Source organism: Romboutsia timonensis, assembly GCF_900106845.1.
Classification (GTDB): Bacteria; Bacillota; Clostridia; order Peptostreptococcales; family Peptostreptococcaceae; genus Romboutsia; species Romboutsia timonensis.
On sequence record NZ_LT629850.1, the window covers coordinates 1,733,411 to 1,776,905 of the forward strand.

Genomic DNA, 43,495 nt, shown 5'->3' on the forward strand with positions numbered 1-43,495 from the left:
TTAACTATAACTATGTTAGTATTTGGTCTTACAACTTCATCTGGATGGTATGTATATTATGAAGTTGTATTAAGACATTTATGTAATAAAAATATAAAATTAAAAAATACAGTACTTAAAATATTTAAATACTTCTATCCTCTACCTGGGCTAATTATGACTTCATATATACTTTATGTTGGAGATATAAGTATATGGACATTTGTTGATATAACAAGTGGTATACCTACTTTTGTAAACGTATTGGTTTTATTAGTGTTATCTAAGCAATATTTTGTACTGTTAAAAGATTACAAAGCAAGATATTTAGGTGTAGGTAAAGTAGATAAAAATACAAAGTTATTTTATGAGGATATAAAAGGAGAGAAAAATGACGCATATTTATTATAATGGAAAAGTATTCACAGGAGATGAAAATCTTCAACAAGCATTTGTAGTTGAAAATAATAAATTTATATATGTAGGAAATAATGAAGAAGCTCTTAAATATAAAGATGAAAACTCTAAATTAATAAACTTAGATGAAAAGTTTGTATGCCCTGGATTTAATGATTCTCATATGCATGTTTTAGGTTATGGATATTCTTTAAAAATGATAAATTTAGCTAGAAAAACTTCTTCTTTAGAAGAAATGAAAAATGCAATAAAAGAATATATAAACTCTAATAAATTAAGAGAAAATGAGTGGATATGTGGTAGAGGTTGGAACCACGACTACTTTAATGATGTCAATAGATTTCCAACTAAAGATGACTTAGATGAAATTTCAACAGAATATCCAATATGTATAATAAGAGCTTGCGGTCATGTTTGTGTTGTAAACTCAAAAGCACTAGAATTAGCTGGTATAAATAAAAATACCTTACAAATTGAAGGTGGCCAATTTGATATAGATGAAAATAATGAGCCTAATGGTATATTTAGAGAAAATGCTCTTAATTTAATCTATAATAAAATACCAAAGCCAGATAAAGAAGATATAAAAAATATGATATTAAAAGCCTGTGAAAGTCTAAACTCTTACGGGGTTACTTCTGCTCAAACTGATGACTTTATAGTATTTCCAGGAGTTGATTATGAAGTAATAATAAGTGCATACAAAGAACTTGCAAATGAAGGAAAGCTTACTGTAAAAATATATGAACAAGCACAACTTGCACAAAAAGAGGAATTAGAAAGCTTTTTATCTAAAGGATACACTACAGGTGTTGGTAATGATTATTTTAAAATAGGCCCACTTAAATTATTAGGTGATGGATCATTAGGAGCTAGAACTGCTTATTTAAATGAACCTTATTCTGATGATAATAGTACTTTGGGAATATGTACTTATACTCAAGACCAATTTGATGAAATGGTTGAGCTTGCTCACAAAAACAATATGCAAGTAGCTATACATGCCATAGGAGATAAGGCTATGGATATTGTTGTTAACTCTATAGAAAAAGCTTTAGATAAATCTCCAAGAGATAATCATAGACATGGTGTTGTTCATTGTCAGTTAACAACTAGTGATTTACTAAATAGATTTAGAGATTTAAATCTTCATGCTTATGTTCAATCTATATTTTTAGATTATGATATTAATATAGTTGAGGATAGAATTGGAGTTGATAGAGCTAAAACTAGCTATAACTTTAATACTTTATTTAATGAAACTTCTATGAGTAATGGATCTGACTGTCCTGTTGAGTTACCTAATGTACTTAATGGAATTTACTGTGCTGTTACTAGAAAGACTTTAAATGGTAAAGGTCCATTTTTACCTAATCAAGCACTTAGTGTTAAAGATGCAATACTTTCTTTCACAAGAAATGGTGCTTATGCTTCTTTTGAGGAAGATGCAAAGGGTGATATAGCTGTTGGTAAAGCTGCTGATTTTGTATTGTTAAGTGATAATCTTTTAGGTATTGATGTTGATAAAATAAAAGATGTTAAGGTTTTAAATACTTTCTTAGATGGAAGATGTATTTATAGTTTAAATTAATAAAATACCCTGTCGAGTTTTTTGACAGGGTATTTTTGATTTTATTTAATAGCACTTTTTGCAATCTTTCAGTTACTTTTAACCATTTATTTGTTATTTAATGTTCTCTATAATTAAATTATAGTAATTGATAATTAATAAAAGTAGTTGAAAGGTGATATATATGATTAAAGAGATAAATGATACTATAGATTTTATTATGAAAAATGATCCAGCTTCAAAAAGTAAACTTGAGGTACTTCTTTTATATCCTGGATTACATGCAGTGATTGGTCATAAAATTTCTAATTTTTTATATAGGAAAGATCTATTTTTTAGTGCTAGATTAATATCTCAGATGTTTAGATTTTTCACTAATATAGAAATCCATCCTGGTGCTCAAATAAATGGAACTTTATTTATAGACCATGGTGCAGGTATAGTTATTGGTGAAACTGCTATTATAGGAAATGAGGTTACTATTTATCATGGAGTTACTTTAGGTGGTACTGGTAAAGAAACTGGTAAGAGACATCCTACTATTGGAAATGGTGTAGTAATTGGTGCTGGTGCTAAGCTTCTTGGATCTATAGAAATTGGTAATAATGTTAAAATCGGTGCTAATTCTGTAGTTTTAAAAAATATTCCTGATGGATGCACTGTTGTTGGTACCGAGGGTAGAATAGTTAAGAGACCTAATAGCAAAAGTATATTATCTGATTGTTAGATAGTATTAAAAGTATTTAAGGTTAATAAATAGGTAAATAGAATTATTTAATATTACTGGAATTTTTAAGTTCCAGTAATATTTTTGTATATTCATTATTTTTGTATAGTCTATCATTTATGTCCTCCATATTAAGTGTTATGTTTTCATCTAAATATTATATCATTTAATATTTTATTTTCTAAGATAAACTTTATAAGTTATAAATAAGCATATTAACATTATAATGTAAATATAAATTTACTTATTACAAAAAAGGTTGCCTTTACTAGCAACCTTTTTAATGTAATTCTAATTTTATTTCAATTATTTCTTCTTCTGTAAGTTCTGTTAATTCAACTATCATCTGTACTGAAAAGTTATTTTGTAATAATTTTCTAGCCATTTCTATTTTTTCTTGTTTTATTCCTTGTTTTATTCCTGTGTTAATCAAATTGGCTTTTTCATGTAGGGCTCTTTCTCTCTCAAAATATAATTCTTGAGTTACTGGGTCACTACTTAAATATTCTAGCTTTTCTTCTGCCTTTTTTATATCTTTATCCATATTTATAAGCACCTCCAATTCCTCTTGTGATATATCATTTCTTAAAAACATCATCCATCTCTGTAATTTATCTTCTTCTAGATTTTTATTTTCAATCTTTTTGAACTTAGGCATTTCTATAAAATGAAGTTCTAATATATCTGTTAATTTATATTCTGTATTATCATTTTCTCTTAGTGTAAATGTTGTATGATATTTTTCTAGCTCTATATAATTAAAATCTAATATATTTATAGTGATTACTTTATTTAAATTACTATAATCCTCGCCTTTAACAATACTTCTACTATAGATTCTAGACCAATAAAATAAAGTTCTCTTATCCATATTATCTTGATTTGTTAGCTGTACTTCTATATTTATATTAGTTCCATCTGAAGTTTTTGCTAGTACATCTATTATTCCTTTTTTATCTTGTATATTATCTGTAGTTAGCTCTTTTTCATTTATTATTTCTAATTCTACTAATTCTTGAGTTTTATCTTTATTCAAAACAGTATTTATAAATGATTTTAAATTATCTATATTTTCAGATTGTCCAAATAGTTTTTTAAATATAAAATCATTCAGTAGTCTTAGTCTTTGAATTGTATTTCCTCTATTTTGACTAATTTATTATAATACAAATAATTATATACTATATTAAATATATCAACAATTAACTATTTAAATATTATTAATATATACCCTATCTAATGAAATATTAGGTGGGAATTATTTATACTCTTCATCAAAACCTTCATTAAGTCTTTCATTTTCTAGTACAAGTCTCTTAGTTTTTGCTGATATTTTTTTATTTAAATAATCAACCACACAATTACTTATTTTAATATTTTTTATATTATCTTTTTTAGAGTGGCAGTTCTCTATGTTGTGATCTAGGTCGTATGTACGTTCGTTTAGTAGGCATAAATTATTACTATCACTAACATCTGTATCTATGTAACCTAGGTCGTGTCCTAGGCTATGACCTAGGTCAATAATTTGCTATATTCATACACTGATGGTGTGTTGTCAGTGTTTCCTATTTGAACTAATTGTATTATATTTAAGTCTTTGAAGTTTTTTATAAGTCTTTTAGCTTTTCCTATTGATATGTTCAAATCTTTAGAAACAGCGCAATTACTTATGTAGAATTGCCTCCTTGGTAGATTTCCATTCATTTTTTTGTAGTTTACGTTTTTAGTTATGTAATGATTAAATATTATTTTATCTATGTCTTTTATCTTATCAAATTTTAATACTTGTATGTTTATTTTAAAATACCCTACTACTTGTTCCATTTACTCATCCCCTTAATTACAAGAATATACTTTCTATTTTTCCTTTATTTGCAAATATACGTTCTATATTTTTTATAATAATCTATTTTATATTTTTTTGCAATATTTTATATAATATTTTCACTAATATGTTTTAAATTTTTATTTTTAACACTAACTTTATAATTTACTATTGTAACCAATACATATACAAAAATAGAAGATACTATTAAAATTAAGTATCTCCCTTTATTAACCGTTGTAAATTAAAATATATATTGTTTACTTATAATACTACATAAATACTTTTCATAAGAGAAGTAGCTCCTGGTAAATGAGCCATTATATTTTTATTATTATTCGTAGATTTAAGTTTCTTGTTTTCACTGTTTCCAGATATGTATAATCTAATATCATCTGTAGACAATTTTAATTACTGTATAGTATTTATCTTTTTAATACTTCATCTTATCTGGTATAACTCCCCTTACCCCACCTCTAGGATCTTTCATATCTCCAATATATCTTGGAATAAGATGCACATGAACATGCATTACAGTTTGTCCTGCATACTCCCCACAATTTATTACAACATTATATGAATTTGGTGAATACTTTTTATCTAATAATTTTTTACCTTCATCAATAAGTTCAAATATTGCATTTCTTTCTTCTTTTGTTATATCAAAGAAATCTTTAACGTGACGCTTTGGTATAAATAACATATGTCCTTTTCCTACAGGATATTTATCATATATAGCATATGCTAATTCATTTTCTAGTATGTAATCTTTCATTTCACAGAATATACAATTCATTTTGTCCTCCTTGTTCCTACTTAAAATTTATTAGGTGGTATTGTTATTTTAATATGTAGTCGTAATCCATGGCCTATGGGTATATCTTGAATTTTATAATATATCCTCTTCATAACGAAACACTATGTATATATCTTTCTATTAGATCTGTTTATAAGTATATCTACATTTTGGATATGGCTACATCCAAGGAACTTTCCATATACTCCTGTTCTCTCTACTAGCTCACTTTTACATCTTGGGCAAGTTATTTTATTTTCTTCTAATGTATCCTTTATATTTTTTACATGAGTTTTTATATCTTGCCTTATAGTAGACATACTTTCTAACACTTTGTTTAAAGATTCTTTAACTTCTTCAGTTGTTAGTATTTCATTGTTATATGTTTTTATAGTTTCTAATAGTTTTGTTTCATTTATTACTTTTATATTTTCATTTTCTATATCTATCTTTTTTAATGTTGCTTTTTCACCAAACACTATTATTGAATATATTTGTTTATTATTACCTATTAGTGCTTGTAATGCTTTTATATGTCCATAGTTTTGAAGTATTGGATTATAGAATGTATTTCTTGATTTTCCCATTACCTGAGTCCAAGATCTATCCTTTTCACTTCCATATATACTTCCACTAAAGTTTTTATTTTCTATTACAAATATTCCATAGTTAGATATTATAAGGTGATCTATTTGTGAAGTTTTATCTTTATTTGGAATGATTATATCATTTATTACTTTATATTTTTCTCTATCTAATGTATGTAACCTTATTTCTTGTCTAGCTTCCCCTAGTGTACCTTTTATTTCAATTCTTACATCTTTATTTATTGTATTTTTTTCTTCTCCTGAATTGTATAATTAAATCAGACAAATATATAAACAAAAAAAGACACTTATGATATACTTAGTTAACCTACTAAAATCAACAAAAGGAGTACCAAAAATGTCTTTTAATCATATTAACATAAATCAGCTAACAAATCTAGAAGCAAATTACTATTTAGGCGTGAAAGCAAGAGCTTGCGCTCAAAGAATGAAAATTGGAAAAGATAAAGTTTACAGATATTACAAGCTATTTATGCAAGGACTTACTGTTCAAGAAATATATAATCAATACCTAATAAATAAATCTAGATGTGGAAGAAAGCCCATTGTATTAAGCAAAGAAAAATTAGATGATATCAATAATAAGCTAGAAAATGATTGGTCTTTAGATGCTATCGCAGGAAGAGATAAAATAGATGGAAAAGATGAAAAAATATCAACAAAAACATTATACAAATTAGCAAAACAAGGTGTAATAGATATAAATAAGTTGAGACGTAAGGGTAAAAATAACCCGAAGGGTCATAACGAAACAAGAGGTAAAATTAATACATGTAAAACAATTCATGAAAGAGATGAAAAGTATCCTAATGCTAAAACTAGTATAGAATATGGCCATTTTGAGGGAGATACTATTGTAGGAAAAGCTAGAAAATCAGCTATAGTTACTTTAGTAGAAAAGTATTCAAAATATATTGTATTACTTAAAGCAAGTAGAAAGAGTGAGGATGTTAAAGAAGCAATTTGCAAATGGCTATCATCTTTACATAAGTCGTGTATATCTACTATTACATTTGATAGAGGTAAAGAGTTTTCAAAATGGTCAGACATAGAAAAAGATAGTTCAGTTAATATTGAAATCTACTTTGGAGACCCTGGATCACCAGGTCAAAGAGGGCTAAATGAGAATTCAAATGGAATAGTTAGAAAAGATTTACCTAAGTCTACAGATTTATCTGCATATTCTCAAGAAGAATTAAATATGATTGCGTATAAATGGAATTCTATACCTAGAAAATCACTAGACTATAAAACACCAAATGAGGTTATAAAAGAAGCAACTGGATTTGAAAGCTTACTTACATTTGCTTAGTGATTCATAAGTAATTTGTCTGATTTAAATTGACAATTCAGGTCTTTAAAAATTTTTTTAATTATATTTTTTATCATATTTCCCCCTTATTGATATTAATATTAAGTCATTCTTCCCTATATTATTCCATTCTTATTATAATTCCCACTGCTTAATCTGTCTATAATACTAACCTAATATGATCAAACTATACTCTTTCATTTAATCATCATTATAAATAATACATTTGTGAATTTATACTTATATAACTGACTTTAGTGAACTCATCATCAGGTATTATTTCATTAACGAACTGTTTTTTTAATACTCATAAAAAATCTCCTTTACGACATTTGATTATATTTTAATCATTGCCATAAAGGAGATTTTATTTTATCTTAAGCACAAATTAATTTACATTACCTAAAAATCAAGCAGTTTTTATATTTTCTGTGTAATAGTAGCTTCTATCTCATCCTTTAGCTCAAGTAAATCTTTAAAATTTGGAGAAAGTTTCAATCCTAAAACACAATCATCATATGCCTTTAATTTATCAATATTATTATAAAATCTAACTTTTGCCCTATTATAATAATAAGTGCAATTTGCACTATTTATTTCTATGGCTTTACTATAATATTCTATTGATTTATTAAATTTCTCTTTTATATTGAATATCTCACCTAGCTTATTATTTAGTTCATCAGATATATAATGTAATTTTTCTGCTTTTTTATAATATTTAAGTGCTTTTTTTATTCTTTCTTCTTTAATAATTTTATTATCGTTATAATATGTATTTCCAATCCAATAATAATATATTGGATTATTTTTATTTAACTCAATTGCTTGTTTATAGTACTCTCTTGACTTACCATAATTTTCCATTTGATAGTTTATGTGTCCCATAAGTTCATAAGCATAAATAAAATTAGAATTTAGTCTTATGATTTGGTCACATATTTTACTAATAGCATCAAATTTTATTTCAAGATTAATTTTATTATCATGATAATAAGCATTTGCAAGACTACATAAATAATTTATATTGTAAGGTTCAATACTTGATGCTAACTTATAATAATCTCGAGATGTCTCATATTCTCTCTTATGATAATAAATATTGCCTAACTCATTATATACTATTGGATATTTGTCATTTAAACTTAAAGCCTTCTCATAATCTTTTTGGGCATATTCTAAATATACCTCTATACCTAATGTAAAATAAATATCTTTATGTGTATTACCTCTATTTGTATAGAAATAATAATAATCCTTATTTAAATTTATAGCTATATTGTAATCATTTAGTGCATTATATATATATTCTCTATAATCTTCTTTGTTAACTTTAATATTTTGTGCTTCGTTATAATATGCATTTCCCCTGCTATTGTATGCAAAATAATTATTGCTATCTTTTTCTAGAGCTTTGCTGTACTCCTGTATTGCACTTCTATAATTTTTATCATTATAATATTGATTTCCTCTGTTTAAGTATTCATTCGATTCAGCAGTAATATCTAATTTAGTTGTTATTTTATCAATATTCTTACTATAATTATTTACTTTCTTTTTTAATTTTTCTATTGATTTAGCATCTATAAGATATTTAATTCCACTAATTGTAGCTACTGCTGAGGCAATAGCAACTAACAAATTTGCTGTGCCAATAGATTTAACATTTAAAGACTCTATTTCTTCTAAATTTATTTCTTCTAACTTATCTTCTAAATACTCAACTCTTTGTTTTATTTCTTCATATTCTTTAGTAGTTATCTGTGGATTTGCCCATATAACTGAGCTATTTATAACAAATAATAAAAATATCAAGAATATACTAGTTCCTATTCTTTTATGTTTCATCAATATTATGTCCTCCTAGTCATTAATCTTGTATATTTTAACATATTTAAGTGTTAATAGCTATTCATAAAAAATTAGTTTATTTAGATTATATTTTTATATAATTAATGTTCTAACTTTAGTTTAATAATAATAGTCCTCTCTCTTTCAAACTCTAGATCATCACCTTTGCGAATATAAATATAACTCTTCCCCCATCTATCTCTCTATAATTTCTAATAAATAAATTAAGTTTTACTTGTCTATCTTCGCTGTAATAATATTCGTTCCTCTATCACCCTCTTACTTAGGAATATTAGGACTTTACCACTTGAAGTACCTTTTATTTATAAACATGAATATCTATAAATAAGTCATCTTCACTCCTTATATTTAAGTATTCTTAATTACTATATTTTACTATAAATTATACAATAAAACAAAAGCCCTAAAATTTAATTCTAGGGCTTTTATCTGTATTAATAATACTCTGCTATATATACATAAGTTTTCTCAACAAGTTCCTTATCTCCTTGTAACTTATACTTAGAAAACACCTTCAATATAGCCATCTTAACATCCCTTATACCCTTACTAGAATCTTGCCATCCAATAAACAACTGAACCTCATTAACAATCTTATTATCTATATCATTAACAATATTCTCAACGATAATATTAGGTCTATCGCCCTTAACCTCGTTAAATAATTCAGTTAAAGCAGCTTTACCAGTCTTAATAGAATAAATATCTTCATCATCAGAAACAGATTCTTTTTCTCTTTTTATAACTTCCTTAGCTAACTCTATTAACTCCTTTAAAAACTCTACACTATGCATAAAATTAGACTCATACTTAACCTTTAACTCCTCTAACTTATCAGCAAGCTCTTTAAACTGCATTTGACCTTCTTCAATGTTTTTTCTAATTCTCTTAGCAACATCAAGTTCTATTCTCTTAACTTCAACAGGATTATTTATGCTCATAATCTCACTTATAAGTGTTGGGTCTAATACTATCTTATCTAAATCATCATAAATATTAACAGCATGTATGTTCCTATTTATAATTTCCATAGTCTTAGGACCTAATCTGTGCCATATAAGTGACCCTACATTACTTGATGGTCTTATCGACCTATATATATCAGTTAGCCATCTATAGTCCTCTATACAATCTTCAAGTATAGGATGTGGTGATATAGATTCCCATAATTTTGATAAATAAGAATAATATCGACCAAAAGCATCTCTTATCTCATCATTATATAAACAATTTTGTGCAGCTATAAGACCTTCATATCCTTCAATAGCTCTATCTATACCATCAAAATATGATAAACATTTTTTAAGTATTATAGGAAACTCTTTTACATATTCATCTATATTTTCAATAACCTTTTGCATAGACTCACTATCAAAATTTAAAGCCTTGCTAACCTCATCAAAGACACCTATATAATCAACAATTAAACCAAACTCTTTATGCTTGTATACTCTATTTACTCTACATATAGCCTGTAATAAAGTATGCTCTTTTAATGGTTTATCTAAATACATTGTCTGAGCTATTGGTGCATCAAATCCTGTAAGAAGTTTAGCTGTTACTATAAGTATCTTTAAAGGATCATTAACTTTTTTGTAGTGGTCATCAATAAGTCTTTTTTCCTCATCTTCTTTTCTATCATATTTTAGATATTCTTTGTCATCACTTTTTTCAACAGTCATAACTATAGTAGATGTTTCTTCTCCTAATAATCTATCTAAATGCTCTTTGTACTTTATACAACAATCTCTATCATAGCAAACTACCATAGCTTTAAAACCTTGTGGTTCTACTACATTTTTATAATGAGATGCAATATCCTCACAAACAGTTTTAATTCTTTCATCAGACTTTATAAATGTAGCTATACTACCAGCCCTTTTTGTAAGTTCTTTTTTCTCTAAATCACTTAAACTATCTGTAAGCTCATCAAACTCTTTTTTCATTTTTTCTTTATCTAAATGAAGATTTACAAGTCTTGGCTCAAATGTAAGTGGTTTTGTAGCATCATCTCTTATAGAATCTTCAAATGAATACTTACTTATATATCCTTCTTTATCTTCTTCACATCCAAAAGTTGCAAAAGTATTTCTTTCTCTTTTATTTATTGGTGTTCCTGTAAGACCAAAGAAAGATGCATTTGGTAGAGCTTTTCTCATTAATATACCTAAGTTACCTTCTTGAGTTCTATGTGCTTCATCTACTAAAACTATTATATTTTCTCTTTCATTAAGAGTTTCTTTTACATCTTTAAACCTAAATATAGTAGTTATTATTATTTTTCTAGAGTCATTTTTTAATTCTTGCTCAAGTGATTTAATACTTTTAGCAGCTTTCATATTAGGAATATCTGCTGCTGTAAATGTTCCTGTTATTTGTGAATCTAAATCTTTTCTATCTACAACTACAAGTACAGTAGGATTTTTTAAGTCTTTGTTCATTCTAAGTTTCATAGCAGCAAATAACATTAAAAGTGATTTACCAGAACCTTGGAAATGCCATATAAGACCTTTTTTAATTTTCCCTTCTTTTACTCTTTCAACTATTTTATTTGTTGCATCATATTGTTGTGATCTACAGATTACTTTTATTCTTCTATTATCATTATCACTAGTAAATATTATGAAGTTTTTTAATAAGTCTAAAAATACCTCATGGTTAAACATTTCATGTATAGGATACTGTATATTATCTAAACTTTTATATTTTCCTTCAAAATCTCTCCATGATGCCCATTTATCTAGTGGACATTTTATAGTTCCATATTTAAACTCTTTTCCTTCTGTTGCAAAATTAAATACATTTGAAACAAAAAGCTCCGGTGCCCTTGTTTCATACTCATCTAGTATTTGCTTTGCTCCTGTTATCCAAGATACTGATGAATTTACTGGACTTTTACATTCTCCTATTGATACTGGAAGACCATTTATAAGGAGAACTATATCTTCTCTAGTTCCCTTATCACTGTCTTTTGAGTTCATTATATATTCTATAGTTACTATAAACTCATTGGCAGATATATTATCAAAGTCTATTAGTTTTACTGGAACATGTTCATCATTTTCTCCAAATGGCATAGTTTTTTCTCCTCTTAGCCATTCGAAAAACTCTTCATTTGCTCTAACTATACCTCTATGTTTTGCATTTACTATTATTTCTCTTAGTCTACGTATTACTTCATCAGCTCTTGATGGAACTTGGTTTATTTCTGGATTAATTTTTATTAAAGCTTCTTTTAGTTTATTTTCAACTATTGGGTCACTATTTTTTCTTATCAGTTGATTTGAAGGTACAAAGGTCCATTTATTTTGAACTAGTAAATCTCTAATATAATTTCTTACAGATTTATCTTCTGTAAATTGCCTATTATTCATCTAAATCCCCCTTAATTTGATTTTATAAATCTATTAAGTAGTACTTTCTTAACATTTACTAAATAGTTTATATTTACTTCTATATCATCTATAAATTTATCTAATTTTCTTAATGTATTCAGTATAATTATTCTTTCATCTTCGTCGTGTACTTTAACATTTAAATTTAATATGTCATTACTACTAATTGCCGTAAATGTACTTCCTTGTCCTATAGATGCTAGTCTATGTCTATTCCCTTGCATCAAGTAATATAAATATTCTGTTTCTATACTATCTTTTCCTCTCAATGCACATAGACCTCTACCTATACAACAATCTTCTTTAGCAATATTTAACTCTCCAACAGGGGCTCTGACTGACATTAATATATCTAGCTTTAATCCAATTTTTTTTGGAGATGTACACCACTTCTTAGTTTGAGGATACTTTTTTCCAAATTCAGCTTTGCCTTGATAGAACGGAATTCCTTCTCCAATTTCATTATACGACGATGATGGAGGAGATTGTCCCATAGTAACCTGAGCTATTTCACATATTTTTCTTGTTTTAGTTGTACTTAACTTATTTTCTTGTATAAATATTTCCTTTATAAATTTATCTTTATATGTGTTACTTTTTTCTAATAATAATTTCTTTTTTTGTAAGTATTCTTCGTTAGTTATCATTGTCTTCACTATATCTTCTTGATATTCTTTACTTTTCAAAACTACTTTAAACTCGGATATATCTCTCCATTTAGCTCTCTTTGACATAGTCCCTGCTGAATTTGATATTGTAAAATCCCAAAACTTTTCCAAGTTCATTATTAATAAAGTTATTCCTTTTATGGTAGTATCATACTCCCTTAAAACTATAATATCTCCTGAACAGACACCATCAAAATCTGCTACTGAAGCTCTCTTTAAGTAAGTATTTCTTCTTGCAAATAATATATCTCCTTTTTTAAATAACTTCATAGACGATTTTACATCACTAGTACTTCCCCACCTATTTACGTATAAACTACCACTATCTAAATGTTCTAATCCTACAAATCTTTCATATCCTGATTCTGATGGATTTGCAACTCTTTCAGATACTTCATATGCCAAATCACCTAATCTTACTTCATTTAAATTATCCATGTATTTTTACCTCCTCTAATGACTTAATCATTTTCTTAAAGCTGTCCTGTAATTCTTTTGAGGAGATTTCCCAATTGTTTATAGCTTCTTCTAAACTTATTTCATCTTGATTTTCTTCTTTAGGTCTTGCATAAAGCTGCACATTTAAGTTTCCTTTATTTTTATCTAATATAGTATTTATCGCTTCTACTTTACAGAAGTTTTCTATATCTTCAAATCTAATATAAGCATCTTCTATTTTATCTCTATGATGTTTATCCATATAACTCATAGTTTTTTCTTTTCTAACTTCATTTACTGCATTTATGAATAATATCTTATTTTTTCTTTCTTTAGGTTTATTCATATTACATATAAGAACACAGGCTTCCATAGGAGAATTATAGAATAAGTTTGGACCAAGTCCTAACACACATTCTACAATATCATCTTCAATCATCTTTTTTCTTATATCTTGTTCTGAATCTCTAAATAACACTCCATGAGGAAGTAATATTGCACATTTTCCATGTTCAGCATTCATACTTTTTATAATATGTTGTATAAAGGCATAGTCAGCACATCCTTGTGGTGGTACTCCATACATATTTCTACCATAAGGATCATTCATAAATTTATCTCTATCCCATCTTTTTATAGAGTAAGGTGGATTTGCAAGTACTATATCAAATGTTTTTAATTCGTCATTTCCCATAAATCCTGGATCTGCTAACACATCTCCTCTATATACGTTAAAGTCTTCTATACCATGTAAAAACATATTCATTCTTGCTATAGATGAAGTTATTAAGTTTACTTCTTGTCCGTACAGTTTTAATGATCTATATTCTTCACCTTTTTCCTTTAAATGAGTGGCTGTTATAAGTAGCATACCACCAGTTCCACATGTAGGGTCATATATACTATCTCCTGGTTTTGCATCTAACATTTCTGCCATAAGTTTTACTAAGGTTCTATTTGAATAAAACTCCTGTGCAGTATGTCCACTATCATCTGCAAATTCCTTTATTAAATATTCATATGCATTACCTAATTCATCATCTGGTACATTTTCTATTGATAAAGTGTACATAGAGAAATGTTCTAATAAATCTTTAAGTAATCTATCTGGCAATCTTTCTTTATTAGTCCATTGTGCATCTCCAAATATTCCTTCTAATTTACCAGGATTTGCTTTTTCTATTTCTCTCATAGCTGTTTGTAGTGCTTGACCTACATCTTCACTTTTTTCTCTTACAACATTCCAATGATGCTCTTTTGGAACATTGAACATGTGTAAATCTTCAAAGTCAACACCAAACTCTGCTTCATTTTTTGCATATTCCTCATCATATACATCACATACTCTTTTAAAGAATAATAATGGGAATATAAATTGTTTATAATCACCAGCATCTATATGACCTCTTAAAAAGTTAGCTGAGTCAAATAGATACTTTTCTATTTTTTCTAAACCAATTCTAGCCATTACATTACACCCATTTCTTTTAATATTAACTTTAGCTCTTCTTCTGCTTTAGTTGCTTCTTCATAAGCTTTTATCATGTCGTTATATGCTTGTTCTAAAGTTATTCCGTCATCTTCTTCTACTTTATCTACATATAAAGCTATATTTAAATTGTATTCATTTTCTTCTTTTATTTCACTTATATCAACTACTCTACATTTTCCTTCTACATCTTCATAGTTTTTGTATAGGTTATATATTTCTTCTACGTGTGATGATTCTAAATAGTTTTGACTTCTATCTTTTTTGTATATTTCAGATGCATCTATTACTTGTATTTTATTTTTCTTAGTTTCATCTTTTTTCTTATTAAATACTAATATAGATGTTGATATTCCTGTTCCATAGAATAGTCCTTCTCCAAGTCCTATTACAGTTTCTATATAATCATTATCTATTATTTTCTTTCTTATTTTTCCTTCTGCTTGACCTCTAAATAATACTCCCTGTGGTAATACTACAGTCATTTTCCCATCATCTTTTAATGATTTTAGCATGTGTTCTACCCATGCATAATCTCCATATGATGCAGGTGGTACTCCAAGTGAGTTTCTTCCGTAAGGGTCATTTGTCCATTCTTCTCTTCCCCAGTTTTTAAGTGAAAATGGTGGATTTGCTATAACACAGTCAAATGTTTGTAACTTATCATCTTCATGGAAAGCTGGATCTCTTAATGTGTCTCCTCTAAGTATATGGAAGTCTTCTATATCATGTAGGAACATATTTATTCTAGCTATACCTGATGTTGTAAGGTTCTTTTCTTGTCCGTAAAGTTTAAGAGTTTCTCCTCTTTTTCCTTGTTTTGTAACGTATTCGTATGCTTCTAGTAACATACCTCCTGTTCCACAAGTTGGGTCGTATATACTATCACCTTCTTTAGGATCTAATATCATAGTCATAAGTTTTACTACTTCACGTGGTGTATAGAATTCCCCAGCAGATTTATTTGAATCATCTGCAAACTTTTTGATTAAGTATTCATATGCAAGCCCCATAGTATTAGACTTTACTTCACTGTTACTTAAGTTATGTTGTGAAAAATGCTCTACTAAATCTTTAAGTATAGCATCTGATAGTTTATCTTTATTTGACCATTGTGTATCTCCAAATATTCCTGATAGTTTCTCTGGATTTTCTTTTTCTATTGCTCTTATACATTCATGTATTTTAGCTCCTATATTTTCAGATGTTTCTCTTACATCATTCCAATGACATCCTTTAGGTATTATAAATCTATGAAGGTAATCATAGTCTTCTCCAAATTCTTCTATTGCATTTTTATATTCTTCATCATATACATCCGATATTCTTTTAAAGAATAGTAATGGGAATATATATGCTTTAAAATCTGATTGGTCTACTGGCCCTCTTAATATATTTGCAGCTTGGTATAACCAAGACTCTAGTACGTTAATTTCCAACTTAATCTTCCTTTCCACATTTTTCTACATTTTTCTACATACATTATATCATTATATATAGTCTATGTATTTAGTTAATTTACTAAATACATAGACTTAAAATTTCTATTTTATAACTTTTGATAATCCTAACATATCATATATACTAAGTGTATCATTTTTTAGCTTTTCTTGTAATTTTTTTAATCCTTCATTGTATTCTTTTTTAGAATCTATTGACTTTTGAGCTACCTTATTTTGCTCTTCTATACTTAACATTGGTACTTTCATATCATATAAGTCAGTAGCACTTAATACTTTAATTGTTGTTCCTGTTTGTTTTAAGTTTAAGTAATATTGCCCAACTGGACTTTCAAGGTACTCTTTTATAAAGTATGGATTTATATTGTAGTTTGGAGTTATTTTTATAAAGTTATTTGATACTATTATATTATCTGGTATATCTTCAACTACAGCTATTTTTATAGCATTACCTCTGCATGATAGTAATATATCACCTTTTTTTACAGTGTATTTTTCAATACGTTTTATATCATTAAGCTCTATATCAGTTAAGTTGTCTAATATTAGTTCTCCATCTTGCACATCTGATAATGTTATTGCTTTATGTGTTTTTGTACTTTCTTCAGATGCTTTTGGTAAGTTCATACCTCTTTCAAATTTAGCTATGTCTTTAAAGTTTATTGTTTCATTTTGACTTTCAAATTTGTTTATATCTAAATTTATTACACCTTCTTCAGTTACTACAGTATAATCTATGATGTATTTTCCTACAATTAAGTTATAGTTATTTTCTGCTATTTCTTTTGTATCTACTAATCTACTGAAGTCTTCTTCTTCTATCTTAGATGTATATAAATTTATTATTTTATTAATTTGCTCCTCTGATAAAACTGTAGTTCTTCTATCTCTTGTTCTTAAGTCTTCTCCTTTTATAAAGAATATTTTTTCTTTCATACTTTCATTTTTATCTTTATTTAATACCATTATTGCAACTGGTATTGATGTAGTTGTATACACTGGTGGTAGACTTATTATACCTTCTATTATATCGTCGTTTACTAAGTTTCTTCTTATTTTACCTTCAGCAGCTTCTCTAAATAATACCCCCATTGGAACTACTATTGCTGCTTTTCCGTTATCCTTTAATGATGCTATTGCATGTTGTATAAATGCATAGTGTAAATTATTTTTTGATGGTACCCCATACTTATATCTTCCATATAAGTCTTCCTGTATTTCTTCATAAGTTACTGGTCTCATACTAAATGGTATATCCATAGTTACATAATCAAATTTATCTAGTTTTAATCCATCTCTAAACTTTGGATCTTTTAATGTATCTCCGTATTCTATATTAAAGTTTGTTATACCATTCATTCTTAAATTTATCTGTGCCATCATCCATCTTTTTAAGTTTTCTTCTTGACCATATAGTTTTATATCATCTTTTCTTTGTAGGTTACTTGCTTCTATTAAAAAGTCTCCATTTCCACATACACCATCATATACAGTGCCTCTTTCTATTTCTAGTATATTTGTCGTTATCTTTTTTATACTTTCTGGCTCTTTACCATCTTCACCTAATTTACTTACTGATGACTCTGAATCTAGGATTACATTTATAAATTCTTTTGATGTATTTTTTAAGTCTATATGTTGTATATTAGCTATTATATTTTGTAAATTCTTATCAGATATTTTACTTTGACTTATTGTATTTTTCATACATTCTTTTAATAAGTTATTATCTATTTCAGATTTTTCTATTAATTCTATTAATCTTTCTTTTGTATTTTCTTTGTTTGTAATTAAGTCTTCTATTTTTATAGTGCTTGGTAGTTTTATACCTGTTTCTACATTTTGTTCTGATGCTGATATAACTCCAACTACAGATACTAATTCTAGTCCTTCATTTATTGGTGCTTCACCTCTAGTTGGTTCAAGCAATTTATAAATCACTGAGTTCATTTTGTATTCTCCTTTATTTTAAAAGGTAATCACTTTACCTTTTCATTTTATTTTAAAAAAATATTTGTTATGTTTATATAGTAATATGTTTTATTTTAAAAGTCAACAGTTTTTCTTAAAGATTTTTATTTTTATTTTAAAAGGTAAATTAATTACCTTTTTTATATTTTATATAAATAAGCTAATAATTATTCATTATTAACTTATTTATTATTTTGTATTAAATATATTGTTATGTATTTTTACTACAGGTTTTATCCTAAAACCTCTTCAAGATATTGACTAGACATTCTTCTATAAATAAGATGTAGTACAATTCTTGAAAGTAAATGTCTATACATTATATTTTCAGACATATCTTCTAATTCATCTAGATCACTTTTTTTAATAACTTCACCATACAAACTCTTTTTTAACACTTTATCAATAACACTTACTTCTTCATCAGTCCATACCATCCACATTTCATATAATTTATCTTCTGTATGAGCTCCCCATTCATTAGATAATTTCAATAAATTTTTAAACTTTTCTTTTATCTTAGAGTTATGTTCTCCTAAGTCTTTTATAATTTTAAAAAAATCTTCCTCTGATAGTTCTTTATAGTATCCTACCTCTGAATCTCCTGAAAATACATCTAACTGTATCTTTTTATCTATATCATCTATAGATAATATGGATTCATCATTAATAACATATTTATTTTCTAACTCTTTCATATTACTTTCAAGCTTATATTCTTCATCATTTACTCCAACTTGTTTACAAAAGCTGTTAAGTTCTTCTTCTATCTCCGGATCAAATTCATCCACAAAACAATTATCCTGATTTATATTTAATAAATTTATTTCTTTTTTAATTCTTTTTCTTATATATATTTCATTTTCTATAATAAATGCGATATTTTTGTTATGCTCTATTTCCATACACTTTAAAAATATTGGTATTGCCTTTAGCTCATTTTCATCTAATTCTACATTAGCAAATAATTCTCTTAATTCTCTTAATTTCTTTAATTTTAATATAGTTTCATACTCTTTATTTGATTTTTCTAATTCTCTTCTTATATGAGCCATTTTATAATGTAGCTCTTTATAGAAATTATTTAATGCATATTTAGATATATTATATAAATCATTTTTCAAAAAAGTTAATAAATTTTGTCTTTTTATATTTTCTCCAAACTTCTCTTTATATAAAGGTTGATTAGTTAAATATATCAACATTTTTTCATTCAAAATATCAACTAATAAATTCATATCCTCACTAACTAATTCTACTTTACCTATGTATTTTTTCAATATTATGTCCTCACTTTATTATAAATTCTTTAATGCTCTAGCTAAAAAGTTTAAATCCTCTTTTAAATCTTCTTTTGTATAAATTTCATCTATCTCATACCACTTTAAATCTTTATTTAATCTATCAAATATATTATTCTTTACATCTCTTAAAACAGTAAATTCTACTTTCTTGCCTAACTGACTTATAGTTATATTATTTTTATCTAATTTAAAATACTCTTTATAACTAGATAAATCTATTATATTCGAGTTAATATCTATTTTTTTAGAATTAACTAATACCTCTATCTTTTTATCTATATCAGATTGTATTTCTATCTCATATCTATCTATATTGTCATAATGAATACTGTCTATATCTAAGGTATCAAAACTATATTTATCTCTTATTATATATCCCAATATATTAGGCTTTATATATTGAGTATAATAACTATCTAACTCTTTAATATATATACTTATAGGTATAAATCTTGAAACTATCTTGTCCTTTATCTTTATAGTCTCTATTTTAGATTCATTACTAGAAATTTCATCCTTATACCTTGCCTCTATTTTTACAAAATCGCCTTCAACATATATATCACTGTCTAATTTTATATCAATTGATGATAAAGTTACTATTTCAGCATCAAATATTCTTTCATAGTTATTTATAAAGGTTAATTTTATTTTCGCAGAAGAATCTTTATCAACTTTAACTTTATCTCTTAGTTTATTATGGCATAGATATATTTTATTACCTTCTTTTTGTGTAATATCTTCTAATAAGAACTGATTATATTTATTATCGTAGTTTGATAAAACTTCAACTTTTTTACCTGCATCTTTTATATTAGTTATCACTCTATTCCTAATGTTTATATGTTCTTCAAGGTGGAATATTGTATTTTTACTAAACTTCCAGCTCTTCTCTTTTATCTCATATTCAAAGTTTGTTTTACTATAGTTGTTCTTTTTAAGATTTTTAATGTATAAATTTATATCATCTATATTTTTAATATCTTCTTCATATAAAATATCCTCATGTCCATTACTATAATGATATATTTTTATACTTATTGGTTTTTGTTCTATTTGTTTATTTATATTAAATACTATTTTTTTATTTTCTATATATCCATCTTTATCAATTAAAATATTTTTTATTTCTTCACTATAATTACATTTTATAATTATTTTTTCATTAGCATATGGTTTTAAGTATATTTTAAAATTATTTAAAAGCAAATTATATGAATAAGTATCACTAATATCATTGTAATCATATTTAAATACTGGTGTATAGTCTACAAACTTATCTGGCTCATATACAGTATTATTTATTATAATAGGAATTCCATTTGATATTTTTCCATACCAATAGTATCCCTTTAATATATAGTTGTTATATAATGGATAGCTTTCTTCTATTTTAGATTTCCCTAGTTTTACATTAAATCTTTTATTAGATCTATATCCAATATGTGTTTCATTTATTTTTGTAAATTTATCTTTATTAAAATCTAAGAGTTTATTTATACTTAAAGATGTATGAGGTAGTACAGTGTATATTCTATAGTTTGGATAATTTATATTATGAATACCTAGTTGTATATCTTTGTATTGTCTTGGTGAGATTTCTTTTTTATTAGGTGTTATTATTCTAGTTCCCATTGGAGCATTATTTAATATATTTCTAAATTTTTGAACACTTACTTTTGATAATATCTGTATGTATAATGATTTTAAGCTATCTTTTCTTGGTAGTATTCTAAATATATCAAACTTCAATACTTTATTTATTGCATTTACTACACTATCTTTAGATAAATCTTCTTCGTAGTAGTTTCCTTCTTCTAAAAGAGTACATACATCACATAATTGTTTTATTACTTTATTTACTTTCTGTGGATATTCACTTAATATCTTGTGGCATTCTTTTATCTTTTCTAATTCTTTTGTATCCCAAATATAACTTCTTCTTAAAATTACATCTATATTCTCAAATACATATTCAAATTCAAAGTGTTTTAGATTTTTCCAATATAGCTTAAATAATTCTATTAATTCATTTGCCAAATGTTTTGGTATTCCTGTTTCATTTATTAAAGTATCTTTATACCTAAATCCCTTCATTTTATCCCAGTTTTTAGGTAGTATATTTTCTTTTTTAAATGCATTTTCTAATATATTATACATTCTTCCATCAACTTTAGCTTTTGTTAAATTTTCATAGTCCTTTGTGTATGCTCTTATATGATGTTCTCCTTTTATAAATTGACACATTGCTGCTAAGCATACTTTTTCTACCTTTTCTTTGTTGGTGTATTTTAATTTATAATTCACATTCGTATGATAGTTATACAATACTAATAACAAATCTTCTTCTAAGTCTGTTGTATCTATATTTTCATATGTTAGTCTTTCTTCTTTTTTTATATAACCTTTTTTTATAAATTCTTCTTTAGTTATTTTCTTTCTTCTCTCTATTTCTATTAGTAGCTTATCCGTAAGTTTTAGTAATTCATTTGATGTTAATTTACGAAATTCCATTTAATATCCTCTTCTATAAATCTTAATTATTCTTTATTATACGACCTTATATATGTCTATCTTTATATTTTTTATATTTATTTTACTATACACATAAGCACATTATATCATTAATTACTCGTAAAATAATAAATTTATAAATCTAATTTATAGTAATCGAACTTAATAATAAATGTATGTACGGTGTATCAAATCAACATTTATATTAGAAATTGTAAAATGGTTATATATTACATTTACACACTTTTATAAGTTCGATTACTATATATAAATATACACTGTCGGTTTTCCCGACAACTAAAAAAGCTAGTCAAACTGACTAGCTTTTCCCATACATCCTGTAATTTAACCTTCTTCCACTAAAACTTGCCACATACCCACAACTCATCTCATAAAGCCTGCTACCAATAGCCTCATCAATATTCATAATCTCATCTATACTCTTCTCACAACTAACAATAACTGGCAATCCATTTAAATACCTGTAATTAATAATCTCAAACATAATATTAACATCACTACCACTAATACTGCCCTTAAACAAATCATCAATCAAAAGCACCTTAGCCCTCTTAAACTTATTCATAACCTTCCTGTAATACTCTTCATCCATCATATTTTGCTTAAGACTTATAATATTATCTCTATAAGGCATATACAATACTCCAACTCCCTTTTCCATAAGAGAGTTGGCTATTGCCATAGACAAATGTGTTTTACCACTTCCAACTTGTCCAACAAATATTATAGACTTATTTTTACAAGACTTATCAAAGTTTTTCACATATTCCTTGGCTTTACTAAATGCTTCACATACCTCCATATTGTATGCATAATTAAAGTTATCGAAATTCTTTTTTCTAAATTCTTCGCTTATACCACTGTTTAATAATATTTCCTCAGCTTCACGAAGTGCCTTACAAGTACATGGAATTGCTTCATTGTCTTTTAATATAAATCTTAAATCTCTACACTTTAAACATTTATATTCTACTATTTCATTTTCCTCTGATTCTAATATATCCTTATCATCTAGCCCTGTATTTTTAGTTGCTTTCAAGTAGCTCTCTGACCCTTCTAAGTTGTTCTTCGGTAGGCTTTTGATAAACTGACTCATCCTCATTTTCATATTCTCTGGCATATTTAGATTTTCTATCATTTAATTGTCCCCCTTGGTTTAATTCATATGCTTTTAAATCATCATAAGTTTTTATATTGTTATTTAGCCATTGTCTTATAATTCCACCAATGTAGCCTTTGTTGCATTTTCCTTTGTCTGTTGCTATTTCTATGGCTTTTTTAAAAAGCTTTAAATCTATTTCTTCACTTATATTGATTATCCACTCATAAGCTACTCCATTTATAAGTCCAATGTTTTGTTCATATAATTTTGCATACTTACCTACATTAAATGATTTTAAGTCTTTTTCTTTATCTATATCTTTTTCTTTATATTCTTCTTTATCTTTTTCTTCTTCTTGTCCTAAATCTTTAAACGTATCGTGATACGACTCGTTATACGTATCGTCATTTAATTTTTTACTTTTACATAAATCCTCTATATCATCAGCATTATCCTTATTTAGATAGCTTTTAAATATATCTTTTATCTCTTCTTTTTTAATACCTTTACTAACATATTCTATAAGTGATATATCTGAGACTTCCTCTAATTCTTTTTTCACACAATCAAGCATTGGCTTACCACTTCTATCTAAGTTGTATTTTCCCCAGTTTTTTAGAGCAATCTCACGTGTATATGGATTGTACTTTATAAGTTTGTGGTGATTTTCAAATCTATCCATCAAAGAGTTTATACTTTCTATTGAATATCCAAGTTCAAAACTCATTTGCTTTTTAGTTATTTGATATATTCCAATTTGAGTTGTTGCTGGATTAGTTAATAAATATATGAAGAAAAATTTATCTTCTGGTGTTAATTCTTCTATAACCTTTGCATCTTGCCAAAAGGCAGTGTGCAGTTTTCTAAATATAGCCATAATGTCCCCCTTAATTTAACTTAAATAATATCAATCTAAATATTTTAATTCACTTTAAATACCCTAGTTTCTGTAGTTTTCATATAGTCTTTAACTATATCTGGATAGTCTTTTTTTAGTCTTTTAGAATCTAAAGTAGTTCTACTTTGCCACTTCCAAGTTATTTTTCTATCCCCAATGAAAGCTACTTCATGATCTTTCATTTCCTGTTGTATTTCTTGTTCTATTTTACTTTTTTCTAATTTTATTTCCTTTAGCATATCATTTAAGGTATCTAGTTTTGAAAGTTTATTACTTTCTATAAATAAATTTAATGGCTTTTCATCTATATTTTTATATCTATTTTTAAGAAATTTAGAATAATCCTCGCTTCCATCAGGAAGTGGTATATCATCTCCTAATATATATTTTTTCCAAAACTCTTCTTCCTTTTCCATAATGTAATCAATAAGTTCTTGATCTCTATCTAGTTTGTATATTTTTATTTCTTCATTCCCAATTAATGCACATACATAACAATGACTTGCTCCTGTTACAGCCATATAGTGATAACACTGTATTTGATAATGTATTGGAACTTCTTCGCTCCACTCTTTTTTTAAGTAGCTATTAGTTACAACACATTCTAAAAATGCATTTTCTGAAACTACTACTTTATCTAAATTTGCTATGGCATAAGGATATTTGTGATTCCTAAGTATTCCATTTAAATTTCTTACCTTTTTACCAGTTTGGTTACAAAATTCTTTAGCTACAAATTCTTCTAGCTTTTCACCTAAAATCATTTTCATATTACTCTTTATTTCTATATTTTCATCTATTTTATCCATATATACATTTACACTACTTCTATATGGATTTAAATTTAATATACTGCTTGCATCGCTACCACCAATTCCCTTTTTTCTTAGTTTTAACCAAGTTTCCTTTGGCATATTTAATGTGTTATGTTCTATATTTGCTTCTAAATATTTTCTCATATAATCCCCCTATTTTATATAACATCATATATTTTTAATAAATTTAATCTAGCGAAGATGATAATGTATAAACTAAACCAACATTTAAGCAACGGATTTATCGTTGGCGCTATGAGCAAAGCGAATTTTAAGCAACGGATATATCCAAAATACTTCGCCAACACGTTGCTCAAAGTGAAAACAAGGATATATCGTTGGCGATAATTTTTTAGTTTGGAGGGAAGCTTATACATTATCATCGAGCGTATTTAAATAAAATTAACTAGTACAAAATATTAATTTAAATATTTACTTTCAAGTATTTTATTTATAAAATATTTTTGACCTTTGCCTGTAATCAGAGGTTTTATAGAAAGAATTTCTCCATTTTCAGTTTGAATTACTTTTTCATGTATTTTAAATAATCCACTTTCAATATAAATTTGCTTAGGCGTATTTTTATCATCACCCTTACTTATAAAATATCCATTATCCCTAAACCATTTATATAATCTATTTCTTCCCATGTTAGTTTTATTGCTTATTATTTTTGCATATTGACCTATTGTTATAGCTCCCTCTGTATCTTCTATTGTTTTACCTAAATTTATATATTCCTCATTTTCAATTATTACTTTATTTAAAGCTTTTACTTTTAATCTTTCATTCTTTAATCTTTGTGCTAAAGATATTATTAAATCTGGATTTTCTAACATCTCATCTATAAGGTTTTTGTCTATATATGCACCATGCTTTCTAATTGAAGGAATAACTTCATCACATACCCATCTTTCAAACTTACATGCACTTTTTAGCTTTGATTTCATTATTAGCCTGTATAAATTTCCTTCATCAATGAATTTCTTTTTATACATTTGAGTTTTTAAACTTACTCCGTTTCTAGTTTTAGAGGTAACTCCTACTTCATGTATTATTATTCCTTCTTCTTTACAGTGTCTGATTATTGCATCCCTAGGATTTGAGTATCCTAATACATTAGCTACACTATTTGCGTCAAAGTATTCTTTGTTATTTTTAACTATTACTAAAATATCACCAAAAAAATCATTTCTAAATAACTTTAAACTTTCCATTTTATCCCCCTATATGGTTATTTTTTAATCTTGTTTATTACTTTTGGTTACTTAAATTTACAACTTATCGCTTAAATAAGTAATTTACATCACTTTGTAGTATGTTAGCAACTTCTATTGCTTCATATACCCTAAAGTAATCTAAGTTCTTTTCTTTTTTTATATACGTTGATGTTGACATATGAAGTAAATGTGCTAATTCTTTTTGAGTTAGTCTTCTACTTTTTCTTGTAAATTTTAAATTATTCATACTACTTCTCCCCCTTTTATTAAACTTTTGGTTACTTATCTTGATTTAAGTATATCCATTTTTTGGTTACAATGCAAGAACTTTTTATAACTTTCGGTTATTTTTTATAAATTTTGGTTATTTAATAAATAAAAAATAACCATTTTAATACATTTTATATACTATTTATCCTAATTTTAAGCTATAATTAAGTTATGATATGTTAGTTTTATATAAGAAAACTAACATTTGATATTAATATTTATGATACTTTTTCAATTTAATTTAAATTTAAAGTATCTAGGTATTAAATTTACTAATATTACTACAACAAAGGTTAGATGATATAGAATTAATTTAAAAATTTAAATTAATCTAAAATGTATAAATAATATTAAATTTTAAATATAATAAAGGCGGTGAATATATGAAAACTTTAGGTGAGAGATTAAAAGATTTAAGAAAAGAAAAGGGATACACTCTTGAGCAAGTTGCAGAAAAATTAAATACAACCAAAATAACTATATCTAGATATGAAAATAATTTAAGAGAGCCAAAAAGAGAAACTATAAGTCAATTAGCTAAATTATTTAATGTATCTACTGATTATTTACATGGTCATACAAATGATAAATTTACTTTAACTAAAGAAGATAAAATTGATATAAAAAATTCATTAGAAAAGATTAAATGTGATTTATCTACTGATGAAACTATTTTGTTTGATGGTGAACCAATGTGTAAAGAAGCCATTGAAAGCTTACTTACAGCTATGGAGGTTGGCTTATCATTAGTTAAACAAAAACAAAAAAGGGACAATAATATATAGTTTAGCAAACTTAGGGGGATATATTTTTTATGTTTATAAGGAATAAAGTTAAAGAAGTAATATCAAAATATAATACTAACAATCCTTTTGAAATAATTGATATTTTAGATATTACTTTAGTTATTTATCCGCTACATAATAGTATTAATGGATTTTTTCAAGTAAAGGATAATTATCCAATAATCTATATAAATAGTAACTTATGCTATGAGGAGAAAATGATGACTGCTGCTCATGAACTTGCTCATTATTTTCTTCATAAGGGTATTAATGCTTTTGCATGTCGTGGTTTGAGTGGTTCTTATATTAAGAATAAATATGAGCGTCAGGCTTATATTTTTGCGGCTGAACTTTTGATTGATGATAATATTCATAAACTTTATCCTGGTGAAAGTGAGGCACAGATTGCATCTCGTATCGGAGTTCATCCTTGGTTATTTGATCTTAAATTTAGAGAAAAGCTTCGTTAAAAATAGTTTTTTAATTTTTATAATTTAAGTTAGTAAAATACCCTGTCGAGTTTTTTGACAGGGTATTTTTTACGTATAAGGAAATTATATAATAAAAAAAATTATGGATAACCTATGAATATGAGCAATATCAATAACTTTATAAAAGTAAAAAATGATATTTTTGAGCAACGGATGTATCCGTAGCGTAAGCAAGGATATATCGTTGGCGAAATGAAGTGTTTCGCCGACACGTCGCTCAAGCGAAGCGAATTTTTTATAAATATTAAATCTATTATTAAAGTTTTTATAATATAAAAAGATTATTTTATAAATTTAAATACAAAAAATCTTTTTATATCTACAGCCTTTTTAGGACACAGTTCATGACAACAAAAACACCTTATACAATTATCTAAATTTATACTTGGAAACCCACACTCCATAGATATAACCCCTGGAGGGCATACTTTACTACACTTTCCACATTTTACACATTTTTTATAATTTATAACTGGCTTACCTGCTAATTTTTTATTTATATAAACCTCTAAATTTTTAGGTATCATACCTCTTAAAAAACTTATACTCTTGTTTTTAGGTATTTTAAAATCCTTAATTATCATATCTTCTATATTATCGCCTAGTATACATATATCAGAAAAATCCTCTTTTATAAGATTTCTTTCTATACATCTTTGTACTGTTGGAACTTTATTTGGATTTAAATTTATAACTTTACAAGAAACTACATCTATAGCATAAGGACTTGGTGAAGCTAAAAGTACTCCTACTTTTCTAGGATTTCCAGCAGTTGGTCCTTCTCCTTCCATACCAATTATTCCATCCATTATGGTAAGGCTTGGATTTACATAAGAACATATATCTACTAAAGCATCTGTAAAATCTACTACTTCTGGCATCTTAAAATGATACTGTGCTTTTTGTACTCCTGGTATTACTCCAAATAAGTTTTTCACTCCTCCTGTGAAGGTTGCCATTGCATGGGTTTTTAGTTTGCATAAATTTATTACATGATCAACTTTTGTTATAGGCTCTATTACTGTAAGGTATTTTAATAGTTTTCCATTTGGATTATTTACTTTTACTTCTGATATGTCATAGTTTAATTCAATATTAAGTTCTTCACATACGCTTTCTATACCACAAGTTTTGTAAATTGATTTTAGTGCTGATTTTGTATATGGACCTCCTGGACTATCTCCTACAATTACTTTACATCCATGATTTAGTAAATGTTTAGCTACCACTTTTAATACCATTGGATGTGTAGTTGCCATTTCATCAGGATGTTTTTTTATTACTAAGTTTAATTTTATAAATACTGTACTATTTTTGTTTATATATTTATGTAGTCCGCCTATATCTTGTATTAGTTTTTCAAACTGTTGATTTACTTGGTTATATTCATAACTTTGACAGCTTCTTAATGCTACATTTTTCATTATTTACCTCCTTTTTTGTTATATTTATAGTTTCATTATAATGAGGCTTATTACCTTTTTTAGTTATATTTATAATAAATTAATGTAACCCAATTTATCTTTTAGATAAATATAAAAGGCTAGATATCTCTAACCTTTTATATTTTATATTTAATTAAACTTATCTTTTTATTCTAACCCTTAACTTGCTGTCTTATATATTGCTTATACTCATCTATCAACAACTCTTGATATGCAGCTTTCTTGTATTTTATCAAATAATTAGATATATCCTTTAAATCCTTATCTTTAATACTTTTTAGCTTACCTATTCTTTTTAAATCAAGCTCTTTATCCGAAATAATTTTTTCATAATATTTTTCATCATACAGCATAAACTCAACTTTATCTTTATATAAATCTTTTAACTTATCAGCAATTTGTAACCCTTCTGGATCAAAGTCCCCAGCATAATATATTTTATCTAAGTTTTTAATCTTATTTAATAACATATATGAAGATAAATTCAATTGTCCACTTGTACATATTATACTTTCATCTATATCAGTATCCTGTATAATACTTTGAAATACAGCTGGATTCTCAAATATAAATACCCTATTATTCTTACAAGTTATATGGTCTAATTTTTGAATATTTGATAATGAGATATTAAATGGTTCATTAATCATATTTAAAAAGTCTATCCTATTTCCTTCTAATTCCCCAGTTAGTTTATATATACAAGTTGAATTTGAGATTTCATCCTTTAACAATCCAAATCTATAATATAGTTTATTTAATTTATCTATGTTATTTATTTCATTTTTATTAACACCTTGACTATCCTTGTATACTAATGCATTTATTAAAAGTTTTCCATAGATGCTATCTTTATCAAAAAAGTGTGGGTCTTTAGTATGTCTTGCTGAAAATATAGCCAAACTTTCATATTTATTTTCTAAATACGGTAAATTATTTATTGCATTTATACATTTAATTAAGTCTTCCTTTAAATAATTTATATTACTTTCATCTAAAGCTTTTTTATATAACTTTTTAATACTTGGATATCCATATAACTTTTTTTGTAAAGCCGATATAATCCATTCTTTACCTATTCCATTTTCACAAAATTTAATTAAGGTACTAAAAAACTCTACTTCATTGTTAACTAAAATTTCTCTTACTTGTTTATTGGTAATAAGTTCTTCCTTTGTTACAACTGAAAGTAATTGTAAAAAATCAAAATTTTTAAGTTTCTTAGTAAATAATTTTTCTACATCCTTACTTTTTATCTTAGCTTTTTTATTGTTATATACATTTGTATCGAAGCTAGCTAGTATATCCATTTCTTCATTATTTTTAGGAGTAATATTAAAGTATCCTGTTATTTTTGAATACTGTTTATATTTTTTCATTACGTTTTTAAATATTTCTATATATATTTTATTTGAGTTTATAATTTCAAGTGCCTTTTCCATTTACTCACCTAAATCTACTATTTTTGAATGTCCATTCCAAGTATATTTTATAGGAATTACCATATCACTACCCTCTCTAATAAGTTCATATATTGCTAGATTTTTTACTCCTTCATAAGTGCCCCATAGTACCTGAGAATTTAATACATAATCTAAATCTAATCCTTCCATAAGGTTAAACATATGACTAATATTTTCTTCATCTACTCCTGCAAATGCTTCATCTAGTGATATCATTCTTGGACAATCTTTTTTATCAGCTCCATCATATCTTGCATTTACTGCTGCAAATAGTGGTATATACATAGCTAGGGCTTTTTCTCCACCTGATAACCTATAAAATTCATTATCTGTTAATTCTTTTTTATTTTGCCTTGGTGTGGTATACATTAATTTAAATTCAAACCATCTTCTAAAATCAAGGACTTCTTTTATTATATATTGATAACTAGATATTTTATTTTCATCTTCCATTCTTCTTTTTTGTTGTTTTAGCTTTAACTTAAAGTGCTTTGATACTTTTTCTCTTTCTTCCTCAGTTAAAAATTTACTTGTACTTAAAAGTGTACTTAACTCTTTTATATCAATATCATCTTCACTTTGACCTTTTTTAGGTACCCATGTAATGTTTAATTTAAGTCCATTTGAAGTGTTTACTTTATCCATAAGCTTGTCTATTTCCTTAACCCAATTTTTAGCTCTGCTAATTCTTGCACTAATTTTTGTACTAAGGTTATTTATTAATATATCTTCAAATACTTTTCTTTCATTTTCATTTATTAATAAGTTGTGTTCTTCTATATTTAAGTTTAATTTTTTAATTAAATCATATAAACTTATTTCTTTTTTTTGTAGCTTTATTCTTATATCTACCCTTTTTGATATTTCTATTAATCCTTTTATATTTTCATCCTCATAGTTAGTGTATATATTATCTGTATCGTAAACTCCTATATTATAGTTATTTAATTCTAGTGAGCTTTCACGTATTATTTCATGTATATTTGATATGATATCATTTTGTTTGTAACTTTCACTTAATTTATATTTTTCTATTACATATTCAATAGCTTCACATTCCTCTAAAGCTTTTAATTCTTCAATATATCCTAAATTAAGTTCATATCTAAAGTTTTCTTTATAGAAATTAAGTTCTTTATTTTTTGTATTTAAATTTATCTCTAGTTCATTCAATCTATCTATATAATTTTTTATATTAGCTTCTCTTTTAGCTTTACTTTCTATTAACAAAGATATTGAATGTGGATATGTACTTATTATATTAGAAAGTCTATCTAATTCTTTTTCTATTTCATCTATTCCAAGACTTTTTAAAGCATTTTTTAAAGATTCTATATTTTTAGTTAAAGTTAATTTTTCATTTTTTAATGTACCTATTTCTTCATAAATAATTTCTAAATCATTTTTTACTGCTTCATTAATTGATATATGTATTTCTGTTTCTTTTAATATGCTATTTTTTTTATTATAAGCTTGTCTAATTTCATTTATTACTTCTTTATACTCTCTAATGCTATCTATTACACTTTGATAACTTTCTGTATTTTTAGGTATATTTATATATTCTGTTTCTTCAAATAATAAGTTGCTTATTTCTTTTATATCCTTTTTTACTTTATAAATATTTTCATTTATAGATATAAGTTCTTTTTCTTTAGTTCTTAAATCTATTTCTATCTCTTCTATAAGCTTTATTTCTTCGTCAATGTCTTCTCCAGTTATAAATTCTTTATATTCTTTATTTAAAATTTCAATACTGTTATCTATTTTATTTATATTTTCATTTAAATTTTCTAATATGATATTTAACTCTTCTATTTTATTTTCTAATGTACTTATTTTTTCTAATCTATATTGTTCTCTCTTTTTAGAACCTATATATTTAAGTTCATATTCAGTATTTGTAATTCCTTTTATTATTCCTATTTTAAAATTATTATCTAAATCTATGTAAGTATTATTTTCATCTGTATTTATTGAAATTGATTCAATAATACTATAAATATCATTACTATACTCTTTAGTGAAATTATCTTCTTCTAAGGAAATATATTTACTTAAATTATCTTTATTAGTTTTTTCATTTTTACAAAGTATTTTATAGGTATTATTTTTTAGTAAGTTTTCAGCTTTTAATCTATACTCATTTGGGACTATTATTGAGTCTATAATCCCCATATCTAAAAGACTGCTTTCTATTATCTTTTTTTCTTCATCTAGTAAATTTTCCTTAAAGTCTATACATTCATAAAGTTTTTTATATGGTATTTTTTCTTTATCTAATATAGTTTTCGCTTCAGTAAACCAGTTATTTTCCTCAAATACTTCTTTATCATTGATTATTTTTTCTAGCTCAGTTTTAAGTTTATTTTTATCATTAGTAATTTCTTTCTTTTTAAGACTTAATTTATTTTTATCGTCTTTTAATTTCTCTTCTTTATTATTTTTACTTTCTTTTACTAAGTCTAATGCTTTATTGTACTCATATCTATCTTTTATACTATTTATTATATTGTATATTTCTTCTAAAATATTTTTTTCAATAGTTAATGTATTTGTATTAGATAGATACTTATTTATTTTTTCTATAGTTTCCGTTTTTATAGTTGTTAAGTATTCTAAAGCTTCATTTAATTTATTTTTATGTACCTTTATATCCAGCTCTTTACTGTACTTTTTATCTTCTAGTTCTTCATTTTGTTTCTTTACTGAATCATATTTTACTATTAGTTGATATATTTCGCTTATTAATTTTTCATAGTTACTTATACTCTCTAATATTAAATTAAAGGAGTAACTGTTACTTGTTAATATTTCTTTTTCAAAGTCATCATGTTCTTTATAATAAGCATCTATTCTTAAATTATTTTCATCTATTAATAAATCTTTTATTTGTTTATCTATTTTGTATATATATGACTCAAGTTCCTCAATTTTTTTATTATTCTCTATTTCTTCTTTAATCTTATTTTCTTTCCGTACATCTATTTTTTCAAGTTTCTCTAAAATATTTTTAAATCTATTTTCTTCCTTTGTTATCTCTTCTTTTATAGCTTTAGCTTCACTTTTTTCAAGTTTATTATAGCTTTCTTTTGATGCTTCTAGTTCTGATTGTAATTCATTTAACTTATTTACTTCATTTTTTAATACTTGTTTATTTTCTAAAATTGTAAATTTTAAAGAGTCTATGTTTTTTTCTTCTTTCTTAACTTCTTTTTCTTTGGTTTTAAGTTTTTGTGCTACTTTATATATACTTAAAGCATTGTACTTATCAAATTCTGCTTTTATTTTGTTACAAGCTCTTAGACTTTTTTCGTATTCTTCTACCTTATTATTTAACTCATCCATATTATCCATAGATTCTGCCATTGTTCTTAAATCATCATCTGAAAGTGTAGTTAAAGAGTCTTTTAATATATCATAAATAACTGTTGGCTTAAAATCCTTTGATAATTTTGGACTTCTAAGTGATATAAGAAGATTTAATAGTTCTTTATAACTTTCTATATCAGAGTATCCAAATAAGTTTTCATTTACTTTTTTCATATATTCTTGTTGAGATGTTGTGTAAAAATTACCATTACCTAAAGCTGTTTCTAATTGTTTGAAAGTTATAGGTAACATATTCTCTTTATTTTTATAAAGCATTAAATCTTTATTTATTTGTCTACCATCCTTTAATATAAAGTAACATGACTCTACTTGCTGTCTTCCTTTTTTAGCTCTTAAGCCCATTCCTATAGTCATATATGTATTGCTATCTTCTTTTTTAAATTGCATATATAAATATGCTATTCTGTCTTCTATCTTATCATCAGTTAGTAAGTAGTTTTCTATTTTTCTTGATTTAGTACCAAATGGATCTATTCTATTTGGTCTTTTATCTCCATCAAGTAAAAGTGGTATAAAGCTTTGTGTAGTTACAGATTTTCCACTTCCGTTAGTACCTCTAAATAATATTTTTCCATCTGCTAAGTCAAATTCTTGATTTTCATAGTACCAAAAATTAAATAAACCAAATTTGCTAGCAATCCATCTATTGTTCATTGATTTTCTCCTTATAATCCTTTGGATAATCTCCTATAATTTTTCCCATTAATGGTAATATTAAAACTAAGTTGTCTTTTATATCTAACATAGAAAAACTTTTCATATATTCTTTGATTGTATGTATATAAAGTTCATCACTATATTCTCTTAAGGTTTTAGTGAATCCATGTCCATTTTCTTTTCTTAAATCTAAAAGTAATTTATTAAATTCTTCTTTTTCAAAATAAATAATATCGTCTTCTTTTAGATTTAAATTTGATATATTTTCTCTTATTATTTTACTTAACAATAAAACTACACTACTTTCACCTTTTTTATTTGGAAATACATCTTTTACTTCATTATTTGTAATAATAGGTATAATTGCATTTTTATATAAATGAATGTCCCATTCAAGATTTTCTTCGAATACATCTTTTATTTCATTTTTATTTCTAACTATATAATCATATTCATGTTCTACTCCAATTTTATTATATACAACTGGATTAAGAAGTAAATTTCTATATACATTGTACTTAGTATTTTCCTCATTTAATAAATCCTTATATGAATTTGCATTATCTAATTCATTATCAAAACTTCTAAGTATGTATCTAGAAATTCCTGTACTTTCATATAAAACATCTCTGGTCTCATCTTTTGAATATAATTCTTCATCACCATCATTTCGTTTTATAATTCCAATATCTATTGCAAACTTTATTACATTTATTAAGCATCTTCTATTTTTTTGCTTAGTCCAATCAATTTTTTCTTCACTATAATTTTGCTTTATATACTCAGTAAGATTTGATAATATAAATTGTTCTTCATTATTTTTGTCTTCTAAAAAAATAAGCAATATCATGAAAAATACATATTCTTTTATAGAATCAAATTCTTTTATTCCCATAAATCCTTGTGGATTTGCTGGAACTTTTTCAAGTTTAATAAAATTATCTTTTATTATTAACTTGTAAGATAAGTACTCTTTTATCATATTCATATAGTCATTTATGTTATCTTTTATGTCATAGTACAATTCTTTATCATTATCTTTTAAAATTATGTAATTTTCCAATAAATCTGTAAACCTCATTAATTTTTCTCCTTAAATATAAGTTCATATGCTGGCATTAAAAAATCTCCATCATTACATCTAAGATTTATTTTTTCACTTGGATTTCTATCTTTTAATTTGTATTCCATACCATACTCATTTTTTGTCCATTCTGTTTTAGAATTCATAGCTTTAGATAACCAAGTTAAATAAACTCTCCTCTCATTTGGATTAATATCTACTATATTTTTAAATATTAGTTTGTTATCAACTATTTTCCTAATCATTATTTCTTTTTCTTTTTCTCTTCTATTTATAAGCTCTATAGCCTTTTCTTGTCTTTCTTTACTTCTATCTTTTACTGTAATCTTACTTGCTGTTTTTTCTCTTCCTTGTCTATTTGATGGTTGTATATTTACAAATTCTGGTTCTTCATCATAAATACTACATGCTAACTCTGTTGTTTTTTCACTTAAAGTAGTTATATGTCTTGATGATATTGCACCAAATACTAAAGATGATAATTTATGTGCCTCTTCTATATCATCACATTTAAAAAATAAATCTATAACCTTCTTATATTCATTTTTTCTACTAGCTCCTAGTTCTCTAGCTTCTATTATTTGAAGTGCATATCTAGTAATTTTTCTTATTATTTCGTTTGTTGTTTCTAAGAGTTGTTCTGCCATAGACGTTTCTCCTCTTTCTCCTAAGAACCAACTAACAATACTTTCAAACCTACCTTTATGTATATCATAAGCTTCTATTTCATCATAGTTTTTATCTATCGCTATGTTTATCTTTTCATATCTAACAATAGACTCTATTATAAATTCTATTGTTTCTTCATCTATCTCTTTACTTTGTAAAGTTTCTGCTATTTGCCCCACATGATTTTGTATACCTGTTATAAACTCTTTTAAATATTTTATAAAACCTTCTTTATAAGCTAGAAATTCTGTAGTTTTTAATAATTCTTCTGTTTTTGGTGAATAAAATTTACTTATATAATCTTGGTAACTTTCATTTAAGTATTTAAAGTCTCTATTTAATTGATTCCACCATGAGAAAACTTCTTTTTCATTTATGTTTTTTATATTGTATATTTTCTTTAAGGTTGCATTAAATCTTTCTATTAATGATAAATCTAATGAACCTCTAGTACCTTCCTGTATATTTTCTAATTTTATAAGCGTTCTTTCTAATTCTATAGTTATTGGTGTAATTTGATATTTAAATTTTCTATTTTTAAATTCTTCTATTGTTCTAGTTTTTTTAGTATCTTGCATTGCTGTGAAATTTTTAAATTCCACTAGCATATCTAAATCCTGTTTTAGATTTTCTATTGTATAATTTTCAAAATCCTCTAGCTTTTTTATTTCTTCATATATTTCATTTTGGTCTAGCCAGTATTTCATTTTTTCATATTTATAAAATGCTATTCTTAGTATATTTCTATATCTAAAGCTATTTTCTTGATTTAGGTATTTTGATTCTGTTATTTTTCTACCTACTTTTAAGCTATCAATCATCTTTATATCCTCTTATGTTTTTATTTTTTCTTTTAGTTTATTAACACTTAACTTTACATATATAACTATAATATAATAATTTATATTTTAAAAAATAATAGGTGTACAAATTTATGCACACCTATTTCATAGTTTCAAGTTCAACTTTACTATCTATTAACAACTTCTCAAAAAATGACTCCAAATACTTAAAATCAGGTCTTATATTCCTACTTACATCAGAATAATTAGAAAGTACTAATGAATTTCTAAAATAAAGTGAATTTTCTTTAAATAAATCATTATTAACATTGTATCCTAAACTTCTTAAGTACTTTATAATAAATACTGCTGTAGTTCTTGTATTCCCCTCACAAAATGGATGTACTTGCCATATAGAAGAAGTAAATCTTGCTAGTCTGCTTATAGATACCTTTGCACTTTTTTTGCTTTCCTCTTCAAAATCATATGTCAATATATCCATTAAGTCATTGTAATCACTGTATATCACACTATCTCCACCAAGTATAGGCTCTTTTTTACTTATATTATAATCTCTAAATTCTCCAACATACCTTTCAAGTTCACCCTTAAATAAATCTTTAAATAACGCTCTATGTATAGTTTTTAAAGTTATAGGACTAAACTTAAAACTTCCATTTTCTAATAATTGAACTATTCTTACTGAAACTAAATCACACTCCTCAGTTTGAAGAATTGCTTCATCATTAGGATCAAGTTCTTTATAGTATGAATAAAGAGCATTTTCTACTTCTTTATATGATTTCTTACCTTCTATAGAGTCTTGCATTAATTCTATAAGATATTTTGAAGGTTTTAAGTTATCTACTTCATTTAATCCAATTGCAATTTCCCAATTATTTTTCTTTTCATTTTTATCTATTCTATTTTCAGTTAATTTTGTGTAGGATGATTTTGTGTACATCTTAATCTTCCTTTCTTTTGTTTATAGTCTACTTTATATATATCTTATATTTTATTATAACATATTATATATACAACTAACCTTTTGTATTAACTTAAACTTTTTATTAATATAAGATATTAAAAAGCGTAGAAAAAATCTACGCTCATTTAAGGTAATAAATAAAATTCATATCCAGATTTTCTTGCTTCATCTATAACCTCACCAAGTATATCAGCATTAGTCTTAGATATAGCATGTAAAAGTAATATAGAACCATCATGAAGATGATCTAATATATTTTTTTTACCTTCATATAATGAAGGCTGATTGCTAGGTTCATAATCACCATAAGCAAAACTCCAAAACACAGTCTTATAACCTAAATCTTTAGTCATAGCTAGACTTTTTTGAGAATACTGTCCCATAGGAGGTCTAAAAAACTTAGGCATATCCTTTCCTGTCAATTCTTTAAATTTATCTTCAACATCAGTAAGTTCCTTATTAAAAACATCAGTAGAATAAGTAACACTCGGCATTGAATAATGGTGATTAGTATGATTAGCTACAATATGTCCTTCATCTACCATTCTTTTTACAGTATCAGGAGAATAAGTAATATAATGAGAAGTAACAAAGAAAATAGCCTTTACATTTTTTTCTTTTAAAACATCTAAAATTTGTTCAGTATATCCATTTTCATATCCTTCATCAAAAGTTAAATACAATGACTTAACATTTGGTGATTTAGGACCATTATAAATTGCATCATAATCACTTAATTTAAAGTTTAATTTATCATTAATATCAGGTGTTCTAGATTCATTGTTAGGTATAAAAAACCAATTTATACAAGTATTATCCAAACCAGTAGATTTAGTTTCTAATCTTTTATTATTTAAACCATTATAAATATTTGTACCCATCCTAGAACAACCATACAAAGAAGTACATAAAGATAATACAAGTAAAATAGATGTAAGTTTCTTCAAAAGTAGCACCTTCTTTATTAAAAATTAAATCTTTATATTGATTATGATTCCATGCAACAGTTACATTATAAGTGGAAAATTTATTAAAATTATGAATTAAAATAAAAAAATAGCTAGACATATCTAGCTATTTTTATTTTAAATTTATCATATAATTACCTAATATAGCTTAAAAATAATTAAACTAATATTTCTTTTATTATTTAATCATTATTTACTGGAAGTATTATTATAAACTCACTACCTACGCCAACTTCACTTTCTACATATATATCTCCACCATGAAGTGTTATAAGCTGCTTACTTATAGTAAGTCCTAAACCACTTCCTCCTTTTAATTCAGCACTTTTATCTACAACTTGATTAAATCTATCAAATATTAGCCTTTTATTTTCTTCACTAATACCTATTCCACTGTCCTTTACAGATATCTTCACTTTATCATCTAAGTCTTTTATAGTTACTTCAATTAATCCACCTTCAGAAGTAAATTTAACAGCATTACCAACTAGATTTATAATACATCTTTCTATTTCTGTTTTATCACATCTAACAGTTTTTTCTTCTACATCTGTATCAAAGATTAATTCAATTCCTTTTTCCTCAATATAGTCTTTCATATCAAGTACAGTTTCTTCTACTAAATAAACTATATCCTCATCTTTTTTAGTTAATACATAGCTATTATTTTCAATTTTTGAATTATCAATTAGATTATTAATTAAATTTAACAACCTAGAAGTATTTCTATCCATTATATCCATATAATAAGATAGTTTTTCAGGCGTTATAAATACTTCTTTTTGGCAAAGATTTTTTATTAATTGATTGATGCTAGTTAAAACATTTAGAGGTGTTCTAAGCTCATGGGATAGATTAATAAAGTAATTATTTTTATTTTGTTCTAATGTTAGTACCTTTTTGAATAATTCCATATTTTTATCCATCTGATATCTTAAATCAACAGTTTTTTCATTAACCAATCTATCTAGTTTGTCTACCCTGTATTGATTTCTAATTAACCACACGACTATTAATAATAAATATAAACATATTGCAAGTTTACTTTTCCAAAAATGAGGTTTAATAGTAAACTTAACTATACTTTCTTCTCCTACAACTCCATGCTGTGTTTTAGCTTTTATTCTTAATGTATAATCACCTTCACTTAAATTTGCAAATTCAATAGAGTTATTTTCTGTTTCGTTCCAATCATTAGATAAACCATCTAATTTATAGTAGTATTTAGTTGTTTTTGTATAATCATCTGTAAAAAAACTTATTTTTATATTTTTTTCATTATACTTAAGTTTAGTATTAGATATATCTTTTTTGTTTACTCCATTTACTTCAACTCTATCAAGTATAACCTTTGGTTTAAATTTTGATACCTCTATATTATCAGGATTAAATACATTAAATCCATTTATCCCACCAAAGTACATATAACCGTTATTACTATCTTTAAAACAAGCTCTTCCGTTAAACTCATTAGATTGAAGGCCATCTATTATAGTAAAATTCTCAAATGTATTTTCTTTAGTGCAAAGTTTAGATATACCTCCATTTGTACTCATCCATATATTATTATTATCATCAACCAATATACCATATATAGTATTATCTATAAGTCCATCTTTTTCTGTATACCTTTTAAAAGTATCTTTTTTCACATCAAGAATATTTAATCCATAGACTGTTCCAACTAGTACATTTCCATTTAAATCCTCATTTATAAAAATTATACAGTCATTGCTTATACTCGTTTCATTATTCTTAATATTTTTATATTTTTTATATTCCTTAGTATTTGGATTAAATTTTATTAATCCTCCTCCTAAAAAACATCCTATATAATAATTTCCTTTTGAATCTTCATAAATAGATCCTATAAATTTATCCGTTACTTCCATATCATCAAGTATATATGTAATATCTATAAGTTTATTATTTGAATCTAATACTACTAGTCCATTATTAGTTCCTATAAATAAACAACCTTTAGAGTCTACAAACAAACATGTTATTAGGTTTGATGGTAAACCTTCTTTTGTTGTATAATTTGTTATATTATAATTTTCACCATTTTTGACTAAAATAGATAAACCATTATTAGTTCCTATAAATACCTTATCTTTATATCCAGTTATATCATGTATTTTATTACTAATTAAATTACTATTTTCTGTATTTAAATACTTAATTTCTTGACCATCCATGATATTTACGCCTTGTTCACTAGTTCCCATCCATAATAGATTGTCATCATCTTTATGTATACCATAAATTGAATCTCCACTTAGACTATTATAATCATATGGATCTGACTTAAAATGTAAAAAGTTAGTATTTGGATTAAATGTAGATATTCCTTTACTCGTACCTATCCATATAAGTCCACTTTTATCTTTAAACAAGCAAATTACTGAATTATCTATTAAGGTATTTCTCTCATATGCTTTTTTACTATATGATTTAAATTTTTCAGTTTCATAATCAAAAGCACAAATACCTTTATCTGTAGCAATCCAAAGCTTACCATTTGAATCATTTATTGCATCTCTTATATTATCACTTGATATTGAAAATTCACTTGTACTATTTTTATAGTTCTTTATGGTTTTATCATTTAAGTTAATTCTAAATAATCCATTACCTAGAGTACAAACCCATAGGCTCCCTTTTGAATCATCATATACATTATATACTGCAAAATTTCCTATAGTATCTTTATAATGTTTTACTAAGTTTAAATCCTTATCTAATTCTATAAGACCTTTATTAGTACCTACCCATATATGACCATTAGAATCTTCTTTTACCGAATATATATATTGGCTTTGAAGCTCATTTGATTTTGACATAATACTATTGAATGTATCTTTTTCTTCATCGTATAAATTAACTCCATTTATGCCAAAAACAATAAGCTTACCTTCTCTAGTATAAAGAATCCTCCATATATTACTATCCAATAAATTACCATTATCTTTTTCTGGGTAATAATTTTTTATCTCATCTTTATCAGTATCAATTCTACTTAATCCATTTGTAGTTGAAACCCATATATATCCATTTTTATCTTCTGCAATATCACAAATATAATCATTAGCTATTGAGTTTTTATTATATTCATCATGATTATAGTGTTTAAACTCATATCCATTATATCTATTAAGACCATCATCAGTTCCTATCCATATATAACCTTTACTATCTTGATATATAGTTTTTACAGTAGATTGAGATAATCCGTCTTCAATGGTGATATTTTTAAAATTAAAATTTTCAACTATATTTGCATAGCTTGTACTAATATTCATACAAGAAAGTATACAAATCATAGTTAATATAATAGTTAATTTTTTTTTATTTTTTTTTATAATTCTCATTAAATATAAATATACCTTCCTATATTTTTCTTCATTTTTCTACAATATTCTATATTTTTATATTGATATTTTCAAGTGATTTTATACAAAATATATACATAAATCAGTGCTTATAGTATTATTTATACAGTCATAATCCCAATAACTTTGTTAGTTTAAAATAATAGTGTTAGATATATATATATAATTCACTTTGATAAATAAAATCCTAATAAACTCGTTGTGCTAGTTAATTTTTTCAATAATAAAACTCCAACAAATATAGCAACCTAAGATTATCAATACTAATTTAAAGGAGGTTTACTATATGATGTTAGAGCTTAATAATTATTATATCCAGGAGTTAGAAAATTTAACAGATTTATTTACAAATATTTTTGTAATTATAGATGATATATACAATGAAATTATACCTATTGATATAAGGAATAGACGTAATATTAAGGATAGCAAACTTTCAGATAGTGAGATAATTACTATTAGTATAGTTGGAGAACTTTTAACTATTGACTCAGAGAAATCATTTTTTAGTTTATTAAAAAGAGAATATAAAGAACTATTTCCAAGATTAGGAGATAGAACTAGATTTAATAGAACTAAAAGAAATTTACATTTAGTAATATCTAAAATAAGAGGATATATATCTGAATTTATGCAACTTTACTCTAACAATATAAGAGTTATAGATAGTATGCCTATTCCTGTATGTGAGTTTGGAAGAGCTC

General features: G+C 25.5%; 32 protein-coding genes and 1 pseudogene (1 of these 33 only partly in view). 7 read left to right on the forward strand and 26 right to left on the reverse strand.

Going from position 1 to position 43,495, the window contains the following annotated elements:
* The 3 genes from BN7997_RS10840 to epsC all read left to right on the forward strand — a co-directional run.
* Nucleotides 1-390, forward strand: the end of a protein-coding gene (locus BN7997_RS10840; RefSeq protein ID WP_071120798.1) for an alanine/glycine:cation symporter family protein. 1,071 nt of this gene lie to the left of the window's left edge; only the last 390 of its 1,461 coding nucleotides appear in the window; its start codon lies beyond the left edge, outside the window; its stop codon occupies nucleotides 388-390.
* Nucleotides 371-1,987, forward strand: a complete 1,617-nt coding sequence (locus BN7997_RS10845; RefSeq protein ID WP_071120799.1) for an amidohydrolase — start codon at nucleotides 371-373, stop codon at nucleotides 1,985-1,987. Before BN7997_RS10840 ends, BN7997_RS10845 begins: the two co-directional genes overlap by 20 nt.
* A gap of 163 nt (nucleotides 1,988-2,150) precedes the next feature.
* Nucleotides 2,151-2,693 (forward strand): serine O-acetyltransferase EpsC, encoded by a 543-nt coding sequence (gene epsC, locus BN7997_RS10850; RefSeq protein WP_071120800.1) that lies wholly within the window; start codon nucleotides 2,151-2,153, stop codon nucleotides 2,691-2,693.
* A gap of 280 nt (nucleotides 2,694-2,973) precedes the next feature.
* On the opposite strand, the gene BN7997_RS10855 is transcribed toward epsC, so the two are convergent.
* The 5 genes from BN7997_RS10855 to BN7997_RS10870 all read right to left on the reverse strand — a co-directional run bounded on the left by BN7997_RS10855 (nucleotide 2,974) and on the right by BN7997_RS10870 (nucleotide 6,147).
* On the reverse strand, nucleotides 2,974-3,849 hold the full coding sequence (locus BN7997_RS10855) for an Rpn family recombination-promoting nuclease/putative transposase (protein WP_330385900.1): 876 nt from the start codon (nucleotides 3,847-3,849) through the stop codon (nucleotides 2,974-2,976).
* A gap of 359 nt (nucleotides 3,850-4,208) precedes the next feature.
* A complete protein-coding gene (locus BN7997_RS10860; protein WP_071120802.1) occupies nucleotides 4,209-4,520 on the reverse strand; it encodes a hypothetical protein in 312 nt (103 codons plus the stop codon).
* 265 nt (nucleotides 4,521-4,785) lie between these two features.
* Nucleotides 4,786-4,926 (reverse strand): hypothetical protein, encoded by a 141-nt coding sequence (locus BN7997_RS15620; RefSeq protein WP_154665250.1) that lies wholly within the window; start codon nucleotides 4,924-4,926, stop codon nucleotides 4,786-4,788.
* A gap of 28 nt (nucleotides 4,927-4,954) precedes the next feature.
* Nucleotides 4,955-5,317: an HIT family protein gene (locus BN7997_RS10865; RefSeq protein WP_071120803.1), complete on the reverse strand. Its 363-nt coding sequence runs from the start codon at nucleotides 5,315-5,317 to the stop codon at nucleotides 4,955-4,957.
* A 122-nt stretch (nucleotides 5,318-5,439) separates the two neighbouring features.
* The gene (locus tag BN7997_RS10870; RefSeq protein ID WP_071120804.1) at nucleotides 5,440-6,147 is read right to left on the reverse strand and encodes an NERD domain-containing protein; all 708 of its coding nucleotides are present in this window, start codon (nucleotides 6,145-6,147) and stop codon (nucleotides 5,440-5,442) included.
* 115 nt (nucleotides 6,148-6,262) lie between these two features.
* Between BN7997_RS10870 and BN7997_RS10875 the strand changes: the two genes are divergently transcribed.
* The gene (locus BN7997_RS10875; protein ID WP_071119190.1) at nucleotides 6,263-7,237 is read left to right on the forward strand and encodes an IS30 family transposase; all 975 of its coding nucleotides are present in this window, start codon (nucleotides 6,263-6,265) and stop codon (nucleotides 7,235-7,237) included.
* A 420-nt stretch (nucleotides 7,238-7,657) separates the two neighbouring features.
* On the opposite strand, the gene BN7997_RS10880 is transcribed toward BN7997_RS10875, so the two are convergent.
* The 13 genes from BN7997_RS10880 to BN7997_RS10940 form a co-directional block, all read right to left on the reverse strand.
* Nucleotides 7,658-9,085: a tetratricopeptide repeat protein gene (locus tag BN7997_RS10880; RefSeq protein WP_071120805.1), complete on the reverse strand. Its 1,428-nt coding sequence runs from the start codon at nucleotides 9,083-9,085 to the stop codon at nucleotides 7,658-7,660.
* 458 nt (nucleotides 9,086-9,543) lie between these two features.
* Complete coding sequence (locus BN7997_RS10885) at nucleotides 9,544-12,483, reverse strand: type I restriction endonuclease subunit R (RefSeq protein WP_071120806.1); 2,940 nt, start codon at nucleotides 12,481-12,483, stop codon at nucleotides 9,544-9,546.
* Between the two features lie 11 nt (nucleotides 12,484-12,494).
* Nucleotides 12,495-13,610, reverse strand: coding sequence for a restriction endonuclease subunit S (locus BN7997_RS10890; RefSeq protein WP_071120807.1), 1,116 nt, complete (start codon nucleotides 13,608-13,610; stop codon nucleotides 12,495-12,497).
* On the reverse strand, nucleotides 13,603-15,078 hold the full coding sequence (locus tag BN7997_RS10895; protein ID WP_071120808.1) for a type I restriction-modification system subunit M: 1,476 nt from the start codon (nucleotides 15,076-15,078) through the stop codon (nucleotides 13,603-13,605). The genes BN7997_RS10890 and BN7997_RS10895 overlap by 8 nt, the downstream gene beginning before the upstream one ends.
* Entirely contained in the window at nucleotides 15,078-16,538 is a 1,461-nt protein-coding gene (locus BN7997_RS10900; RefSeq protein ID WP_083335095.1) for a type I restriction-modification system subunit M, read from the reverse strand. Before BN7997_RS10900 ends, BN7997_RS10895 begins: the two co-directional genes overlap by 1 nt.
* A gap of 105 nt (nucleotides 16,539-16,643) precedes the next feature.
* Nucleotides 16,644-18,509, reverse strand: coding sequence for an N-6 DNA methylase (locus BN7997_RS10905; RefSeq protein ID WP_071120810.1), 1,866 nt, complete (start codon nucleotides 18,507-18,509; stop codon nucleotides 16,644-16,646).
* Nucleotides 18,510-18,763: 254 nt separating this feature from the next.
* Nucleotides 18,764-19,810, reverse strand: coding sequence for a hypothetical protein (locus BN7997_RS10910; protein ID WP_071120811.1), 1,047 nt, complete (start codon nucleotides 19,808-19,810; stop codon nucleotides 18,764-18,766).
* Nucleotides 19,811-19,828: 18 nt separating this feature from the next.
* The gene (locus tag BN7997_RS10915; protein ID WP_071120812.1) at nucleotides 19,829-22,348 is read right to left on the reverse strand and encodes a hypothetical protein; all 2,520 of its coding nucleotides are present in this window, start codon (nucleotides 22,346-22,348) and stop codon (nucleotides 19,829-19,831) included.
* Between the two features lie 319 nt (nucleotides 22,349-22,667).
* Nucleotides 22,668-23,507 carry an ATP-binding protein gene (locus tag BN7997_RS10920; RefSeq protein ID WP_242873411.1) on the reverse strand — a complete coding sequence of 280 codons (840 nt, stop codon included), beginning with the start codon at nucleotides 23,505-23,507 and terminating at the stop codon, nucleotides 22,668-22,670.
* The gene (locus BN7997_RS10925) at nucleotides 23,395-24,348 is read right to left on the reverse strand and encodes a DnaD domain protein (protein ID WP_071120813.1); all 954 of its coding nucleotides are present in this window, start codon (nucleotides 24,346-24,348) and stop codon (nucleotides 23,395-23,397) included. The genes BN7997_RS10920 and BN7997_RS10925 overlap by 113 nt, the downstream gene beginning before the upstream one ends.
* 44 nt (nucleotides 24,349-24,392) lie before the next feature.
* Nucleotides 24,393-25,328 carry a YqaJ viral recombinase family nuclease gene (locus tag BN7997_RS10930; RefSeq protein ID WP_071120814.1) on the reverse strand — a complete coding sequence of 312 codons (936 nt, stop codon included), beginning with the start codon at nucleotides 25,326-25,328 and terminating at the stop codon, nucleotides 24,393-24,395.
* A 275-nt stretch (nucleotides 25,329-25,603) separates the two neighbouring features.
* Entirely contained in the window at nucleotides 25,604-26,401 is a 798-nt protein-coding gene (locus BN7997_RS10935) for a phage antirepressor KilAC domain-containing protein (protein ID WP_071120815.1), read from the reverse strand.
* Nucleotides 26,402-26,465: 64 nt separating this feature from the next.
* A complete protein-coding gene (locus BN7997_RS10940; RefSeq protein ID WP_071120816.1) occupies nucleotides 26,466-26,651 on the reverse strand; it encodes a helix-turn-helix transcriptional regulator in 186 nt (61 codons plus the stop codon).
* A 406-nt stretch (nucleotides 26,652-27,057) separates the two neighbouring features.
* Here BN7997_RS10940 and BN7997_RS10945 point away from each other — a divergent pair, with 406 nt between their 5' ends.
* The gene (locus BN7997_RS10945; RefSeq protein ID WP_071120817.1) at nucleotides 27,058-27,459 is read left to right on the forward strand and encodes a helix-turn-helix domain-containing protein; all 402 of its coding nucleotides are present in this window, start codon (nucleotides 27,058-27,060) and stop codon (nucleotides 27,457-27,459) included.
* Nucleotides 27,460-27,488: 29 nt separating this feature from the next.
* Nucleotides 27,489-27,929 carry an ImmA/IrrE family metallo-endopeptidase gene (locus BN7997_RS10950; protein WP_071120818.1) on the forward strand — a complete coding sequence of 147 codons (441 nt, stop codon included), beginning with the start codon at nucleotides 27,489-27,491 and terminating at the stop codon, nucleotides 27,927-27,929.
* 302 nt (nucleotides 27,930-28,231) lie between these two features.
* Here the strand turns inward: BN7997_RS10950 and BN7997_RS10955 are convergent, their stop codons facing one another.
* The 8 genes from BN7997_RS10955 to BN7997_RS10990 all read right to left on the reverse strand — a co-directional run bounded on the left by BN7997_RS10955 (nucleotide 28,232) and on the right by BN7997_RS10990 (nucleotide 42,770).
* Nucleotides 28,232-29,374: a DUF362 domain-containing protein gene (locus BN7997_RS10955; RefSeq protein WP_071120819.1), complete on the reverse strand. Its 1,143-nt coding sequence runs from the start codon at nucleotides 29,372-29,374 to the stop codon at nucleotides 28,232-28,234.
* A gap of 173 nt (nucleotides 29,375-29,547) precedes the next feature.
* Nucleotides 29,548-30,837: a DUF2399 domain-containing protein gene (locus BN7997_RS10960; RefSeq protein ID WP_071120820.1), complete on the reverse strand. Its 1,290-nt coding sequence runs from the start codon at nucleotides 30,835-30,837 to the stop codon at nucleotides 29,548-29,550.
* Nucleotides 30,838-34,905: a TIGR02680 family protein gene (locus BN7997_RS10965; protein ID WP_071120821.1), complete on the reverse strand. Its 4,068-nt coding sequence runs from the start codon at nucleotides 34,903-34,905 to the stop codon at nucleotides 30,838-30,840. It lies immediately after the preceding gene.
* Nucleotides 34,895-35,989, reverse strand: coding sequence for a TIGR02678 family protein (locus BN7997_RS10970; protein ID WP_071120822.1), 1,095 nt, complete (start codon nucleotides 35,987-35,989; stop codon nucleotides 34,895-34,897). Before BN7997_RS10970 ends, BN7997_RS10965 begins: the two co-directional genes overlap by 11 nt.
* Complete coding sequence (locus tag BN7997_RS10975; RefSeq protein WP_071120823.1) at nucleotides 35,989-37,482, reverse strand: TIGR02677 family protein; 1,494 nt, start codon at nucleotides 37,480-37,482, stop codon at nucleotides 35,989-35,991. The genes BN7997_RS10970 and BN7997_RS10975 overlap by 1 nt, the downstream gene beginning before the upstream one ends.
* Nucleotides 37,483-37,603: 121 nt before the next feature.
* A complete protein-coding gene (locus BN7997_RS10980; protein ID WP_083335096.1) occupies nucleotides 37,604-38,407 on the reverse strand; it encodes a Fic family protein in 804 nt (267 codons plus the stop codon).
* A 149-nt stretch (nucleotides 38,408-38,556) separates the two neighbouring features.
* The gene (locus tag BN7997_RS10985; RefSeq protein WP_071120825.1) at nucleotides 38,557-39,378 is read right to left on the reverse strand and encodes a delta-lactam-biosynthetic de-N-acetylase; all 822 of its coding nucleotides are present in this window, start codon (nucleotides 39,376-39,378) and stop codon (nucleotides 38,557-38,559) included.
* Between the two features lie 203 nt (nucleotides 39,379-39,581).
* Nucleotides 39,582-42,770: a ligand-binding sensor domain-containing protein gene (locus BN7997_RS10990; protein WP_071120826.1), complete on the reverse strand. Its 3,189-nt coding sequence runs from the start codon at nucleotides 42,768-42,770 to the stop codon at nucleotides 39,582-39,584.
* A 310-nt stretch (nucleotides 42,771-43,080) separates the two neighbouring features.
* Here BN7997_RS10990 and BN7997_RS15820 point away from each other — a divergent pair.
* Nucleotides 43,081-43,495 (forward strand): annotated as a pseudogene (locus BN7997_RS15820) (IS982 family transposase); the annotation flags it as partial.

Excerpts from the sequence above, each read along its gene's own strand:
- BN7997_RS10845 (WP_071120799.1), top strand. The coding sequence starts at position 371 with ATGACGCATATTTATTATAATGGAAAAGTATTCACAGGAGATGAAAAT.
- epsC (WP_071120800.1), top strand. The coding sequence starts at position 2,151 with ATGATTAAAGAGATAAATGATACTATAGATTTTATTATGAAAAATGAT.
- BN7997_RS10860 (WP_071120802.1), bottom strand. The coding sequence starts at position 4,520 with ATGGAACAAGTAGTAGGGTATTTTAAAATAAACATACAAGTATTAAAA.
- BN7997_RS10865 (WP_071120803.1), bottom strand. The coding sequence starts at position 5,317 with ATGAATTGTATATTCTGTGAAATGAAAGATTACATACTAGAAAATGAA.
- BN7997_RS10875 (WP_071119190.1), top strand. The coding sequence starts at position 6,263 with ATGTCTTTTAATCATATTAACATAAATCAGCTAACAAATCTAGAAGCA.
- BN7997_RS10880 (WP_071120805.1), bottom strand. The coding sequence starts at position 9,085 with ATGAAACATAAAAGAATAGGAACTAGTATATTCTTGATATTTTTATTA.
- BN7997_RS10885 (WP_071120806.1), bottom strand. The coding sequence starts at position 12,483 with ATGAATAATAGGCAATTTACAGAAGATAAATCTGTAAGAAATTATATT.
- BN7997_RS10890 (WP_071120807.1), bottom strand. The coding sequence starts at position 13,610 with ATGGATAATTTAAATGAAGTAAGATTAGGTGATTTGGCATATGAAGTA.
- BN7997_RS10895 (WP_071120808.1), bottom strand. The coding sequence starts at position 15,078 with ATGGCTAGAATTGGTTTAGAAAAAATAGAAAAGTATCTATTTGACTCA.
- BN7997_RS10905 (WP_071120810.1), bottom strand. The coding sequence starts at position 18,509 with ATGAACTCAGTGATTTATAAATTGCTTGAACCAACTAGAGGTGAAGCA.
- BN7997_RS10915 (WP_071120812.1), bottom strand. The coding sequence starts at position 22,348 with ATGGAATTTCGTAAATTAACATCAAATGAATTACTAAAACTTACGGAT.
- BN7997_RS10920 (WP_242873411.1), bottom strand. The coding sequence starts at position 23,507 with ATGATAGAAAATCTAAATATGCCAGAGAATATGAAAATGAGGATGAGT.
- BN7997_RS10925 (WP_071120813.1), bottom strand. The coding sequence starts at position 24,348 with ATGGCTATATTTAGAAAACTGCACACTGCCTTTTGGCAAGATGCAAAG.
- BN7997_RS10930 (WP_071120814.1), bottom strand. The coding sequence starts at position 25,328 with ATGAGAAAATATTTAGAAGCAAATATAGAACATAACACATTAAATATG.
- BN7997_RS10935 (WP_071120815.1), bottom strand. The coding sequence starts at position 26,401 with ATGGAAAGTTTAAAGTTATTTAGAAATGATTTTTTTGGTGATATTTTA.
- BN7997_RS10940 (WP_071120816.1), bottom strand. The coding sequence starts at position 26,651 with ATGAATAATTTAAAATTTACAAGAAAAAGTAGAAGACTAACTCAAAAA.
- BN7997_RS10945 (WP_071120817.1), top strand. The coding sequence starts at position 27,058 with ATGAAAACTTTAGGTGAGAGATTAAAAGATTTAAGAAAAGAAAAGGGA.
- BN7997_RS10950 (WP_071120818.1), top strand. The coding sequence starts at position 27,489 with ATGTTTATAAGGAATAAAGTTAAAGAAGTAATATCAAAATATAATACT.
- BN7997_RS10955 (WP_071120819.1), bottom strand. The coding sequence starts at position 29,374 with ATGAAAAATGTAGCATTAAGAAGCTGTCAAAGTTATGAATATAACCAA.
- BN7997_RS10960 (WP_071120820.1), bottom strand. The coding sequence starts at position 30,837 with ATGGAAAAGGCACTTGAAATTATAAACTCAAATAAAATATATATAGAA.
- BN7997_RS10965 (WP_071120821.1), bottom strand. The coding sequence starts at position 34,905 with ATGAACAATAGATGGATTGCTAGCAAATTTGGTTTATTTAATTTTTGG.
- BN7997_RS10970 (WP_071120822.1), bottom strand. The coding sequence starts at position 35,989 with ATGAGGTTTACAGATTTATTGGAAAATTACATAATTTTAAAAGATAAT.
- BN7997_RS10975 (WP_071120823.1), bottom strand. The coding sequence starts at position 37,482 with ATGATTGATAGCTTAAAAGTAGGTAGAAAAATAACAGAATCAAAATAC.
- BN7997_RS10980 (WP_083335096.1), bottom strand. The coding sequence starts at position 38,407 with ATGTACACAAAATCATCCTACACAAAATTAACTGAAAATAGAATAGAT.
- BN7997_RS10990 (WP_071120826.1), bottom strand. The coding sequence starts at position 42,770 with ATGAGAATTATAAAAAAAAATAAAAAAAAATTAACTATTATATTAACT.